General features: G+C 48.8%; 60 protein-coding genes and 1 tRNA gene (2 of these 61 cut by a window edge). 9 read left to right on the top strand and 52 right to left on the bottom strand.

What is annotated here, in order from left to right:
• Positions 1-967: the 5' portion of a translational GTPase TypA gene (typA, locus tag ICT70_RS02120; protein WP_191153736.1), read on the bottom strand. Its footprint begins 848 nt before the window's first position; 967 of the gene's 1815 nt are visible here — the first part of the coding sequence; it begins with the start codon at positions 965-967; the stop codon falls past the left edge of the window.
• A gap of 256 nt (positions 968-1223) precedes the next feature.
• On the opposite strand from typA, the gene ICT70_RS02115 reads away from it, so the two are divergent.
• A complete protein-coding gene (locus ICT70_RS02115; protein ID WP_191153735.1) occupies positions 1224-1742 on the top strand; it encodes a shikimate kinase in 519 nt (172 codons plus the stop codon).
• A 9-nt stretch (positions 1743-1751) separates the two neighbouring features.
• On the opposite strand, the gene ICT70_RS02110 is transcribed toward ICT70_RS02115, so the two are convergent.
• From ICT70_RS02110 to ICT70_RS02075, 9 genes are all read right to left on the bottom strand, one after another.
• Positions 1752-2153, bottom strand: a complete 402-nt coding sequence (locus tag ICT70_RS02110) for a hypothetical protein (protein WP_191153734.1) — start codon at positions 2151-2153, stop codon at positions 1752-1754.
• Positions 2154-2184: 31 nt separating this feature from the next.
• Positions 2185-2682 carry a transcription elongation factor GreB gene (greB, locus tag ICT70_RS02105; protein WP_224746756.1) on the bottom strand — a complete coding sequence of 166 codons (498 nt, stop codon included), beginning with the start codon at positions 2680-2682 and terminating at the stop codon, positions 2185-2187.
• Positions 2683-2747: 65 nt separating this feature from the next.
• Positions 2748-3002, bottom strand: a complete 255-nt coding sequence (locus ICT70_RS15070; RefSeq protein ID WP_272977222.1) for a GSU3128 family (seleno)protein — start codon at positions 3000-3002, stop codon at positions 2748-2750.
• A 109-nt stretch (positions 3003-3111) separates the two neighbouring features.
• On the bottom strand, positions 3112-3657 hold the full coding sequence (locus ICT70_RS02100) for a c-type cytochrome (RefSeq protein WP_224746755.1): 546 nt from the start codon (positions 3655-3657) through the stop codon (positions 3112-3114).
• A 113-nt stretch (positions 3658-3770) separates the two neighbouring features.
• Positions 3771-4649: a DUF748 domain-containing protein gene (locus tag ICT70_RS02095; RefSeq protein ID WP_191153732.1), complete on the bottom strand. Its 879-nt coding sequence runs from the start codon at positions 4647-4649 to the stop codon at positions 3771-3773.
• 344 nt (positions 4650-4993) lie between these two features.
• Positions 4994-6688, bottom strand: coding sequence for a potassium channel family protein (locus ICT70_RS02090; RefSeq protein ID WP_191153731.1), 1695 nt, complete (start codon positions 6686-6688; stop codon positions 4994-4996).
• Between the two features lie 158 nt (positions 6689-6846).
• Positions 6847-9609, bottom strand: a complete 2763-nt coding sequence (locus tag ICT70_RS02085; protein ID WP_191153730.1) for a sensor domain-containing protein — start codon at positions 9607-9609, stop codon at positions 6847-6849.
• Positions 9606-9881 (bottom strand): sulfurtransferase TusA family protein, encoded by a 276-nt coding sequence (locus ICT70_RS02080; protein WP_191153729.1) that lies wholly within the window; start codon positions 9879-9881, stop codon positions 9606-9608. The genes ICT70_RS02085 and ICT70_RS02080 overlap by 4 nt, the downstream gene beginning before the upstream one ends.
• A 15-nt stretch (positions 9882-9896) precedes the next feature.
• Entirely contained in the window at positions 9897-11009 is a 1113-nt protein-coding gene (locus ICT70_RS02075) for a YeeE/YedE family protein (RefSeq protein ID WP_224746754.1), read from the bottom strand.
• A gap of 230 nt (positions 11010-11239) precedes the next feature.
• Here ICT70_RS02075 and ICT70_RS02070 point away from each other — a divergent pair, with 230 nt between their 5' ends.
• Positions 11240-11593, top strand: coding sequence for a cupin domain-containing protein (locus tag ICT70_RS02070; protein WP_191153727.1), 354 nt, complete (start codon positions 11240-11242; stop codon positions 11591-11593).
• A gap of 331 nt (positions 11594-11924) precedes the next feature.
• Here the strand turns inward: ICT70_RS02070 and ICT70_RS02065 are convergent, their stop codons facing one another.
• On the bottom strand, positions 11925-12545 hold the full coding sequence (locus tag ICT70_RS02065; RefSeq protein ID WP_191153726.1) for a hypothetical protein: 621 nt from the start codon (positions 12543-12545) through the stop codon (positions 11925-11927).
• A 369-nt stretch (positions 12546-12914) separates the two neighbouring features.
• On the opposite strand from ICT70_RS02065, the gene ICT70_RS02060 reads away from it, so the two are divergent.
• The 3 genes from ICT70_RS02060 (at position 12915) to ICT70_RS02050 (ending at position 14407) form a co-directional block, all read left to right on the top strand.
• Positions 12915-13565 (top strand): hypothetical protein, encoded by a 651-nt coding sequence (locus ICT70_RS02060; protein WP_191153725.1) that lies wholly within the window; start codon positions 12915-12917, stop codon positions 13563-13565.
• A 224-nt stretch (positions 13566-13789) separates the two neighbouring features.
• Complete coding sequence (locus tag ICT70_RS02055) at positions 13790-14089, top strand: hypothetical protein (protein ID WP_191153724.1); 300 nt, start codon at positions 13790-13792, stop codon at positions 14087-14089.
• A 9-nt stretch (positions 14090-14098) separates the two neighbouring features.
• Positions 14099-14407: a hypothetical protein gene (locus ICT70_RS02050; protein WP_224746753.1), complete on the top strand. Its 309-nt coding sequence runs from the start codon at positions 14099-14101 to the stop codon at positions 14405-14407.
• Between the two features lie 463 nt (positions 14408-14870).
• Here the strand turns inward: ICT70_RS02050 and ICT70_RS02045 are convergent, their stop codons facing one another.
• The 5 genes from ICT70_RS02045 to ICT70_RS02025 are packed head-to-tail and all read right to left on the bottom strand — an operon-like array spanning position 14871 to position 24281.
• Positions 14871-15596, bottom strand: coding sequence for a SprT-like domain-containing protein (locus ICT70_RS02045; RefSeq protein ID WP_191153723.1), 726 nt, complete (start codon positions 15594-15596; stop codon positions 14871-14873).
• The gene (locus ICT70_RS02040; protein WP_191153722.1) at positions 15586-18681 is read right to left on the bottom strand and encodes a type I restriction endonuclease subunit R; all 3096 of its coding nucleotides are present in this window, start codon (positions 18679-18681) and stop codon (positions 15586-15588) included. The genes ICT70_RS02045 and ICT70_RS02040 overlap by 11 nt, the downstream gene beginning before the upstream one ends.
• Entirely contained in the window at positions 18674-20548 is a 1875-nt protein-coding gene (locus tag ICT70_RS02035; protein WP_191153721.1) for a DUF262 domain-containing protein, read from the bottom strand. Before ICT70_RS02035 ends, ICT70_RS02040 begins: the two co-directional genes overlap by 8 nt.
• Positions 20549-20607: 59 nt before the next feature.
• Complete coding sequence (locus ICT70_RS02030; RefSeq protein ID WP_191153720.1) at positions 20608-21855, bottom strand: restriction endonuclease subunit S; 1248 nt, start codon at positions 21853-21855, stop codon at positions 20608-20610.
• Entirely contained in the window at positions 21846-24281 is a 2436-nt protein-coding gene (locus ICT70_RS02025) for a type I restriction-modification system subunit M (protein WP_191153719.1), read from the bottom strand. The genes ICT70_RS02030 and ICT70_RS02025 overlap by 10 nt, the downstream gene beginning before the upstream one ends.
• A 557-nt stretch (positions 24282-24838) precedes the next feature.
• Here ICT70_RS02025 and ICT70_RS02020 point away from each other — a divergent pair.
• Both ICT70_RS02020 and ICT70_RS02015 read left to right on the top strand, forming a co-directional pair.
• A complete protein-coding gene (locus ICT70_RS02020; protein WP_191153718.1) occupies positions 24839-25234 on the top strand; it encodes a hypothetical protein in 396 nt (131 codons plus the stop codon).
• Between the two features lie 197 nt (positions 25235-25431).
• A complete protein-coding gene (locus tag ICT70_RS02015; protein ID WP_191153717.1) occupies positions 25432-26133 on the top strand; it encodes a metallophosphoesterase in 702 nt (233 codons plus the stop codon).
• Between the two features lie 261 nt (positions 26134-26394).
• Here the strand turns inward: ICT70_RS02015 and ICT70_RS02010 are convergent, their stop codons facing one another.
• The 9 genes from ICT70_RS02010 to ICT70_RS01970 form a co-directional block, all read right to left on the bottom strand.
• Positions 26395-26997, bottom strand: a complete 603-nt coding sequence (locus ICT70_RS02010; protein WP_191153716.1) for a hypothetical protein — start codon at positions 26995-26997, stop codon at positions 26395-26397.
• A gap of 8 nt (positions 26998-27005) precedes the next feature.
• On the bottom strand, positions 27006-27335 hold the full coding sequence (locus ICT70_RS02005; RefSeq protein ID WP_191153715.1) for a hypothetical protein: 330 nt from the start codon (positions 27333-27335) through the stop codon (positions 27006-27008).
• Positions 27328-28071, bottom strand: a complete 744-nt coding sequence (locus ICT70_RS02000) for a TIGR04255 family protein (protein ID WP_191153714.1) — start codon at positions 28069-28071, stop codon at positions 27328-27330. The genes ICT70_RS02005 and ICT70_RS02000 overlap by 8 nt, the downstream gene beginning before the upstream one ends.
• A gap of 200 nt (positions 28072-28271) precedes the next feature.
• On the bottom strand, positions 28272-28703 hold the full coding sequence (locus tag ICT70_RS01995; RefSeq protein ID WP_191153713.1) for a hypothetical protein: 432 nt from the start codon (positions 28701-28703) through the stop codon (positions 28272-28274).
• Positions 28700-31093: a DUF3987 domain-containing protein gene (locus tag ICT70_RS01990; protein WP_191153712.1), complete on the bottom strand. Its 2394-nt coding sequence runs from the start codon at positions 31091-31093 to the stop codon at positions 28700-28702. Before ICT70_RS01990 ends, ICT70_RS01995 begins: the two co-directional genes overlap by 4 nt.
• Positions 31090-31356, bottom strand: a complete 267-nt coding sequence (locus tag ICT70_RS01985; RefSeq protein WP_191153711.1) for a hypothetical protein — start codon at positions 31354-31356, stop codon at positions 31090-31092. The genes ICT70_RS01990 and ICT70_RS01985 overlap by 4 nt, the downstream gene beginning before the upstream one ends.
• Positions 31353-31643: a helix-turn-helix transcriptional regulator gene (locus tag ICT70_RS01980; protein WP_191153710.1), complete on the bottom strand. Its 291-nt coding sequence runs from the start codon at positions 31641-31643 to the stop codon at positions 31353-31355. Before ICT70_RS01980 ends, ICT70_RS01985 begins: the two co-directional genes overlap by 4 nt.
• Before the next feature lie 416 nt (positions 31644-32059).
• Positions 32060-33286, bottom strand: coding sequence for a tyrosine-type recombinase/integrase (locus tag ICT70_RS01975; RefSeq protein WP_191153709.1), 1227 nt, complete (start codon positions 33284-33286; stop codon positions 32060-32062).
• 185 nt (positions 33287-33471) lie between these two features.
• Positions 33472-33558, bottom strand: a tRNA-Leu gene (locus ICT70_RS01970).
• A 187-nt stretch (positions 33559-33745) separates the two neighbouring features.
• Here ICT70_RS01970 and ICT70_RS01965 point away from each other — a divergent pair.
• Positions 33746-35077 carry a hypothetical protein gene (locus ICT70_RS01965; protein ID WP_191153708.1) on the top strand — a complete coding sequence of 444 codons (1332 nt, stop codon included), beginning with the start codon at positions 33746-33748 and terminating at the stop codon, positions 35075-35077.
• A gap of 54 nt (positions 35078-35131) precedes the next feature.
• Here ICT70_RS01965 and ICT70_RS01960 read toward each other — a convergent pair whose 3' ends face one another.
• The 26 genes from ICT70_RS01960 to ICT70_RS01835 form a co-directional block, all read right to left on the bottom strand.
• Positions 35132-35965 (bottom strand): menaquinone biosynthetic enzyme MqnA/MqnD family protein, encoded by an 834-nt coding sequence (locus ICT70_RS01960; protein ID WP_191153707.1) that lies wholly within the window; start codon positions 35963-35965, stop codon positions 35132-35134.
• Between the two features lie 72 nt (positions 35966-36037).
• Positions 36038-37375 (bottom strand): acetyl-CoA carboxylase biotin carboxylase subunit, encoded by a 1338-nt coding sequence (gene accC, locus ICT70_RS01955; RefSeq protein ID WP_191153706.1) that lies wholly within the window; start codon positions 37373-37375, stop codon positions 36038-36040.
• 58 nt (positions 37376-37433) lie between these two features.
• Positions 37434-37904, bottom strand: coding sequence for an acetyl-CoA carboxylase biotin carboxyl carrier protein (accB, locus tag ICT70_RS01950; RefSeq protein ID WP_191153705.1), 471 nt, complete (start codon positions 37902-37904; stop codon positions 37434-37436).
• Between the two features lie 79 nt (positions 37905-37983).
• Complete coding sequence (locus ICT70_RS01945) at positions 37984-39051, bottom strand: M24 family metallopeptidase (RefSeq protein ID WP_337906531.1); 1068 nt, start codon at positions 39049-39051, stop codon at positions 37984-37986.
• A complete protein-coding gene (gene aroQ / locus ICT70_RS01940) occupies positions 39044-39496 on the bottom strand; it encodes a type II 3-dehydroquinate dehydratase (protein WP_191153703.1) in 453 nt (150 codons plus the stop codon). Before aroQ ends, ICT70_RS01945 begins: the two co-directional genes overlap by 8 nt.
• A gap of 3 nt (positions 39497-39499) precedes the next feature.
• On the bottom strand, positions 39500-39859 hold the full coding sequence (locus tag ICT70_RS01935; RefSeq protein ID WP_191153702.1) for a roadblock/LC7 domain-containing protein: 360 nt from the start codon (positions 39857-39859) through the stop codon (positions 39500-39502).
• The gene (locus ICT70_RS01930) at positions 39852-40859 is read right to left on the bottom strand and encodes a tetratricopeptide repeat protein (RefSeq protein WP_191153701.1); all 1008 of its coding nucleotides are present in this window, start codon (positions 40857-40859) and stop codon (positions 39852-39854) included. Before ICT70_RS01930 ends, ICT70_RS01935 begins: the two co-directional genes overlap by 8 nt.
• Before the next feature lie 2 nt (positions 40860-40861).
• Positions 40862-41947, bottom strand: a complete 1086-nt coding sequence (gene aroB, locus ICT70_RS01925; protein ID WP_191153700.1) for a 3-dehydroquinate synthase — start codon at positions 41945-41947, stop codon at positions 40862-40864.
• Positions 41948-42020: 73 nt separating this feature from the next.
• Positions 42021-44126 carry a type IV pilus secretin PilQ gene (locus tag ICT70_RS01920; RefSeq protein WP_191153699.1) on the bottom strand — a complete coding sequence of 702 codons (2106 nt, stop codon included), beginning with the start codon at positions 44124-44126 and terminating at the stop codon, positions 42021-42023.
• Between the two features lie 44 nt (positions 44127-44170).
• Complete coding sequence (locus ICT70_RS01915) at positions 44171-44716, bottom strand: pilus assembly protein PilP (protein WP_191153698.1); 546 nt, start codon at positions 44714-44716, stop codon at positions 44171-44173.
• Between the two features lie 20 nt (positions 44717-44736).
• On the bottom strand, positions 44737-45318 hold the full coding sequence (locus ICT70_RS01910) for a type IV pilus inner membrane component PilO (RefSeq protein WP_191153697.1): 582 nt from the start codon (positions 45316-45318) through the stop codon (positions 44737-44739).
• Between the two features lie 15 nt (positions 45319-45333).
• Positions 45334-45885, bottom strand: a complete 552-nt coding sequence (locus ICT70_RS01905; protein ID WP_191153696.1) for a PilN domain-containing protein — start codon at positions 45883-45885, stop codon at positions 45334-45336.
• Positions 45882-46940 carry a type IV pilus biogenesis protein PilM gene (gene pilM / locus ICT70_RS01900; protein WP_224746752.1) on the bottom strand — a complete coding sequence of 353 codons (1059 nt, stop codon included), beginning with the start codon at positions 46938-46940 and terminating at the stop codon, positions 45882-45884. The genes ICT70_RS01905 and pilM overlap by 4 nt, the downstream gene beginning before the upstream one ends.
• Positions 46941-47021: 81 nt before the next feature.
• Positions 47022-47222 (bottom strand): helix-turn-helix transcriptional regulator, encoded by a 201-nt coding sequence (locus ICT70_RS01895; RefSeq protein WP_191153695.1) that lies wholly within the window; start codon positions 47220-47222, stop codon positions 47022-47024.
• A gap of 283 nt (positions 47223-47505) precedes the next feature.
• The gene (locus tag ICT70_RS01890) at positions 47506-48279 is read right to left on the bottom strand and encodes a prepilin peptidase (RefSeq protein ID WP_191153694.1); all 774 of its coding nucleotides are present in this window, start codon (positions 48277-48279) and stop codon (positions 47506-47508) included.
• A gap of 88 nt (positions 48280-48367) precedes the next feature.
• Positions 48368-48667, bottom strand: coding sequence for a CcdB family protein (locus ICT70_RS01885; protein WP_191153693.1), 300 nt, complete (start codon positions 48665-48667; stop codon positions 48368-48370).
• A complete protein-coding gene (locus tag ICT70_RS01880; protein WP_191153692.1) occupies positions 48667-48915 on the bottom strand; it encodes a type II toxin-antitoxin system CcdA family antitoxin in 249 nt (82 codons plus the stop codon). Before ICT70_RS01880 ends, ICT70_RS01885 begins: the two co-directional genes overlap by 1 nt.
• A gap of 122 nt (positions 48916-49037) precedes the next feature.
• Entirely contained in the window at positions 49038-49556 is a 519-nt protein-coding gene (locus tag ICT70_RS01875) for a GspH/FimT family pseudopilin (RefSeq protein ID WP_191153691.1), read from the bottom strand.
• Between the two features lie 199 nt (positions 49557-49755).
• Complete coding sequence (locus ICT70_RS01870; RefSeq protein WP_191153690.1) at positions 49756-50217, bottom strand: putative Ig domain-containing protein; 462 nt, start codon at positions 50215-50217, stop codon at positions 49756-49758.
• Between the two features lie 137 nt (positions 50218-50354).
• Positions 50355-50612, bottom strand: a complete 258-nt coding sequence (locus ICT70_RS01865) for a FitA-like ribbon-helix-helix domain-containing protein (RefSeq protein WP_191153689.1) — start codon at positions 50610-50612, stop codon at positions 50355-50357.
• A 16-nt stretch (positions 50613-50628) separates the two neighbouring features.
• Entirely contained in the window at positions 50629-51006 is a 378-nt protein-coding gene (locus ICT70_RS01860) for a type II toxin-antitoxin system VapC family toxin (protein WP_191153688.1), read from the bottom strand.
• 1384 nt (positions 51007-52390) lie between these two features.
• Positions 52391-53020: an Ig domain-containing protein gene (locus tag ICT70_RS01855; protein ID WP_191153687.1), complete on the bottom strand. Its 630-nt coding sequence runs from the start codon at positions 53018-53020 to the stop codon at positions 52391-52393.
• Entirely contained in the window at positions 53021-54991 is a 1971-nt protein-coding gene (locus ICT70_RS01850) for a pilus assembly PilX family protein (RefSeq protein ID WP_191153686.1), read from the bottom strand.
• Between the two features lie 13 nt (positions 54992-55004).
• Positions 55005-55400 (bottom strand): type IV pilus modification protein PilV, encoded by a 396-nt coding sequence (gene pilV, locus ICT70_RS01845; protein WP_191153685.1) that lies wholly within the window; start codon positions 55398-55400, stop codon positions 55005-55007.
• Entirely contained in the window at positions 55397-55912 is a 516-nt protein-coding gene (locus ICT70_RS01840; protein WP_191153684.1) for a PilW family protein, read from the bottom strand. The genes pilV and ICT70_RS01840 overlap by 4 nt, the downstream gene beginning before the upstream one ends.
• Positions 55903-56331 carry a pilus assembly FimT family protein gene (locus ICT70_RS01835; RefSeq protein ID WP_224746751.1) on the bottom strand — a complete coding sequence of 143 codons (429 nt, stop codon included), beginning with the start codon at positions 56329-56331 and terminating at the stop codon, positions 55903-55905. Before ICT70_RS01835 ends, ICT70_RS01840 begins: the two co-directional genes overlap by 10 nt.
• A gap of 270 nt (positions 56332-56601) precedes the next feature.
• Between ICT70_RS01835 and ICT70_RS01830 the strand changes: the two genes are divergently transcribed.
• Complete coding sequence (locus ICT70_RS01830; protein ID WP_191153682.1) at positions 56602-57108, top strand: GspH/FimT family pseudopilin; 507 nt, start codon at positions 56602-56604, stop codon at positions 57106-57108.
• Between the two features lie 184 nt (positions 57109-57292).
• On the opposite strand, the gene ICT70_RS01825 is transcribed toward ICT70_RS01830, so the two are convergent.
• A protein-coding gene (locus ICT70_RS01825; RefSeq protein WP_191153681.1) for a hypothetical protein crosses the window boundary here: on the bottom strand, positions 57293-57473 show its end. The gene runs 209 nt beyond the window's last position; only the last 181 of its 390 coding nucleotides appear in the window; the start codon falls outside the window, past its right edge; it ends in the stop codon at positions 57293-57295.

The raw sequence follows: 57473 nt of genomic DNA, 5'->3' as shown, positions 1-57473 counted from the left end.
CTTCACGACCGGCAAAAGGGGAATTGTTAACGATAAAGTTCATCGACAGGGTCGGCTCATCGATGGCGATATAGGGCATGGCTTGGGGATTTTCAGCATCAGCCAGGGTTTCACTGATCCCCATTTCCTCAAAACCGGCAACCGTGACGATATCCCCGGCACTAGCCTCACCTATTTCCACCTGTTGCAGCCCCTGGTAACCGAGCAACTTGGAAACACGGCCATAGGTCACCTTGCCATCGCGGTCAATCCGCGCCACCGACTCACCGGCATGAACGGTCCCATTAGCGATCTTACCGGTCGCGGTACGGCCGATAAACTTATTATAGTCAATGCTGCTGATCAGCATCTGAAAGGGTGCTGAGGGATCACCGGCCGGAGGATCGACACGTTTACGAATCATATCAAACAGAGGATCGAGGTTATCAGATTCATCGGCCAATGACGCCTTGGCGATTCCAAACTTGGCACTGGCATAAACAATGGGGAAATCAAGCTGATGCTCATTGGCGTTAAGTTCGCAGAACAGGTCGAAGACCATATCGACAACAGCTTCGGGACGCGCGCCGGGGCGATCGATCTTGTTGATAACCACAATCGGTTTGATCCCCAGATCAAGAGATTTCTTCAACACGAAACGGGTTTGCGGCATGGGTCCATCAAAGGCATCGACCAACAACAATACCGAATCAACCATTTTGAGGATGCGCTCAACTTCACCGCCAAAATCGGCGTGGCCAGGAGTATCAACGATGTTGATCTTCAGGTCGCCACGTTGCACCGCCAGATTTTTCGACAAGATCGTGATGCCACGCTCTTTTTCCAGGTCATTACTGTCCATGACCCGTTCGGTAATAACCTGGTGTTCGCGGAACACCCCCGATTGTACCAGCATGGCATCCACCAAGGTGGTTTTACCGTGATCAACGTGAGCGATAATGGCAATGTTACGGATATTTTCAATCATTCTAAATCCCTTATAAATCGTGATTTTCCAGCAAAAGAGCGCGATTATGGCAGAAAAGGATAAGCAATCCAAGATAAATTATTAAACGACCTATCTACCTGTTAACACGAATATCTTTATAAAACTGTAACAATTCAGCACTATCCTTGCGCGGGGCCATTGGATCCGGTGCGGAACAGACACATAAAACCTTGACTATCCGGCCTCAACTTCTTATGTTCTGTAGCCGTATGCCCCTTCGCCAAGCGGAAAAATCATGTCACAAACCAACATCATTCTTACCGGCTTTATGGGCTCCGGCAAAAGCACCGTTGGACGGGCTCTGGCGGCACGGCTCGGGGCAACCCTTATCGATACCGATCAGGTGATTGAACAACGCACCAACTGCCGGATCAGTGAGATCTTCGCCCGGCAAGGGGAAGCGGCTTTTCGGCTGATGGAGGCTGACCTGGCACGGGAACTGGCCGCTCGTCACGACCTGGTTATTGCCACCGGGGGGGGGTTCTTTACCAATCAGGAAAACATCAGCGCATTACAACAAAGCGGCCGCATCTTTTGTCTGACGGCAACGCCACAGGACATTCTGAACCGTGTAAAAAAACAGGGGCAGATTCGCCCGCTGTTGCAACAGTCCAATCCACTGGAACAAATTAACCAACTATTACGGGAACGCGAATCGGTATATCGCCAGTTTCCTCAAATCCCCACCAGCGGCCAAACAATTGATCAGGTTGTTGACACAATTATCAACCTGATGACTTCTGACTCCTATTAGTCTGCCCTGCTAACAGCCACAACCGCAATTGTGACAGACAACCTTGTCGCTGCCTTGTGGCTCAATGGTTTCCGGGGCAAAACACACCCGATTGACCCCACGCCGTACATCTTCAGCCAGGTTGAGATGTTGACTGGCGCCGATCACATGGCCAAGACATATGTTGCCGATCCCATGGGCAGGGCAGCTTAACCGAACGCTATTAAGCAAGTCGCCGTACCCCTTGATATCCATGGTCACATCCGACACGTTAACCAGGGAAAAATCGAACCCCAAGGGCGTTAACTCCTGGCTCAACTCGACAAAAAGAGCGTCCAGTTCCGTCTGGTTAACCAGCTGCCGCCATTTTTCGGCCAGGTAGTTCCGCTGATAGATAACCACGCTGATTTTTTTTAGATTATTCTGTGTCATGATCCTGCTCCCTGATAATTTTTGCTCGGCATTAATCAAGAGGGCAATATTCCACCCGGACAATGTCAAGCTCTTCCCGCCCGCCAGGGGTCTGAACGGTTACTTCATCTCCTTCGCGGGCGCCTAAAAGCGCCTTGCCGACCGGAGAGAACCAACTGATACGACCGCGGCTTGCATCCATTTCATCACCACCGACCAGACTCAGACAGCGTTGCTCACCATCGCCATTTTCCACCGTGACCGTTGCTCCAAAAAGCACCCGATCGCCGGCATTTTTCCCCTGCTCGAGGGGATCAACGATGATCGCGCTGTCTAGCTGACCGGTGATAAAACGGATCCGCCGATCGATTTCCCGCAAGCGTTTTTTGCCATAATGATAATCTGCGTTTTCCGAGCGATCACCATTGGAGGCAGCCCACGCCACGGTTTCCACCATCTGCGGACGCTCCTGATACAGCAGCTGTTTTAACTCCCCACGCAGTCGTTCGGCACAGCCGGGGGTCATATAATTTTTTCGCAGTTCGTTCATCTTCCAGATTTCAAGCAAAAGCATAAGGCTAGTAATAGCCTGCTGCATGGGGCGGGCTCGTTTATTTATTTCAGATCCAGCTCTTCCAACATCGACTTGGCAAAATTTTTCGCCTTGCCACCCGGGGCCATCATACCATAAGCCATACTTTCCAGCAGTTCATCCTCACTGGCTCCATGCTCCTTCGCGACCGCGAAGTGTTTTTTGAGTCAGTCAGGACATTGCACCGCGATAGCACAGGCGACGCGAATCAACTCACGGGTTTTCATATCAAGAACTTCCGGATAGTCAAAATCAAAAAACTTCTTGCGGATAGTCATCTGCACCTCCTTTAGATGCAATAAAAACCCAAGCCCCTCAATAAAAACAGAAGAGCTTGGGTTCCCACAGTGAACCAACCTTGTGAACATTGGGTTTATTTATCGCAGGTTATTTGCTCTCTTCAACCATATACAAAACGGCAGCGCGCACATCCTCATCGCTTAAATTTCGATTGCCGCCACGTGCCGGCATGCGACCTATCCCTTTGATGCTGTTCGCAACCAATCTTTCGATGTCCGCACTGTAGCGTTCGTGCCCGATCTTGGGGGCCCCCATAATGCCGGAATCATGACAACTGCGGCAGCTTTGCTGATAAATTGAACGTCCCTTATCGAAGGTTGCTGCAGTAGGGACCAAAGCGGCCAAGCGATCACTACCCTGCTGTGCAAGTTTTTCCGCACCGGCCTGAAGTTCTTCGGACTTGGCAGCAACAGTTTCAGATGCCTTGCCTACATACTGTACCGCCTCATCTTTGAGTTCCTGACCCTTTTCCACCACCTGATCAGCAGTTTTTTGAACCGTATCTGTTGCCCGCTGTATTGTATCTTCAGCAGGTTTTGATGCCGGTGCAGGGGACTGCGTTGTCTCGGTAGAGTCGTTGCTGCAGGCAACCATAAATAAAGCGATAAAAACCAGAACGATGAACTTTTTCATTTTACGTCTCCTTGTAATAAATAATGAATAACGCATCACCATCTCAGGCGTTACGTAACTTTCCTGAACATATCGGGAAAGCTACCAGATTCAGACCAACACTACCACCTATCTCAATTGCCGCCCAAACGGTCACTGAGCCCCTTGATCAGATTTCCCGCCCGTTCCTCGATCATTTTTTTATCTTCTTCGGGAACATTGAGCTGTAGCCTCTCTTCAAGATCACCGGTCAAACTGTCAACCTGCCGGCGTGCGCGATCGATCACCCCTGATTGCAGCGACTGCAGATCACTAAGTTCCCCTGAAAGCAAACGTGCCAGAGCGGGGGACAACTGCCCTGAACTTTTTTGGGCGCTCTCCAGAATCACCTGTACCACTTTTTCTATCAGTTCCGGCATGGTCAGTCCACCCTGCTCATCCCCCAGGTTACGCAGTTCAATTTTCGGCAAAACCAGATTTAATGACGAATTCTGGCCAAAGGCCTCGAGATTGGCATTGACCTGAACATCATCAAGAGAAAAGTGGGTAACAATGAACTTTTTGCCGCCTTCTTTGCTCGCCGATGCCGGGACATCCGTTGTTTTGCTACCCTCCCCGGCCAGACTGCGTGCTCTCTCCAGTAACGGTTTGACGTTATTCCTTTCCCCCTTTTGTTCGAGATTAACGCGTATGCCACTGATTGCAATCCGTGGGATCGTCACCGTATCGCTCAGCAGGGAGTTCAGTGATACCGCCATATTGGCCTGACCAAGCACAAGGAACTGTTGCGCTGTAAATCCGGGAGGATTGGCAATTGTCAGTTGGTTCATCGTCGCTTCCCCTCCAGTCAGGGATAGGTCGACGTTGCCAACCCGGGTAGGAACCCCAAGGGCAGTCTCTCCACCCTTCTCGATCCCCTTTTGCACCAGGGTATCGCCGAAATACACGACTGCTGCCCCGGCAACCAAGAACAGAACCAGCACCAGCCCAATCAATTTAACCAACATCTTCATGAATCCCTCCGAAAAAAAACCACCAGAAACATACTACGTTCTATCTGATCATCAGAAAATGAACGAGCAGGTCTCTAAACGCGTGAGAATGAACTTGGGTTACAAAGATTTTTGGCGTAACGAGCCACCGCATTACAATTAAGGCAGGTCTGTCCAGGATTTGCCATCAGAGCATTGGCATCCTCGTGACGGCCCTCGCGGCGCAGTTGGCAAATATGCATCCAATGTGAACCGGGATCTTTACATTCGTGCTCATCAACTCCTGTCATACAGACTCCTTATAAAAATAAGTTCGCGTGCAATTATAACACTAATCGGGACAAAACCGAGAGAAGACAACATTTTCAGGAATTTTTCCTGAATTTATGACCAAAGTTTTCTTCCTCTTCCGGGCTGCCGATCAAGATTAATCCCATTCCCTCTACCAATATCGTTTCCGGGGGCGGAGAGACAATCGGATCAATGGATTCCGGCAACTCCAGTGCGACAATGGAACAACCGGTTTTGGGACGAATCTGGGATTCGGCGATACTCAAACCCACCAGCGTTGACGGCAGGGGCGCGCGAAAGACATCAATCCCCTCAGTAAGGAAAATGGTTTCCTTGCCTTCGAGGACATTATTAAGGATATTGGCTCCGACTGATGCATTGGATATAACAAAATCAGCACCGGCAGCGTAGAGTTGATCAACATTTTCTTCCTGATTGGAGCGTGCAACAATGCGCATATGGGGACGTTGACGGCGACTGGCAAGGGTCAGAAAAATGTTGGTGCTGTCATCGTTGGTCGTCACAATCAGACCTTTGGCATCCTCAATCCCCGATTCCATTAACAGATGGCGGCTGGTTGCATCGCCGATAACGGTAATATGGTCCATGCATTCGAGGTTATTGGTGCGATCGATAATGACAAAAGGGATAGAGCGCCGTTCCAGATACCTGGCAGCACTGCAGCCGATGCGTCCGTGGCCGAGCACCATCACCAGATCCGTCTTGTCCTTTTCGTCGGTAATTTCTTCAAGGGCATGGAGTTGCTCACGGGTTCCGGCCAAAACCATCAGCGCCAGCGGGGAGAGAACGCTGCCGGCTTCGGGGATGGTAAAGGTGCCCCGCTCCCACAAACCGATGACCGCCAGTCCGGTCTGCTGACGAATTTTTGCTTCGGCCAGAGTCTGGCCAACAAAGGGGGTCGATTTAACCGGCATTTCAGCAATCAACAGCTTGCCAAATGCGTCAAGGATATGGGCCATCGCCCCCAGGGTGGTAGCGCGCGACGCGAGATAGCTTCCGAGTATCCGCTTGAGGGGAATGGCCCGGTTGGCGCCGGCCAGCCGCAATAAATCGGTACGTTCCGGTTCATCTACCATGGTAGCAATCGGTGTATCGCAAAAGGAACGAATCGTCAGGCAGATGTTGGTATTCAGTGGATCGCTCAGATTGGCAACCACGTGGCGAGCGTTGGCGACCTGAATGTTTTTTAAAAAGGTCACATTGGTGGGACGACCAAAAACAACATGCAGCCCCTCCTCTTCGAGCTGGATTGCTTCATCCTGATCCGAGGTGACGATCACATAAGGGGTATGGTGCGAAATCAGTTTACGGGTCAAGGCACGGGTAATACTGTCATAACCAAAAATAATCACATGATCGCTGTAATCAGTATGTAATTGGGTTTTGGGGCGATAGCGCAGGCGTTGTTCAATCCAGGGGGCGAGAAACAGACTGACCATGCCGAACGGCAACAGAATCAACATAAAAACCACCCCGGAAAGGGTGACCAGAGCAGAAAAGATGTGACCGGGATCGGTACTAAATACATAGTCGCCATACCCCAAAGTACTCATGGTGATAATGGTCCAATAGACCCCGGTAAAAAAGGAATAGTGGCGTCCCTCGAGAGACTCCATCAACACCGTGAACAGCGCGGCGTAGGTCATCACCATTAAAAACAGAAAAAAACAGTAAAGAACAAGCAGTTTGAGATTTTTTCGCGCTTGACCGCGCAGAAAAAAAGCAAACTCGTTAACAGGTAATTTCATAAAGGTTCAATCCATCCAGGGCAAAAGATTGTTACATCTTAATTTTTATAAAAAAAAGGAACAAAGGAAATTTTTAGCGGAATTTCAGCGGGAAGGCAAGTTTTGGCAAAAGGCTTTGGGGCTGAGGGAGAATCATACCGGAGCAGTGACCTTGATATCTAAGGTTGATCACCGGCGGCAAAAAAACAAAACGCTTGGACCGATTCGTTGTCTTTAATTTTTTCCGTCAGTTGTGACATTGTCAGGGGGCGGCTGAAATAGAAACCCTGTGCTTCATCACAGTTTTTTGAGACAAGAAACTCAAGTTCCTGCTTGTTTTCTATCCCCTCGGCAACGACCTTGATCCCCATGGTATGCGCCATCACGATAATCGCCTCGGTAATGGCTGAATCTTCCGGATGGGTACTCAAGCGCCGGACGAAGGTCTTATCCACTTTTAAACGCTGGAGGGGAAAATGATGGAGATAACTAAGGGAACTGTAGCCGGTACCAAAATCATCAATCGCCAAGGTCAGCCCCATTTCCCGCAAGCTGTGAAGGGTTCTGGTGGCGTTATCGATATTATCCATCAAGGTACTTTCGGTTATCTCCAGTTCGAGCAGGTCCGTTTCAAGACCGATATCAGCGAGCAACTCACGAATGGAGGAAACCAGACCAACATCGCGGAACTGTTTGGCAGACAGGTTGACCGCCAGACGCAGCCGTACCCCACTGAGCTGCTGAAGCTCCCTGATTTGGCGGCAGGCGGTTAATAGCACCCAGCGACCAATGGGTAAAATCAACCCGGTCTCTTCGGCCAGAGGGATAAACTGAGCCGGTGACAGATGTCCCAACACCGGGTGGTTCCAGCGCAGCAAGGCCTCAACACCAATGATCTGGCCTTTATCCAAATCGATTTGCGGTTGGTAAACCAGATAAAACTCCTCATGATCAAGAGCTTTACGCAGATCGTTCGCCAGAAGCAGCCGCTCCAAAGCCTGAGCATTGGCGTTCGAAGAGTAAAAACGAAATTCATCGCGACCACCATCCTTGGATTGATACATAGCGGCATCGGCATTTTTAATCAGGGTATCTGGGTCATCACCATCGGCGGGATACATGGCGATACCGATACTGGTGGTAACAAAAATCTCCTTGTTTCTCAGAACCAGGGGGTCTTTTAAGGTTGCATGAATTTTTTCGGCCAGTTTAACCGCATCATTCTGGCACGAAATCATGTCACTAAGAACAACGAACTCGTCCCCCCCGAGTCGGCACACTGAGTCACAATGACGCAGAGCATTTTTCAATCGGTCGGCGACAATCTTTAACAGCTGATCACCAACATCATGACCAAAGGTATCATTCACCCGTTTAAAATGATCAAGATCCAGAAAAAACAGGGCCAGTTGTTTGTTGTTGCGCTGCGCCCGGGTCAGCATCTGGTTCAGACGATCTTTGAGCAGCAGACGGTTGGGCAGGTCCGTCAGGGCATCAAAATAAGCCATGTGAGCAATACGGGCCTCATCCTTTTTACGTTGAGTGATATCCTCAAAAAGAGCGGAAAAACAGCCCGACGAAGTCGGTGCAGCTGAGATTCTGAGGGTTTTATTCAGTTCACTGAATTCATATTCAAACTCACTGGACACCTGTTCGCGTACAACGCGAGTAAAACATTCCAACCCAAAGGGCACAGCATCAACTACGGCAAAGATATCCTCAGCAGAGCGCCCGACGACCTGCCTTGCCGCCACTGAAAAAATCTTTTCAAAGGCCGGATTCACGTCGACAAATTCATAACTACTGGGAACACCATCTGCTGAGTAAAGCATCTTAAACTGTGCAACGCCTTCGCGCATGGTTGAATAGAGGGTGCGATAGCGCTCCTCGCTTTCCTTGCGGCGTTGTTGCTCATCTTTAAGTGCCGAAATATCAACGAAACTCTCGAGCAGCAGGATCTGCCCCTCCAGTTCAATCTTTGTTACCGTCTTGATAATCGGCAGAATGGTGCCGTCCAGGCGAACAAGTCTACGTTCAGATTTGTCGATCGTCTCACCCAGATCAGTAATCGGACATTGACCCTCCTCGCGCGGACAGATGAATTTGTGGCAGATGTGCCCTTCAATCTCCTGGAGTTGCCCCCCAATCATGTCAGCCAGGGTCTGGTTGGCAAAAACAATCCGATGGGTTGTAGGATCAATCAGGGTAATCGCTGCCGGGGTCCCATTGAGAATAGCACGCAGGCGTAATTCTGCCTCTTTAAGTGCGGTCTCCTGCCGTTTAAGCTGGGTAATATCGGTATAGATCAGAATAATATAGGCAATCTGTCCGGCGAGGTCATGAATCGGCGTAGCAACAACATGATAAAAGCGGTCATCAATGGTAAAATCGCTTTCCTCGGCGACGTCACCATCCTGCAGAACCTTATCAAACAGACACTCCCCAGTAGACTGGCGACGATGACAGACCAGTTCCCTGAAATTTACCCCAACGACCTCCTCAACCGAGGGGAAAAACAGGTCTTTCCCCCGGTTGTTATAGGCCCGCAGGCGCAAAGCCGCATCAACCACCATAATCCCGGCACCAGAGGCGTTAAAGATGGCCTGAATTTCTTCTTTAGCCAGGGATAGTTCGGCGTTGGTCTGTTTCAGGTTATCGAGGACCTGATGAAAAGAATCGGTGACAATGCCAATCGGATCGATCGATAGCAGGCGATCATCATCAAGTTCCTCAGCCGCTAACGGTAAGGTACCGATAACTTCCAGCATATTGTTGGTTTTAAGGCGAATATAACGGTAGAGATCCTGCTCGCGTTGCAGCCATTGTTCTTTTTCTTGGGACAACCCGGACAGTTGCTGCTTAACAACCTGCAATTGCTGCTGCAGATCAGAGAATGGAAGATTTTCCACTCCTGATTCAGCTGTTTCTGGAGAAACCTTCATAAATCAGCGTCTTTCAGGGTCCGGGCTCGGTAAACGGCAATGCAATAGCTATTATCCCTGTCGGTCACCGCAAAATCGTATCCCATACTTTTTACTGCACCACAGATGCGGTTGGTTGAATCATGATTATCGACCATCAACTCAATGATGAAATGATCTTTTCGCAAAGCCTCACGATACTTGTTCAACTCCCGCAAGGCAACCAGCAGAGACGACGGACAGACAAAACCGCGTACATCGACCAGAACAGTTGAGGGAGTATCGGCAGACATAAACAACCTCCTTTTTTAAGCCCGAACTACAAACCGCGTCAACAAGCGCGTTCCGATCCAGGCCCCCGGAAAAAGGCCCCCGAAAAACAACAAACTTTGGAGTGACAGTAGCGGAATCCCACCCAGCAGATGCCAGACGTTACAAGCCGGACTCATGCGCGACGCCATCCCCAGCAGGATGCCGCCAATCAAAGCTGAAAACAGCTGGATGACCGGCACCCTCCAATGAACGGAGAACTTTTTCAACTGCACGCTGGAGATAAACGCCCCCAGAATAATACCACCAATCAAAGGAAACTGAACCAGTGCTAACCCATCAAAGTAGGGGCCGGGTCCGGCACGTAACATGCTATCTGCCAGTGGTGAATAGTAGTTGAACCCACGGGCCTGCAGAAAGTCCTGTGAAGCGACCCAGACCGGAGCAAAGAATTGAGCAATAAAAGCCCCCGCCTTTGAATAACTGGTGGTAATTCCCAGGGGCATACCGACCACAGCAAAAGAGACAAGGGTAATCATGGCCAGCAACACACCGGCAATCCAGGGCTGCAAGTAGCCGCGAACAAAAGAGGGGCGCACCAGCACCCCCTGTCTATACCACCGCAAAATCACTAAAGACAAAACGAAAACAGTGATCAGCAAAACCAGAGTCTGGTTCACCACCAACAACTGCGGCAGGGTAGCGGCTTCACTTAAACGGGTTTTATCAGACAGATATTTCCAGTAAGGATGGAACCCGACATAAACGATACTACCCAACATCATTCCCAGGATAGTGACCAGAGCAGATACGCTTCCAGCGCCGAATTTATAAAGAACACCAACAACACAACCGCCGGCCAGCACCATTCCGACACCAAATAAGATACCACCCAGAAGGGTCGTCAGCGCCGGCAAACCATACAGGGAAGAAGGCAACTGATAGTCAAGAAAGCCACTTAAGCGCGCAATCTCGATAAAAACCATATTTAACGTGATCAGCAGAACCAGACTGGGAAACAGAGGGCTCTGACGAAACAGAAATATATCGCGGATGGCGCCGGCGAGGCAAAAATCAGAGCGATGCAAAACAACACCACTAAGAAGACCCAGCCCTAAAGAAATCAGCGTGATGAGCGTCGCATTTTCCAAACCATACCTTCACAATCGTTTTAGTAGTTTTCATTAATTAGATAAGAAAAATATAATCACACTCTACCGAACAATAGCGCGATTGGCAAGCAGATTTGTGCCTATCGGAATTGTTGCCGCAGAGAAAATTACCTGTCTCTTTTGATCCATATCAAGGTTTGAACAAGCATAAGACTCTAACATGGGACTCAAGTGACGCGGAAACTACCCACATCAACAAGGAGTACATCATGACAACAACGGAACTCATCAAAAACATTGCCAAGAGCGAAGTCCTGACGACGACCGAACTGATTGAGTATGCCGAACAAAAAGTCGTCAGCCGCACCCTCGCACAGAATGACTACCTGACCCTCACCCTGTTTGCCTTTGCCGCCGGCGAAGGTATCAGCAGCCACGCTTCCACCGGAGATGCCATGATTCAGGTTCTTGACGGTGAAGCACAAATCACCATCGGCAGCGATAAGTTTTTCGTAAGTAGCGGCCAAATGATCATCATGCCGGCCAACATTCCCCACGCGGTTGATGCCGTTAAACCGTTCAAGATGCTGCTGACGGTGGTGAAACCACCGGTCATTGGATAATAAAGGAGATTTGCCCCCCCTGGAAGATCCGTTACCGACATAGGCCCCAACGCCTTGAATCCTGATATAAAAAAAAGGGAAGTCAGCTCGATAGGATGACTTCCCTTTTTTTTAAGATGGTGCCGGGACGAGAATCCAATTGAAGCCCTAAACAACTTGATTTGCTACACTTTAAAAAATATCAATTATTTTGCATCCCTAAAGCTATCCCTATGCACATCTTTGACGTAACTGATCCGGAACTCACCCTGGAGGGGTATGTGACAAGTAGTTTTCTACAACGTGGTCATCAGTCTCAGATTGGGAAGGCTATAATGATTGTCAGCCTTAATCAGCGACTACTCCTTGCTACCTGCACGAGATCCACTCGCCGGGCCTGCACCTTCTTGATGAGATTGGCCAGGGCGTCTTCGGAGGATCCAGCGTCGTCGTTAATCCCGAAGGCTTCACGCTCCAGCATGATCAATGTCCTGTAGGCGTTGACCAGGTCAGCTGTTCCCTTGATCCGTTGCGGCAGCGATACAACTTTATTAACCGCTTGCGACAGTGCTTTGGCATCGTCATTCGCCAGGGCTTCCTGCAGCGTCTCGAATAACTCTTTGTTGTCAGTCATGGCTTCGATCTCAGCAAACAGCTTAGCTACCAGCTCACGCTTTTGCGGTATATCTTTGCGATGAGATAGAGCTACTCGGCTTTGGATGTCTGATTCGGCCTCGATAATGGTACGTTCGGACGCACCTTGCGTACCACCGCGCACCGCCTCAATGCGTACCTTCTCGGTAGCCTTGGCTTTGATCTGCTCCGACAAGTCGCGTGGCCAGCCCTCCTTCTTTGCTCTTTTCCTGATAGCGGCCTCGGATATGCCGTACTCATTGCCAATGTCGCGGAGTGACCGGCACCCTGCCCGGTAGTGTCTTGATATGGTTTCCCAGTCAGTTTTAATACGATTCATCACGCCTACTCCTATTCTCAAAAGGTGCTGTTCACTGGAAATAGAGTACGTGCGTGAAGACAAAAAATAAATAAACCTGATATTTCGATCGTGTACAAAATTTAGACCATCAAAAATGGTTATTGACAAACATTTCCGGCCAAGGCTTCCGGAGTGCATCAGGAATAATTTATTTTCTCCTAATTTGGTATCAGTCAGATATATTTCAGATGGAGTGAGTATAATGCTCTAGGTTTTGAGAGTGATGTATCTCTTTATTCAGTCAGGGGTGTATTTCGGGATACTTTTTATACTGACAAGGACGCCCGGATTTGTCATCGTATAAGGGTCCGTATATTAACAGGTTAGATTGCACCGGAATTGAATCACATGAATCATGACGCGAGGATCAAGCAGATCGTCGAAGTAGCCTATGATCGCCTGTGCGGAAAAATCACAGGGCAGCGTATTGAAGTATCTAATGAAGCTTCCTTGCAGTTACAGTTTGCAGCAATCTTGAAAACACTTGGCGAGCTCTACGAGGAAACGCCAGATGAGCGATTTAATATCGAACTCGAGAAAAATGTGAGACTGAGCGGCAGGACATTTGCCAAGAGCAGAACTGAGAAAGCGAAAATCGATATTTGGTTTTCTTTGGAAAACGTCAAAAGCGGAGAGAAACATTCTTGCGCGATCGAGCTCAAGTACTTCAAGAAAGAAAATCACCGTGAGCCAAACAATCGGTATGATGTTTTTAAAGATCTCAATAATCTCGAGCGTTATGGCGACTTTGTAGACGTCGGTTTTCTACTAGTGGCCACCGACCACCCTCACTACATTAAGCACCAAAACTTTTCGAAGGATACTAAAGACTTCGACTTCCGAGAGGGACGAAGTTATAGAACTGGCACCGAGCTAGTCTATCGGACTCAAAATCCATACGGGCCGCCCATCACATTGAAGGGTAATTATGATTTCGCATGGCGAGCCGTCGAAACGGGCTTAAGCTTCATGTTTATTCCGGTAGAACCGTGCGAATGAAATCTAACAATAAGAATAGATAGCGCGAGGAACGAGCCGCGATTTATCCTGTGGCTCACACGACAACAGCGCCGGGACTTTCCTACATTTTTCTGTTTGCGGTCTTGCCGGGATTGGGAATGAAGGGGGGGGACAGTAGTGTTCGAAAGAGTTTCTGCTATGGTCTCTACGCTGAGCAAAATAGTCCCCAACACGAACAACGCAACGTATTCGGTATCGACCTTATGAAAACCATCGACCCTCAAAAGCAGGATTTAATTCAACGCCTGATTAACGTGATCAACATCCCTGACGACGAATGGCCTGCCGACGGAAAGGAAGAGTTACACATCTCCATGGGATCACGATTCCTGAACGGCCAGGGACCCTCTACATTTCTGATGATTCAAAAAATTCAGCGTCAATCGCAACGCCTGGCTATTGTTCCATATGAAGACGGTCCTTTCCGTCTGAGGCTTGTAAAATTATCCTCTTACACGGGTCCGGCTATAACAGGTTATGGCTTAGACCCAACAAGAACATAAGGAGAAACCATGCAGGGTGTTGTTCGTCTCATCGTTTTTACCTGCCTAGCCTTAACTCTTGCAGCGTGTGGTGGTGGTAATCCAGGCCCGCTTGAAGGCACATGGCAAATGACCGGCGTCGTCCCAATGACTGTTACATTCCGCAAAGGGGAAATCGAAGCCATGGGCATGATCGACAAAGTCTCGTACAAAAAATCAGGCAACGATGTACTCGTAACATATTTAAATAGCTTAGCAAAAGGCACCACTATGCGTTACACAATGACCGGGCAAAATTCAGCTCGGACTGAGCTGGGCAGCCTAAAACGCATACGATAAGGTCCTGTTAGTGACCCTAACAACACCCCAAGCCTCTGTTTCTATGTGAAGATGCGCTTGCCACAGTCCGGTGTGTTGCAACGGTCGCTGGAAAACAATGAATAGACGATACGAATACTCACGGAAACCCCGAAGGTGCACTGCCTGCAAGACACCATCTGTCGCAACCATTCTCTATGGTTTTCCAGCATTTTCTTCCGATCTCGATTCCGACCTAGAGGCGGGGAAAGTGGTACTCGGAGGATGCTGTGTGAAAGACGATGATCCGGCGTGGCAATGTACTTCGTGTGACGCCGTGATATTCAAAAAAGGGCGCAGGTGACCTGTCCGTCTTGGTTCGTTCATCTTTCCAAAGAAGAAACTATGCTTTCATAGATAAGATTGATAATTTCTCCAAATCAGAGCCAGTAGACAACTGACATCCCTTGCTTCATCCGTCCACTGATATTACCAACAAAACCCATCAATACCCCCACTCCTCATGCCCCAGCGGGGCGCTGTTGAGCAGGTCGCGCTGATTGCGCCATTGTGGCATGAACTGATCCATCAGCTTGCGGAAGTTGTCATTGTGACGGCGTTCGTGCAGGTGAACCAACTCATGCACCAACACGTATTCGAGGCATGACAGGGGCTTTTTGGCCAGTTCCAGGTTAAGCCAGATGCGCCGTGCCTGGGAATTACAGCTGCCCCAGCGGGTCTTCATTTTCTTGACGCCCCATTCCAGCGTCTTGGCACCAACAACCGGCTCCCATTTAGCCAGTAGCTCGGGAATCATCTCTTTTAGCTGCTGCCGATACCAGTTGGTCAGAATGGCTTCGCGGCGGTCACGCTCCGTTCCAGGCTTGATGTGCAGGATGATATTCTTGCCGCTGATGTAAACCTTGTTGGCGCCGCTACCCTCCACAACCTTCAATCGGTAACGTCGGCCCTGAAAGTAGTGGCTCTCGCCGGTGACCATGTCTCGTTGCGATTGCCGGGGTTGCCTGGCAAAGGCTTCCTGCTTGCGCTTGATCCACCCGAGCTTGGAAATAACCGCCAGGCGCACGGCTTCGTCGTCAACGGCTAAGGGCACGGCCACCCGCACGCGACCTTCCGGTGGGTATACGGCCAGGTGCAGGTTCTTGATCGATTTGCGCACCACCTCAACCTGCAGGCCGCCAACCTCAATGTAATGCTGCTTAGTAGTCACGTTGATTTTTCACCAGCTCGAAAATCTCTTCGGATTTTGCCTCAAACTCAGCCAGCTCCTCACGGATAACATTTTTTAGCTCCCGCTCCTTAAAGTGATTACCGCGCCAGCTGTCTTTCTTGGTGTGGCGAATAGCAGTGTCGATCTGCACCGCCAGGGCTTCGTTACCGTCGAGGTTGTCATACAGAGCCTGCTTTGCCGGGGTATTGATGGACGCCGGGTAGCTGCCCGTCTCTTCCGGCTTTTTGACCTTGTGAGCCAGTGCCACTAACTTTGCCAGATACTGCCGATAGTCGAGGGCCTGGGTTTTCCGCTCTTTGATCAGGGCATCCAGCAGTTTCGACATGCTGTCGTAGTATTTGGGGTTGATCGGTTGCTCGTCGATAATGACCTTGCGGATGTTGTTCTCGACCGTTTCCGCCATCGCCTCTTCGTTTCTCCTGATCCCCTGGGGCAGCTTATCGAGGGCGCCAACTCCGTTATTGACCAATAGATCGACGAGCCCGAGGTCATCAAAGGCAGAAACCTTCTCGCTGTCTTCCGCCCGAATATAGGCATCAAGCAGATGGCGCATGGCAGGCTCAAATACCTTCATATCGACGTAGTCACCACTGGCCAGCTTGACCTCCATGCGCACCTTCTCAAAGTAATCAACCTCATGGCGAATTGTGGCAATCTGGTCGGGAGAGTATCCGGCCTCTTCCATCTCGTTCGCCAGGTTGGCATAGCCACGCAGCAGAGCCGCCACCTGCTTATACAGGGCGACTCGTTTGGGTTCATTATCCTTCAGGGCTTCGTTGTTGGCGGTGTCTTCAGCGCAGAAATAATGCAGATGGGCCTGGGTATCCTTTGGTGGCGCTACCGGCTCACATAAAGCCTTGACCGCTTCACGGGCTTCTTCGAGCCTCTCGACCGCTTTCACCAGACGGTTCTCCAATAACCCGGCAACATCGTCACGGTCATAGCCATCGAGGGCGCCGCCGGTATAGTCGCTGACGGCACCTTCTAAAGAACGGAACAGATCCTTGTAATCGATGATGTAGCCGTATTCCTTATCATCGCCATCGAGGCGATTGACCCGGCAGATGGCCTGGAACAGCCCGTGGTTCTGCATCTGCTTGTCGATATACAGATAGGTCGCCGGGGGTGCATCAAAGCCGGTCAGCAGCTTGTCGACGACAATCAGCAGCTTCATCTGTCCCGGTTCCTTGATGAACTTCTCCTTCACCTGTTTCTCAAATTCATCCACCCGGTACATGGCGGTGTCTTCCGGTTCTTCAAAATAATTCGCCAGCATCTTGCGGTAGATGTCGTACTTGCGCAGCTTTTCGGTTTTACCTGCACCGCTTTCTTCGCCCTTGATGTCCGCCGGGCTGGGTTGATAACTGGTGACTACCGCGCACTTACCGGCCAGGTGGGTCGACGCGAAGATCTCGTAGAGCTTGCAGGCCTGATAAACACTGCTGGAAACCAGCATGGCGGTGCCGCGCCCACTTTTGAGACGGTCGCGGGTTTCCATATCGAGAAGAATATCTGCGGCAATCTTCTCCAGGCGTGACTGGGAGCTAAGCACCTTGCGCATGGTGCCCCACTTCTGTTTGAGCTGGATTTTTGCCAGATCCGACAGACCGCTGGTTTTGGCATCAAACCACAGGTCGATTTTATGTTGCGAGGTGATATTCTGATCGATGTCGCGGGCTTCATAGCGTAGATCAAGAATGACTTGATCCTTGACCGCTTCGTCGAATTTATAGGTATGGATGTAAGGTTGCCAGGGGGAGCTGATGGGCGACACCCCGAACACCTCAATGCTGCGTTGCTTGTCGGCTTTAAGCAGGGGTGTTCCGGTAAAGCCGACAAAAACTGCCTGGGGTAGCAGGGTTTTCATCGCCTTGTGCAACTTGCCCGACTGGGTACGGTGGCATTCATCGACAAAGACAAACAAATTGCCCTTGGCGCTGAAGTTGTCCGGCATGTAGGTATTCAGCTCTTCAACAAAGTCATCGATAGCGGCATCGTCACTGCGTCCGAACTTATGCACCAGGGAGCAGAGCAGCCAGGGCGTGGTGGCATTGAGCTGATCCAGCAGGTCGGCGCCACTTTTGGTGCGATAAATGTGTTCACTGACGCCGGTAAAAACCTCTTCGATCTGCTGATCGAGTTCACTGCGGTCGGTAATAATCAGCACCCGTGCGTCGTTGACATGTTCGCGGATCCATTTGGCCAGCCAGACCATGGTCAGGCTTTTGCCGGAGCCTTGGGTGTGCCAGATGATGCCGCCCAGCTTGCGGCGGATATGCTCCTGTGCGGAACGAATACCGAAATACTGGTTATGGCGGCAGAGCTTTTTGATACCGGCATCGAACACGACAAAGTCGTGGATCAGCTCAAGGAAACGCTGCTTGTTGCACAACTGCGTCAGATGCCGGTCGAGCAGGTTGGCGATGGAACTGTCTTCCTTCCAGGTGAGATAATACTTTTCCGGGGTTTCAATAGCGCCGTAGCGCACCCCTTCGGTGTCGTTACCGGCCATGAGCAGTTGCATGGTGGAAAAGAACCCGCGAATAAAGGATTTTTTCTGGTTGTCGAGGTTCTGACGGATGCCTTCGGTAACCGAGACGATGGAGCGTTTGAGCTCCAGCACGCCCAGAGCGATACCGTTGACGTAGAGCACAATATCGGGGCGCTTTTTATTCTCCCCGAGGACGCTGACCTCTTCGGCGATGGCAAAATCATTGGCGTCGGGGTCTTGCCAATCAATCAGCCAGACGGTTTGGGTCTGTTCTCCGGCACCCTCTTTGACCTTGACACCATAACGTAACAGCCCATAAACGGCCTTGTTGGCATCGTAAAGGCTTTTACCCTCACCCACGGCAACAGCTTTATCAAGTATATGCAGGGCACGTTTGATCAGCGGTTCACTGACGCCTTGTGCCAGCAACCAGGATGTGAGGAATGCCGCTTCGACATTGCGGTTATTGTCGCGGTCATGCCAGTTGCCCAGGTAGCGGTAGCCGAGGGTATCGCGAAACAGGTCTACCGCTCGTTGCTGGGTCAGTCGTTCGCGTTGGCCGATGTTAGTCATAAGCAGCGCTCCGTATCCTGTCCGGCGACCAGACCTTGTCTACCACTGCGGCCAGAAGTTCACGACGTTCGTGTTGCTCACTCCTGCCAAAAGTCGAATAGTGCTTAAAGAACAGATCATTTGTCTCCATAAACTGACGAAACTTGGGGCTGTGCTGATAGCTCGCCTCGGCCAGGCTGGCAGCGAACAAATTTTGCTTGGCGTAGTGGGGAGCCTTTTTCTCAAAGGCCAGATCGTTCAGGCTGCGGTTAACATCGGCTGGTAGCAGCAGTAATCCGGCAACATGATTGCGGGCACGTTGAAACTCTTCGTTACTGGTGAATTGGTCACTGTAGCGGCTGTAGTTGTCTGCCCAGATATGCTCTATGTCGTAGGCGTTCTTTTTGCTGCGATCAACATAGTCAGCAAACATGTTGGCCTTGCCGGAGCCTTCTTCAACAAAAGCCGTTACCCGGGCAAGTAAATGGTAAATATAGCGGCGACTAAACTGATTTAAGCGTAAGTCGGATAAACCTTCGCGCCCTTTTTTTGGAGCAGCCTCAAAGGTGATGTCATCCTGGGCAAGGCGTTTGGTAAGCAACTGCACAAGCTCGTCTAGCGGTTTTTTCCTGATGTCTTTGCACAACAGATACATGGCGTAGCTGACAGCAGAATAGCTGACGCGGATATAGTTGACCACACGGCGCATGATCCAGATGTCAAGATAGGTTGCAACAACAGCAATTTTTCTGCGAACAAGGTCATCATGATCGGCCAGACACAATGGCGCCAGCAGCACGGTATTCTGCCAGGTAAAATCATTGTGGGCGTTGTAGTAGATTACCTCCCAGCCAGGCTTAAGGCTGGTGCCGGCGTCGAGGATGGATTTGTAAGCACGAGCAAAAAAGGGAAACTCTTCTTCAACAAGAAGCAGGTTCTTTTTTTCTGTGCCCAGAGCCAGTCGGCTGGCGTTGTCGCGTGTCCAGCGATGGAACACACTGCCGATCAACTCCCAGTCTTTATCGGTCGAACCGGCTCGGCGATCTCTGATGCTCTCGGCGTACTGTGCCCGCAGCCATGCTTTGATGCAGGCAGAATCACGTTCTTTGCTTTGTTCCTCACCCCAGGTGATCAGATCCAGCACCTGCTTTTTCCAGACACTGTTGGCATGACGGCGCTTGTCCACATCTTCCACCGGTGCCAGGACAAACGCTTTCATCATATCAACGGGGCTAAGGGGTTTGCCCCTGTCATTCATGGTTTCAAAAATAGCGTAAGCATAACTGTCGTTGTCTGTCGAAATGACAATCATGCCGACCTTATTAAGCAGCCAGTAAATGAAGTGGGGCAAGGCGCTATCCAGCTCGCCAGCCAGGTCGCGCAGGAGAATATCCTGATAGCGATCGTACATGCTACGAATCGATTCGTCCTTACCGTCCAGATTATAGGGCGTCCCATCAAACAGAGCTTCCAGCACCGAAAGACGTTCTCTGATATTGAGGTTGAAGGAAGGTTTGCCGAAGTTATCGCTATAGATTAACGGGGCAATGATCTGGTGGACGGGTAAGGCTTGATGTTTAGCTTCGCGGTACAGATAAATCAGCAACAGGGTCAGGGTGGTAACACGTTGCTGGCCATCGATCAGGTAATAGGCACCATTACGCTTGGTGACAATGATTGACCCGAGAAAATAATCCGTGTAGTTGTTGACGGCGGTGGTTTCGTCGCCATCCTGGTAGGAGTTTTGAAACTTGTCCAGAAAGTCGGAAATCATTTCCAGGACATTTTCTTTTTCCCATTTGTATTCGCGCTGGTATTCATCAATCGCAAATGATTGGCTTTGCAGAAGCTGTTGCACACTGCGATAATTTGGTGTGACTGTCCCCATGGCATCCGATCCTTGTTGGTGAAAGCTCTCTTCAGTACCTCGTCATTATTCCCTTACCACTATATCAACCGCGTCCTGCCGGTCAGTAACTCCTGCATCATTCCCTGCTTAATGGCTCTGGTTTTATCGCGCCGAGCTTCAAGGGCGTTGATTTCAGCGTCCATGTCGGAGAGGACGGTGGCGATGGCGGTTTGCTCCGACTTGTCTAGGGGGAGGCCAATCTTCATATCCGTCAAAGTGTCCATCGTTATATAAGGCGTATTGCCAGCATTGACCTCTACCCGGATTCTTTCAACGAGATTCCTCTCCAGATAAATTTTCAAAAAAAGAATCGATTGAGAGAAGTCCGTGAGAACATATGTTCTCTGATATGCATTAAATTTACCTTTGTAATAGTGTACATATCCGACATTTGCGCCATTGCCAGAAACCAAAAGTGCTTCAGTGTCGAATGCATATCTATCAATCCAGTAATGATTCTTGGCGCAAGTATAAAAACGATATTCACCATCAGATTTCATTGCATTAGCGTCTAACTTACCGGTTTTGATGCTTGAGCAAATTTCACTGAGATTAAGCACAGTCCAATCCTCTGGAAGCATGCCCACCTCAGTTTGTTTGTACCTTGGTTTCACCTCCCACTCCCCACTGAACCCAGGCAGACGTTTTTTGCCGGTGAGAAGCTGCTGCATGGTGGCGGTTTTGATGGCGCGTTTTTTGGCGATGAACTTGTCGAGGGAGATGATCAGAGCATCCACGTCCGACAGGGCAGTGGCGATGGCGCGTTGTTCGGAGAGGAGTGGAATCGAAAGAAGAAATGAACGAATTTGACCAAAATTTAGACCCTGCCTATTGCCACCAGCCTGAAAACTGTCAATTTGTTTCTGTCCAGATTTTGACAATAAGAAAGAGTTCAGATACTTCGGATGAAGCTTCCTCTGGTCTGTACGAATTATGCAGACATGCTGATTTACATTTCCTCCCTCGACACGATGATCTGCTATTGCACTTCTGCCAATAGATGCTCCCGTAATATTCAGAAAAACGTCATTGTTTCTAATTTCAGTTGCTGGAAACGTGGCGTGGGTAACAGCGTCAATGTATGCAATATCATCCATCAACAAACAACCCCATCCAACGTTTTGGCTTCTTAGGAACGGGTGACCTTCTGTTTTATAGACTCTTTCCCCTCCAGTTGGAGTGATTCCACTACCGACTTTCAAGGATAGATCTCCAAGCTGCATAACTTCCCAATCCTCCGGAATCACCCCGACTTCAGTCTGTTTGTACCCCGGCCTCACTTCCATACCAACCCCATCTTCTGCAAGTGGGCATCAACCCGCGCTGACAGCTCGACAACGTCATTGGTCAGTGCCGGTAGCGGCTCGGCATAACGTTCTTCCAGAGCCTTGACCCGTCCGGCGAGGGTCTGGGTCACCCGGTCAACTTCGCCACGGATCGCAGCCTCAACGGTGGCGAACCATTTATCCTCCACCACCAGGTTTTTGATTTCAGCTTCCGTCAGTTTGGGGTATTTGGCCAGCACCTTTTCATCCAATGCCTGTTGGGCATCCTTGACCTGTTTTTCTGCTGCGGTGAGGCGGTCGATGAGTTTGCTGCACTGGGTTAGTAGCGCCATCTCTTCGGCGTTGTCGGCCAGCGTCCGGGCTTCGGCCATGCGGGCTTTAAGGCTGGCTTTGGTGACCTTGCCCTTGTCGGTTTTGGCCTCTTCGAGCAAGCCCTCTTCGCCGCTATGCTCTTCGATCAGCTCATCCAGTTCGCGGCTGATGTCATCGCGAACAGCTTCACGATCTGTAATGGCTTGCTGTTCGGCGGCAAAATAACGGGCAACGATCAACTGGGGCGGTATCAGATCTGTCTTGTATCTGGCCTTGCCTACAACCAGATCCGGGGCCTCCTTGCTCTTTTCTTTTTTGCTGTCAATCATCTGCCGCAGCTGCGCCGATTTAACCCAACCATCCTGCACCAGCACAAACACATCGTCCTGCATCTGTTCTGCCCAGTAATCCATCAGATGCTGATAGACATCGTACTTGTCGAGCAGCTCAGCTTTGGCAAAGCGCTCCAGCAGGTCTTCGGATAGATCAACAATCACCTGTTTGGGTTCATCGCCAATGACGAGGTTGTTGAGGTTGGCCCGGTGCGCGGCTTGCCAGTCGTCAAAGATGGTCTGCACCCCTTCGGCAAAGGCGGTAAATTCCGGATGCTGAAGGATGGTGTTTTTGACCTCGTGGGGCGCTACGGTGGCGTTGGAGTAGCCATCGCGTGCCGGAGCAAAAAGGGTATGGCGCAGGGAGGGAAGCACCCGCCAGTAACGTTCCAGGGCAGCAATGTCGGCGTTGGGAATACCACCATTGAGGTGAGCGTCCAGATCGTGCAGATCTTCCGCTTCTCCGGAATCAATATAACGGGGAATGTTGAGGTTGTAGTCGTTGGCGGCGATCTCTTCCAGGGGGATCATGCGTGAATAACGGGGTAGCTCCAGCTGTTTGTTAAAAACATCGACAATCTTGTGAATGTCCTGACTGCGCAACCGGTTCTTGTTGCCGTCTTTCATAAAACCTTTACCGGCATCGATCATGAAAATACGGTCACGTCCTTGAGCCTGTTCTTTGTCGATGACCAGAATGCAGGCGGGGATGCCGGTGCCGTAAAAGAGGTTGGCAGGCAGGCTGATGATGCCCTTGATCAGCCCCCGGCGCACCAGGTTCTTGCGGATAACGGCTTCGGCATTGCCGCGAAACAACACCCCATGGGGCAGAATGATGGCGCCCTTGCCGGTGCTTTTGAGGGACTTGATCAGATGCAGCAGAAAGGCGTAATCGCCGTTTTTGTCCGGCGGCACACCGTACTCGAAGCGCCGGTACTGATCATCATTGGGGTTAAAACCGTTGCTCCAGGCCTTGGTGGAAAAGGGCGGGTTGGCCACGGCATAATCAAACATCTTCAAGCTGCCGTCGCGTTCTTTAAAGTGCGGCACCGAGAGGGTGTTGTCCTTCCAGATTTCCGCCGTCGGGCAGTCGTGCAGAATCATGTTCATCCGCGCTAAAGCGGCGGTGGCGTTATCCATCTCCTGACCAAAGATCGACATCCCCCTGGGCGCTTCGTCGGAGGCTTTGAGCAACAAGGAGCCGGAACCACAGGTCGGGTCGTAAACGGTGTGATCCTGGCTGGTGGTGCGGTTGATGCCGATGATCTTGGCCATGATCCGCGAGACTTCCGCCGGGGTATAGAACTGCCCCTTGCTCTTGCCCGACTCGGTGGCAAAGTTGCGCATCAGGTATTCATAAGCATCGCCGAGCAGGTCGTCCCCTTCGGCGCGGTTGGCGCGTAGATCCATCCCGTCAAAAATCTTGACCAGCCGGGACAGCCGGTCGACCATCTCCTGCCCCTTGCCGAGCTGATCTTCGTTGTTGAAGTCAGCAACGTCGATGACACCCTTGAGGTCGTTTTCTTCCGCCAGACGGCTGATGATCTTGTTGATCCGGTCGCCGATCTCCTTGTTGCCGACCAGCTTGACCATGTCAGCAAAAGAACCCCCTTCGGGCACCAGGATAAGGGCGTTGCGGTTACCGGCATACTTGTCGCTGACGTATTTCACAAACAGCAGGGTGAGGATGTAGTCCTTGTACTGCGACGCATCCATACCGCCGCGCAACTCATCACAACTCTTCCACAGAGCGCTGTAAATTTCCGATTTCTTAATCGCCACGCAAATCTCCCAAGCAATAAAAAACCGCCCCACCGAATCAGGGTGAAAGGCGGTATTTAGAATGTTATTTGAGCATCATGTCCCCCAGTTATAAAAACAGTCCACATACTAAGGCATTGATGCTGGATGTGCCAGAAAAAAGCCCCGTTAACCTTCTGGGATATGCTCTGGAGGCGATCACAGGAAAAATATCTTTCCGTGAAGGGTAAGGATAGGGAGGCTTTTTTTCTTGCATCGAGCACCTTGATTGGCTAGTCTTTCAATCAAGGGGGGCTATACGCACCTCTAAACCCTTCGAGCCTCCCACCCCCCCTCCGGGTTGCTCGAGGGGTTTTTTATTTATCTGACCCATTGGGCGCAAAGATACCCTTCTCCTTCCCAGCAACCACTTTGCTGCCGCTGGGTCTTTTGAATGCGCTAAAACGAAGCCAGACAGTCTATCTATCACGACCGGACAGATAGCTTGCAGCGCCCCAAAGATGGTATTGGGATGAATCGGGTGACGTTCAATCTGTCTTGCCTTCTGCATCTAACGTCTACTAATTGAGGATCTAAATATGGCCGAGATAATATTGAGAATCTCTACTGAGGGTACTTTTGGCACCCCATATGAAACAGCTAAAAAGATGTTTGAAGTCATCAAAGACAATAAAGGTGCGTATTATTTTAAATTCACCAAGAAAAACGAGCTTTTACAAAATGAAACGATTAAAAAAAGAGTTGAAAATGATCAGATAGCTGAAATCATGTCAAGGCTTTCAGCTATTAAAATTCCAGCATTTCCAAATCATCAAATGGGATGCGACGGCGGTTTTACTGAGCTGGAAGTAGGTGGCTATGAAGGCAAGTCGCACTTTCGCTGGTGGAGCGGCCCTCCACAAGGATGGGAGGAGCTGGACGATGTCGCAAGGCTTATCATTGAAACTATCAGTACCGAAATATCTAAGACATAATCGGATAAGGATGGGTAGCGGCAAAAAAGAAGCAGTTCAAGGATCTGAAAAAAACCAGAGCAGTATTCCTCCACATAGCGCGGTTTTTTTAGCTCGTTGAGATAGGCAATGCCGCCAGCGGTTTCAAAGGGAAGTGGTACTATGAGCGAACGACCGGCCCAATACACCTGTGGCAGTGCCAGGGGGACAAACATGAAGTGATACAGGATCTCCCCGCCAGATTAATAGCCATCGGTGATATTCACGGTGAGCTTGATCAGCTGAATCGGTTGCTCAATACCGTTGCGCCGACGGACAACGATCACTTCGTCTTTCTTGGTGATTACGTTGACCGGGGCAAGAACAGCAAAGGGGTGATTGAGAGGCTGATCATTTTCCATGAAGAGTTTCCGGAAACCATCTTTATCCGTGGCAACCATGACCAGATGTTGCTTGATGCTCTGATCGAGGATGGGGTTATAACCGGACACCAATTGCGTGATCAGTCGAGTGCCTATCGAGCCAACGCCTCGGAGTCAGACATCGAGATTTTCCTGTTCAACGGCGGCAAGGAAACCCTGCGAAGCTATCGAATCGCCCGACTTACCGATTTTCCCAAAGAGCATATCGCCTTTCTACAATCGACTCAGTTGTGGTCGCGGCACGAGCCATTTATCTTTGTGCATGCAGGGATCGAGCGGGGCATTCCCCTGGAGATGCAAGACCCATTCGTGTTGATGTGGGAACGGCTGTCACCACCAGGACAGGACGGTGACATTCATGTGGTCGGCCATCATCCTACCACTGATGGTGAACCCTACTTTGAGCCAGGGCGCTACAATCTGGATACCGGGGCGGTTTACGGCAAGACGTTGACTGCGTGTGATGTGCTGACCAAGCAGGTGTGGCTAGTGCAGTAGATCTTCTTGACTCAGACCAGTGAGAATCGCCCGGAAATAGCCGTCGGTGGTGTCTGAAAAGTTTTAGGTGACGTGAGAAATTTTTATCGATCAAAGGCCAATGCAGCCCAAACTTTTGATCTTTTGTCTGGTTGCTTGTCATTTCGCATCGCGTGAATTATGAGACTGATCAATATAGTTGCTCGAGTAAAGCGCGGCTCCCCGAGCAGGGCGATTCAGGATATTGGACAGACAATTAATTATTATTATGGCTTAAAATAGCTAAGCAGTATGGTCACGCAAAATTCCTTCGTGAAAACGGCAGAAATGAATGGATAGTTTCAACAGGAATAGATAAAAACCTATTTGGCTCAAAGTAAATTGTTTAACTCTGTCAGTTTTTGACTCGAATTTTTTAAAAGGCATAGTGTGGATATCATCTAATAAGGCGATATAGTCTCCGTCCAAAGATCCACCTTTTGGCAAGAAGAATAGAGAGGAAACCCTTTGCTCTTTTATTGATCGTAATTTTTCTTTTATCTTTTTAGGATCAATCCCAAATGAATAAAGTTTATTTTCATAGTTTTCTAGTTTTATTACTGGGGCGAACGTCAAAGTAACTGGAAAATCTCTAGAGTTCTCTAGGCTAATATCGCAGCTGTTAGTAAGAAGAATACCTTTTATTTTCTTCCGTTGACCATCTTCAAAATTTAAAACCTCAAGCTGATTCCAACCATCTCCCTGCAAAATATTTTCTTGATAAAAAATTGTGTAATAATTAGTAGATTGAGGAAATTTTTTAAGCTCTTTAATTAACCCTTCTTTGGCCTCCTGGGTAAGGTAGTAAGGTATTGATGATTGAATTGATTCTTCGAAGATACCCACATTTCCCCCTAGCTTTCATACAACTCCCACAGGTTCTCATTCAAAACTGTTTGAAATTCTAAACCAAGATCTTCTTGTTCAATCAATAATTTCTCATAAACAGCAGACATCGTTGTTACAAACGGATCTTCATAAAACATGAACTCATGTGTTATTGAACTTCTGTATTGATCGTGTGTTGGTGATGGTGCCGAGCTTATGTAAGCCTTTTGCAATAAATCAATTTCTTGACGGCTCTCTACGGGCACAATTGGTTGATTAAACAATAGGGCTGCAATAACTCCACTTGTCAGAAAAGCTACTGTTTGATTGGTACTATCAATTTTATAGCTACTCATAGACCGGCTCCAACATTTCTATTGTTTCCTCCCGAAGACAACTAAAAAACAACTCCCCATTTAAATCATGCATTCTCTCTAAATTTTTTTCTAAGGAAGAATAAGTTTCTTCAATATTATCATCACCAATATTTAAAATCGTATCAATATCAACAACAACGCCATTTCTTTTTTCACCAGACGATAAGGCAACACTAGCCGATGAATTTATAACCATAATATTAATTAGGTCATCAATTGGAATATCAACTCGAACTTGAAAAAATTCACTCTCTAGCTTGTGTTTACCTATGGTAAGGCTTAAATTAACAGCGGATACCTGATCTTTTAAAGATTTAGCTGGAATGATGTCTATATATTTCAAAGAATATCGTTCAACTTCCTTTATTATTTTAGCGCTAGATAAATGTCCGACCAACTCTATGATGGTTTTTTTAAACGACGACCAACCGGGATAAGGAAGTATACACCCAACCGCTACACCATTATCGCTAATCATTATCGCAAAATTTTTCCACACAATACGAAGAAGAGGCGCATATTTTAAATTGGGATCCGAAGTCCTCACCTGTTCGGGAAGTTGACTTGCTGGCAATTTTTCAATTTTCTTCTCCCCTTCAAGTCTTTCGAACAGCAAGCCAGGCAGAATACTTGAAGCCGAAATAACGCTCTTAAATCTTATCTCAAATACCACATCTATTAACGGCTCCATCTTCAGTTTTTTAGGCAATGGCATGTTTATCTCCCGATGTTCACCCCGTAACAGTAAAACAGATGACACAAAGCACATCGTATCATAAATTCTGATTCTACGAGCATCTTAATAACATTCTCCCTTTTAGTCGTCCACAGGAAAACGAGCTGCGCAAGCGGAGGAAGCGCTCCAAAATAGAGCACAAAACTTACGCTTTTCCTGTGGAGGATATTTCAAAACTTCTATACAACATGACCAGTCACAAGGTGTTCAGCCATACAGACAAACCATACCGGATCATTGATTAAATCCTTTGCTGGTTCGCCGGTTGCGAGCCACGGGTCGATGACGGCATCGGTGGTGATCCCATGACCCAGATTAAGACCGCGCAGCTTATCCAGGTTGCCGTTTGATTCGATGACCTTGCTGATAAGGCAATCATCCAGAATGACCGGGCACTGGCCGCGCCAGTTATTAAAATCTGCATGAGCAATACAGAGATCGTGCTGCCACTGTGGCAACTGCTCGACGGTCATCTGATTGTTACTGCGTAACGTCTCCCCATCATCTTTCTGCATGGTTGCTAAAGTCGCTAAAGTTGCTAAAGTTGGACTAGGTTTAGCAGACTTAGCAGGTTTAGCAGCGGTGCTGTTGTATTTCGGGAACAGGCTCATACCGCAACCCTCCATACTTCCCGGCGATTTTTTCCATCAATTTCAGCACCCCCAGCAATAGGTTCAATTCTGTTGTGTTGTTCCAATATCTCAATGATACGTTTTGCCGTTTTGCGGTCACGTACCCTATTCGGCCCTTTCTGATACAGACAGGGCAAGCTGAATAATCCACCCTGAGAGCTGGCCCACTCAAGGCAAGATTCAGCAAGTATCAGTTCCTGATCATCAGTGCTGGAATGAAAGAGCCTCAAGGATTCGCCGATATAGAATTGTGATAGTTCAATCCCTGCCTCGATGTTTTGTGTTGAAATGCTGGTTGCTGCCGGATCGCTTACCAGTGTGATAATCCCGGCAAGGCGGGCTGCATGTTCTGCCGCTTTAGCAGCAAAGCCCTTAATAGGGGATAGCTCCCGGCCTTCCTGCATCAAGCCTTCAATGTGGTCATGAAAACCGATCCATTTCCCTTTTGCCGCCGGTGCAAGGTAAAGCTCTTTTGGTGCCAGTTCGTTTAGCTTTCCCTCTGCCATGGGTTGCGGGTATTCAAACAGCTGCATCATGACTGTAAAATAAGCACTGCCTTCAACGCTTTGGCTCAAGTCTGCCTCTCGATACATCCGGCGGCCGATGGTGCTTTCCGGGTATGTTGCCAGACAGCGAGACAGCAACCCTTGACCAATCAACAACTGATTACTGAATAGATCACTGGCAATATTCGGTTGCAGCATCAGGTGTAATGAACAGCGCCGTCCATAAAGCACACCGCTTCCGTCACCACCTCGTGTCCTGGTCATCGGGGAACCATCCCATAACGAAGAAAGCCCTGTTGCTGTTTTCAGCTGGTTATCTTTACCCATGGCGTGACCACCGATAAAGCGGCCACCTTCTGCGGAAAAGATACCGATTGAAGGCCGCCCAGTTTCCAATAGCTTGAAAATGCCTTCATAAGTCGGTTCTTCGGTAATGATTTGACCGCCTAACGGGGGAAATGGTTCCGCGCCTAGTGCCATCAAGTGATGCTTGATATTTTCTTTTTCTTTGGCGGCCTGCTCTTTTGCTTTCTTCCATTCCTCAAGACTTGCCTGATAATCAATCTGATCCGCTGCCGCCTTCTCTATTAACGTCCGTTCGTGCTTCCTGTGTGGCGCTAATACCACATTGTCTGTTGCTGACTTTCGTTCACCCGATTCACCAATGGTGATGAAGAAACTAGACAACGGAGATTTCCTCCCGTCGATAGAAACATCAGCCAACGATTGAACGGCTAAACTTGCAGCAGCCAAGACACTTTGACTAGCGAGGGCAACAGGCGATTGTATTGTCTCAATGATCCGTTCAACCATTCCCCGCAATAGCGTAGGAAGGGCATCAATAGGAAAAGGTTCAGACTTTGGCAGTGGTCTACGAAGCGGTAACGATTCCCTATCTGCTGCTAAAGTTTTTGGTTCTTTCGCTGATTCTATTTGCCGCCGAACTTCATCTAGTCCTACTGCTGCCGCCAGATCATTGAAATCTGACCCGTTAGTGCCCGCAGGAAATTCCGGCGCTGCCAACAGGCCGCTTACCGTATTTGCTGCCTCTGTTGCTTTAGAAAGTCCGGGGTTACCCTTGGTGCCGGTGTCATTGTCCGCGCAGATGACGATTTTAATATCAGGGAATTTTTCCCGCAGCACTTCCGCAACGGGCTTCAGGTTGCCAGCATCAAAACAAACCGCCACCGGTTGCCCTGTTGCTTCGTGGATTGTTGCTGCTGTAGCGTATCCTTCTGCCAGACATAAGACTGTCTCAGGCTTGCCGCCGATTGAATGGTAATGCCCCGCCTTGACTGTTCCGGTCAGAAAATTTTTCCCACCGTCCTGGTCGATGAATTGCAGACCATGAAGAGTGCCGCCGCTGTCCCTGACCGGAACGACAAGCGCATCTTTGTATTGTCGCAGACCGTTCGCCTTGATCCCCTTCCGCTCCAGATACGGTTGATCTTCTTGTGCTGGTCTTGACTGCTTCCAGATCCGGCTTGCCTTTATTCGGCATTCGGCATGAACCCTCGCCTGTTCATCTTCTCGCTGACTTCTTTCGGCTTCCAGGTTTGCCCTGTAGCGGGCTTTCTGTGTGTCAGTAAGGACAGGGTATCCCTTGCCGCTCCAGCCGTTTTGCTGGGCATAGTGAAACAGGGTAGAAATATTGATTCCACCGCCGGGGGTAAATGACTTCCAGGATGCCCGCGCGTCGTTCTCATTATATGAACTTGCCGACCGGCTCCAACTGTCCCAAAGGTGAAATCCTTCCTCCCCCAGCTCTGAGTTGATCGCCATACCGATCTGCAACCAAGTGTCCCGATCGTCGGAAGGAATCACCGCCAATGCCGCTTGAATTTTTGACAGTTCACCACTCATGACGGTCGCCGATACACCAGATCCAACAGGTAATCAACACAATCAAGGGCCGATGAATCTTTGCGAGATAACTCACGACAGGTTAAAAGCCTATTCCGGTAGCGTTCTAGCTCTACAACTTGGGCAGGATCAGGCTCACAAAATCCTTGTTGTTTTGTGGGATTTTCTGTAGAATTATGTTCAGTGGTTTTTGTTATGTATGGACTGAAAGCTCTCGCGCCAACGAGAGCTTTCGTCGTAATATGCATCCATCCCTTCTTCATGATAGTCCTCCCTTTTTTTGTTGGTTTTTTCCTTCCAGCCATTCATTCAATACGTAGCCTGGCCAGCCGCTAACTCTAGGCCCATATTTCGTGGGCGCAGCTAGATGGCCTTGAGAAACCCACAACCAAATAGTTGCCCGACCTATTGATAATGTTCTGGCGATTGTCTTGTCCCGATAAACCTGATTGTCCTCAAACATTTTGTGTTGCATGTCCATTCCCTTTCTGAAGTGACTAATACCATCCAAGATATTGTCTACGGTAATAGGATTGTTTGGCAGGGTCAAGACTTTTCTTCTTTTATTTCAATCACTTGCGTGTACTTTTACACGCTATCATTTAGTTTTTCACGTTGGCGTTTAGTTTTTCACGTTGGCGTTTAATATTTCACGATTAACCAACCCAACCGATCTTTAACTGTAAGGGCAAAAGACATGCTAATCGTCAAAACTGTTTTCTGATGACTCAGATAGAGAATTTGATTGGTATCGAATAAGCAGGCTGTTCTTGTTTGATTGTTTTGATACCGGAATTTTTTTAGAAAGGAAATGCTGTGCGCAACTGAGCTGTGGAGGGATGCAGGCTGATCCATAAAGCGAGCGAGTAGTGTTGTTATATTTTTGTAGGCAATCCGATTTTTGGAAAGTCGGTGCTATATGGGTTGATTACTCAAGGGGGCATAGTGGCATCGCCATCATTTTTATCACGCGTTACGCCGTAACGGAATTACCTTGCCGCCCGTTTTGAGCATATCCAGATAATCGGCCCAGCACTGCATCATCTTATGACGTTCTGGCAAGTGAGACGTTCTGTTATAGGCTCTGCCGAGTGCATCCTTCACCGTATGTCCAAGCTGATGCTCAATCAGATCGACGCGCTGCTGTAATACTTCATCCAAGATTGTTCTTGCTGTTGCTCGGAACCCATGAGCTGTCACTGTTTTCTGGTCGTAGCCCATGCGCCGAAAGGCTGCGTTGAACGTGTTATTACTGACTGGCTTCACCACAGACCGGATTGATGGAAAACACAGCTGCAAATGCCCGGTTAGTGGTCGCAATGTGTCGAGAATTTCAATAGATTGCCGGGACAACGGGACAATTCTTTCTGTCTTTGTTTTTGGTGCCACAAAGCGCCATTCGTTAGCGTCAAAATCAATATCCTGCCAACGCATAGTCCGAAGCTCTCCAGGTCGCACGAACAGCAACGGTAGCAATTGTAAAGCACACTTGACCGATATACTCCCTTCATAGCCATCAATTGACTTTAAAAGAGCTGAAAGCTCCACCGGATCAGTCACTGCTGCCATGTGTCCGCGCTCAACTTTTTGCAACAGACCCGCAATATCAGCCGTTGGGTTGCGCTCTGCGTAATCGCATCCGACAGCGTAGGTGAACACTTGTGAAATGATAGTCTTAACCCGCCTGGACAATACTCCCGCCCCGCGCTGTTCCATTGGTCGAATCACGCCATCAAGAATAATTTTTGGTTTTATTGAGCTGATCGGCAGCTTGCCTATAGCCGGGTATATATCCCTATCAAGCCTTGACTGAATCATCTTCAAGGTGCTTTCCGCCAAATCTTTTTGAAGCGGCAGCCATTCTTCCGCCACCTTCTGAAAAGTATTTTCGTTGATGTCTCGTTGCAGCTGCGCCTGTTGTTGTTTCATCTGAATAGGATCTATCCCCTTCTCAACCAACTTTCGTGCCTCCAGGCGCTTTTCTCGCGCTTCTGACAAGCTGATTTCTGGATAGGTGCCAAAGCTCATCAGCTTTTCCTTGCCATGAAGACGAAATTTAAATCGCCAACCCTTGGATCCGGAAGATGAGATCAATAAAAACAAACCATCACCGTCATAAAGCATTGACTGTTTGCCTTTTGGCTTAGCATTTCTTATTTGAACGTCGCTGAGAGGAACCGTTTTCCTAGGCATAAAAGCCTCCTGTAGGGATAACGATTTTAGGGATAAGGATAGAACTGCTGACATCCTATCCCTATAGTAGGGATATGTCAATGAGCGGGACTAGACAACCATGGACGAAAAAAAGAAGATAAAAAGATAAAAGCCCCGAATTTCAGGGCTTTTAGTGTCTAACTTAGTTCAACTAAGATTTTAAATGGTGCCCGGGACGAGAATCGAACTCGTACAGGATTACTCCCGAGGGATTTTAAGTCCCTTGCGTCTACCAGTTCCGCCACCCGGGCGCGTGACATATCTTAGTGATATAAGTTTTACTGTCAATCGGAAAAAACCACAACGCAAAATATAGCGCTAAACTAGATGCTTAAAAATTTTACGATGTTAAGGCAAACCTGAAATAAAAGCTTTGCAGTTAAGTGTTCATTATGTTACTTAAAGGGTGCTAACCATAACTCACATGGAGGGTCCCTAATGAAAAAGCTGACTTTGTTTTTGCTGTTATTATTTTTACTTTCTTTTTCATTGCAAGGCTGTGGGTCAGGAGATTCGAGTAGCTCTGGTGGTGATTCCGGTACTTCTAATGACCCTGACGATCCAACAGTTCCTACCCCATCTCAACCACCGAGTTCTAATACCGTTCTTAGCAGTCAATCTCTTGGCGAGTTGACTGACTTAGGTGACTATCTGAATTCACCAGGCGAAGAGTGGTTTTTTGCGAGCACTATCGACGTCAATTCAGCCGGTCAAATTATTGGTGAATCTCCGGGCAACAGACTTATTTTCTGGGACCCAGCTAATCCTATGACTATGGAAGTAATCCCTCTACTACCAGGCAGCACAAACGCTGACGCCCATGAAGTTCTCAAAATCAATGATCACGGACTTGTTATAGGGAACAGATACAGCGGAGAAAATGCAACTCGTGCTTTTATATGGAATTCTGTAACAAAGGCAATTACTAACCTCGATGACGAACTTAGTTTAGAAAACACATTGGTAGCAGATATCAACGGAAGTGGTGCAGTTGTTCTAACTGCTGACACCACTGATGATGGACGTCGAGCTTATTTTTGGGATGGCCAGTCAGGGTCTTCTGCAGTCCCTCTTTTTGGGATTTTAGGATCAACAAGCTCTGAATCAGTATCCCTGAACGATCACCGCCAGGTGGTCATTTTGTCCAAAGAGCAGGGGGTTTATTACGACCTCACTATCGGCGAATCAAATGGTTACGGTAGGGCGACCCTCAACACTCTCCCAGGTGTCGAATCCTCAACTCCAGTCGCCATCAACAACAATAAGCGAATCGCCGGCACCTCCGGCAATGAAGGTTTTTTCTGGGCAGGTGGCGTGATGTATCCCATCAGCAATCCCAACGGCGACGCAATCGAAATCGTTGGCATGAACAACAACGATATCGTCATTGGTAATTCCGGCGGGCAGGCATTTATCTGGCAACTCAATGCACAAGGAAAAGGTGAATACAGCAATCTAGGCACACTGAGAGGCTCGTACAGTCATGCCGTCGACATCAATGATCAAAATGAGATTGTCGGATATTCAACAACCGATAAGAGTTATATTGAAGGGAATGTCACTGCTGATGTAGTGCATGGATTTTTGTGGAAAGATGGAACGATGTATGATCTTGGAGCACATTCTCCACCAAATTATGAGTATCCGTTTAATCCTGATTTCTATTCTAGCAAGGCTGTAGCAATTAGCGAAACCGGCATTGTGACGGGAATCTCTTTCAGTATCAACAGTCATTCCCGCGGTTTCACACTAACGCCTACATTTCCTTGATTCGCATTCGATGAAGGGGGAATTGCCCCCCTTCATCGTTTATAATGCATGTACCTATAAAAACCTCAACTCCGGCATTTCCCCCAGTAACCCATAATCCACACACAAGTCAAAAAACCTGTTCAACCCCTCCAGATGCTGCTGGTCAAGGCGATAGTCAATGGTCTGCCAATAGCTGATGATCTGTTCTGGTGAGAATCCAAGGTGTAGAGCAGCGGCCTCTGCAAAAACCAGCGGTTGTTGCATTACTGCTTCACGGGACTTCAACAGTTGCTCTCCAAGTTGACCCAAGGCTTCAGCGTGGCGCTGAACCACCCCTTTGCGGATCATCCACAGAGCAAACACAAACGGCAGACCGGTGTGCTGGTGCCATAACTTGCCGAGATCATAAACCCCAATCCCTAACGGGACCACAGTTGATAGCTTGAGGGCGCGGTCGCCAATTAACAGGGCTGGTATACCCTTACTGACCAGATCTTCGACCGATCCAGATGGAACCCTGGTCACAACGTCATTCAACCCATAGTAATCACGCAGGAGAATTTCCAGCAGATTGATGGAGGTGGCCGATTCTCCAGTCAGGGCAATCTCAACGCCACCGAGTCGGTCAGGACTCACCGGTGAGAACAAGAGAACACTGGCGATACTACCGACAGAGGAAATAGAGTGGCCGGGCAGCAACAGATAGTCGCGCCAATTGCGGGCGTACTCAAAGGAGGACGAGGGACTGGCATCAATCTCCCCCTGTTGCAGCATGCGATTGAGGGCGGAGGGTACCCCAGGCACCAGATTGCCGTTAAACCCCTGCTCTTTTAACCTTCCAAAAAAAGGTACACAGTTCAGATAGCTGATATACCCAAGTGTCAGTGGTGAATCAGACCTCTCCATGATGCAATCCCCAAAAAAACAGGACAGGAGATGTCTTCCTGCCCTGCCCTGTTCCCTGTCGTAGTCACTGGACTAAATCTTGTTGCGTTCCAGAAAATTCGTATCAAAGTTGCCGTCGATAAAATCTTTATTGACCATCATTTTCTTATGGAAGGGAATGGTGGTTTTGATCCCCTCAATAATATACTCGTCAAGGGCCATACTCATGCGCTTGATCGCCTCTTCACGGTTCTCTCCGTGAACAATCAATTTGCCGATCATCGAGTCATAGTGGGGCAGCACGGTGTATTGATCATACATGGCGCTCTCGATCCGTACCCCCATACCACCAGGGGTATGATAACCGGTGATTTTTCCGGGAAACGGGGTAAATTTCTCCGGATCTTCCGCATTAATCCGACATTCGATGGCATGACCGCGAATGACAATATCCTCCTGTTGATAGCGCAGGGGGATACCGGCCGCTGAACGAATTTGTTCCTTGATAATATCAACACCGGTGACCATTTCCGTCACTGGATGTTCAACCTGAACGCGGGTGTTCATTTCCATGAAGTAGAATTGGCCATCGGTATCGAGCAGGTACTCCACCGTACCGGCACTGGAATATCCCGCCGCCTTGGCCGCAGCAACCGCACAGGAACCCATTTCTTCACGCAATTCCGGGGTGATCACCGGACAGGGGGCTTCTTCAATTAATTTTTGATGACGACGCTGGATGGAACAATCGCGCTCACCTAGATGAATGACGTTACCGTGCTTATCACCGAGCACCTGAATCTCGACATGGCGGGGATGCTCACAGAATTTTTCGATGTAGACATCGGCACGACCAAAACCAGCCTGCGCTTCCGAGCGTGCCGTTGCCAGGGCATTAGCCAGGGATGCCGGGGAATGGACAATTTTCATCCCGCGCCCGCCGCCTCCGGCGGAAGCCTTGATAATCACCGGATAACCGATCTCTTCAGCGATCTGCTGCGCCTCTTTGGTACTTTCAATGCTCTTGTTGGTCCCAGGCAAAATCGGTACACCGGCGGCGGTTACGGTTTTGCGGGCGCTGATCTTATCACCCATCAGGCGCATACTTTCCGCTGAAGGGCCGATAAAAGTGATGCCACATTGTTCACAAATCTCGGCAAACTCAGCATTTTCGGACAAAAAACCGTAGCCCGGATGGATCGCATCGGCATCAGCAATCTCTGCCGCGCTGATAATCGCTTTCATGTTGAGATAACTCAACGCACTTGGCGTTGGCCCGATGCAGATACTTTCATCAGCCAGACTCACATGTAATGCCTCGTGATCAGCTACCGAATGAACCGCAACCGTCTTGATCCCCATCTCTTTACAGGCACGAATAATCCGCAGGGCAATTTCCCCGCGATTGGCAATCAGTATTTTATGAAACATGGATAGTCACTCCTGCCTTCTAGTTGAGTCGTTGTTGCTGCGTGAAACGCCATAGAAATTAAAGGCGCTCGACCAGAAACAAGGTCTCTCCGTACTCCACAGGAGCGGCATCATCCTTGACGATTTCGACAATCTTGCACTTGAATTCAACTTCAATTTCATTGAACATCTTCATCGCCTCAACCAGACAAAGAACCTGGCCGGCCTCAACGACATCACCAATCTTACAGAAAACGTCAGCCTCCGGTGACGGCTTGCGGTAGAAGGTGCCGACAATCGGTGACGGGATAGCTTCATATTTGCTGTTCACTTCAGCTGCAGCTGCGGATGGTGGCTGAGCAACAACCGTTTGAGCCGGAGCCGGGGGTGCGGCTGCAGGAGCAGCGGCAACCGGTGCCGAAGCATAGACAATTTCCTTGTCAGGTCCGCGCTTGATATGAATCTTGCCGACCGCGCTTTCCATGTTGAATTCGGTAATATCGGTATCGGTAACCAGCTTAATCAAACTTTTCAGATCTTTTAATTCCATTGTTTTCCTCCGGCATATGGCGATAAGTCATCGCCCGGACATACAGTATTTTTAGAATGATCTATTGATGGCCTATACCCTACAGTTGGCGAAATTGTTTGGGAATAGAGGTTAAACACTCACAACCTGTTTCAGTAATAACAATCGTATCTTCAATGCGCACGCCACCAACACCGGGCAGATAGATTCCCGGCTCAATGGTCACAACCATACCAGCGAATAAACTGTCCTCGTTCCTGGTCGTCAAGGGCGGGTACTCATGAACGTCCAGCCCAACTCCGTGGCCAAGTCCGTGACCAAAAAATTCTCCAAACCCTTTGCTGACAATTAAATCACGCGCTACCGCATCAAGATCACAAGCGCGGATTCCCGACCTTGCAGCAGCAATAGCGCAGTCATGTGCTTCTAGCACAATATAGAACATTTGTCGAAGGTTTCCATCGACCTCGCCCACCGCAACGGTCACCGTTTCATCAGAATGATAGCCCTGGTAACGCGTACCAAAATCGATAGTCACCAGTTCCCCAGCGCACAGTTCTTTGTCACTGGCAACACCGTGCGGTAATGCGCCACGAACACCTGATGCCACGATAAAATCAAAAGCGTTGGTTTCGCCACCAAGCTTTTTCAAGGCAAATTCAAGCTCCAGAGCAATCTCCCGTTCTTTTACGCCGACGCGAATAAGAGGTAAAACCGCATCAAAAGCTTTTCGGTTCAGATCAGCAGCTTGCTTAAGGTGGGCCAACTCGGCGGGCTTCTTAATGGCGCGCAGACTTTCCCAGCGCTTTGTCAAGGGAATAAAGGATGTGGCAACCGGGCACAACCGTTTTAATTCGTCGAACTGGGCAACCGTCACGTTGCCGGCATCAAAACCGATGCGTTGAACATGTTGTTCGTCGATCAGGTCAGCAAGCCCCTGAAACTTGCTTTTATAGCAGCGGATCTCATCAGCTACAACCTGCTGGCGGGCCTGTTCCTGATAGCGGGAGTCGGTCAAAAACACACTGGAATCTGCCAAACACAACAATACGCCATCACTGCCGGAAAACCCGCACAGATAGCGCAGGTCGCAACGACTGACGACCAGAACGGCATCAAGCTGTTCGGTCACCAACAATTGCTGGACAAAAGCATGGCTATCAGACACTACAACTCCTGCGCTGCAGTTCATTCAACAAGGCGCGCAGCGCCAGACTGTAACCGAAAGCCCCAAAACCACAGATCTGACCAACAGCGACCGCAGCGACAAAGGAGTTCCGGCGAAAGGGCTCGCGAGCATGGATATTGGACAGATGCACTTCGACGACCGGTAAGCTGACAGCACTCAAGGCGTCACGCAAGGCAATACTGGTATGGGTATAACCGCCGGGGTTGATCATGATGCCGGAACACCCCTTTTGCTCGGCCGCATGAACCTGATCAATCAGCACCCCTTCGTGATTCGATTGACAAATAACCAACTCACACTCAAGCGCTTGGGCTTCGGAGGTTAACCGGGTCATGATCTCATCAAGAGTCTGCGCACCGTAAATCTGTGGTTCACGTTGTCCCAACAGATTCAGATTCGGCCCGTTAATGACGGCGATTTTCATAGATTATGACAATGCCTGCTTAAGTTCGAAAGATTCACGCAGCAACAGATAGCGCCCCTTACCAAAATTGCCGCGTCGTTCAATAACCAGAGCGATAAAATAGTCCTCGGTGAGGGTCTGAATGATCACATAGTATTGTTCTGTTTTGATGGAAACTTCCCGCAGATTACCGACCTTGAGAATATCGCTGGCATTGCGAATCTCCTTCACCACATTTGAATACTCGATACCGACCAAGGTCAGATCAAGGTCAGCGTTCTCCACTACGTATTCTTCAATACCAATTCCATCAAATCCCATTATCAAAGCGCCGAGGCTTCCTGGGCACTGAGTAACTATGCGTTCGAGAATAACATCAAACATGTTCCCTCCTCAGGCGGATATTATTGAGCCAGTTGTTTAATTTATCGATGATTTCAGCTGCGTCATCAGCACCAGTGGTCTCTTCCAGGGGATCAGCATCATTAAGGACTATTTCATCTGTCTCTTCATCCGTCAGAACCTCACCCATTGTCTGTTCGGCAGGAGAAAAGCAGGTAGCGGGTGCGTCCAGGGCCGCCTCTGTTATCGTCTCAGATTCAGTAAAGACGGCGGTCGGTTCCGCTGTTGGTTCCGTGACAGGAGGCTCTGACACCGACTCTCTTTCCACCTCCATCCGCTCGTCTGCGGTTGAAGGGAGTGGTACTTCATCCTCTTCGGTCAGGGACGGCGACGGCACTTCAGTCCGCCCCTCCAATTCCCTAATTTTACGCCGGAGTTCAAGGTTATCAGGATTGCGGGATAACAACTGGCGATACAGCCCAAGAGCTTTGTCGGTCAATCCCTGGACCAGATAAAGATCTGCCAGCGTGGTGGAAGCCAGTGCTGTCAGGTTGTTTGCCCTGGCAGGCTGACTGTCAACAACAGGAGCAACGGAAGTGATCACTTCTTCGGGTTCCGCTTGTGGGGCCAGACCAAGCAACATTTTATTGATGACCGGATCGGCCGGACTTAAACTGCGGGCATGTAATAACAATTCACGAGCAGCATCGGCCTGATGAAGCAACAACTTGACCCGAGCGTAACCAACCAGAGCGGCAAGACTGTCATGATCAAGGGCTAAAGCCTGTTCAAAGGCCGCACAGGAAGCATTGATATTTCCCAACTGACACTCGATCCGCGCCAGGACAACATAAGCAGGTCCGAAATCCGGATGCAGTTCCAGCCCCTTTGCCACAATCTCGCGAGCATCATTAAACAGCCCCAACTTGCGATAGGTCTCAGCCAGGGAGACAAAAATGGTGGAGCGTGGATCATTCACTAGTAGCTCAGTATAGGCGGCAATCTTCCCTAAAAGTGCACTTTGCTGATCATGTTCAGTCATGGTCATCCTTTAAGGTCTAGAATCGTTGAAAACAATCCGGCAAGATCTGTAACCGGCTCGAGAAGAACGGTGCCGATCCCCTGGTTCAGCACCATGGTCAAGGCCCCCTGCTTAACTTTCTTATCACGCTGCATCGCATCGACATAGGCGGCCAGCGGATAGTCAGGAGGATCCACCGGCAAATTGACTGCACGCAACAATTGTTCTAACCGCGCCACATCATCGGTACGGCACAGCCCCTTGTTACAGGCAATTTTTGCGGCGACCACCATTCCGACGGCGACCGCCTCACCATGCTTCCACTGACCGTAGCCGGCAAGGTTTTCAATTGCGTGACCAAAGGTATGGCCAAAGTTCAGATGAGCACGGATTGAGCTTTCACGTTCATCAATTTCTACAATATCAGCCTTTATTTGACAAGATTTCTTGATCGCATAAATAAGCGCTGCCGGATCACCCTGACGCAACAGGTCTTGATGGTTCTCGAGCCAGGCAAAAAATGTCGCATCACGAATCACGCCATACTTGATCACTTCTGCCAGCCCCGCCGACACCTCGCGCGGATCCAGGGTTTGCAGGGTGGCCACATCAATGACCACCAGCTGCGGCTGGTAAAAAGCACCGATCAGATTCTTGCCCCGGGGGTGATTGACAGCGGTTTTACCACCCACCGAACTGTCAACCTGTGACAACAGGGTCGTCGGCACCTGGACAAAAGGAATGCCACGCAAAAAGGTTGCCGCTGCAAAGCCGGCCATATCGCCAATCACGCCGCCACCTAATGCCAGCAAGCCACAGCCGCGATCAAATCGCTGTTCAATCAGCTGATCGTAGATCAGTTGCAGGGTTGCCAGATTTTTATAGTCTTCTCCATCGGGCACCAGCATCAGGCGCGGGTCAAAGCCGGCCTGCTGTAATGATACCATCACAGGTTCTGCGTACAAATCGGCAACCAGCGGATTCGACACCACAGCAACCTGGTGAGGAAAATCAATATCCCGCATCCGCTCACCCGTGGAGGACAATAATCCGCTACCGATATGAAGAGGGTAACTGCGTGAGCCGAGTGCGACCTGTAAAACGTCCAAAGCTGTGTCACCTTTTTTTAACGCAAAAAAGGGCAGGTAGAGCCCGCCCTTTTTTGCTTGGAATTTATATTTACTACATGTCTCGTATAATCCGAGGTGTAATGAAAATCAGAAGTTCATCCTTGATTGTTGATTCGGATTTCGATTTGAATAGATGACCAAGTCCGGGGATCCTCATTAATCCTGGAACGCCTGAATCACCACCCTCTGTTGACTCAATATAAATACCACCAATAACTGTTGTCTCTCCATCAGTAATCAACGCTTTAGTCTCTGCCCGCTTGATATCGAGGCCATCACCTTCTTCAAAAGATTCACGTCTGTCGTTTGATACAATGATGTCAAGGATAATGGAATTATCTGGGTTAATAACAGGGGTTACTTCCAACATTAAAACGGCCTCTTTCCACTCTATGGTCCTGACTCCTTCACTATCTGTTCTCTCAAAAGGAATTTCTTTTCCTTGTTTTATGATAGATTTCTGACCATTTAGTGTTGTAGTTCTAGGCGCTGAAATAATTTTCAATTTATTATCAGTTTCAAGTGCAGAAAGTTGTAGATCCAAAATCAAATTATCAATGTTGGTTCTACCAATGCGAATTTGACTGCCCAGACCAGCAGAAGCAGCCGATAATGCTCCAAAAGCAGGTTCTACCGTCGGAACTTGAAAATTACCTCCTAAATTAGTTATTTGCTGAGCACCAGGATTAACCGCCGAACTTTGCGACTGAATACCCCAGTTAACACCCAGGTTCCTAGAATAATTAGAGTTAACCTGTATAATTCGAGCCTCAATCATGACCTGCCGTTCAGGTGTATCCAGAATGGAAATCAACTCTCTGGCTCGCTCTATCCTGGCTGGGATATCATTAACAATAAGAAGCTTATTGCGTAAATCCGGCGTTAATGTTCCACGCTCACTCAAAATCTTCTCAATCGGCTCAACAACGCTTGTTATGTCGGCATAGCTGACTGTAATTACCTCAGTAACCAAGGTTTCTAATTGTTCTTCTGTCCGAGCAGCTGACATTTCGGCTTCGCGCATTGTTTGGATGGTGTTTTTAGGTAACACCCTGACGACATTTCCTTGCTGGATCATGCCGAGGCCTGAAACATCAAGAACCAGATCAAGGGCTTGATCCCAGGGGACATCAATCAGACGCAAGGTAATATTCCCACTCACTTCTTCCGAAGCGATAATATTTAGATCGCTGATTTCTGCAATTAATCGGAGAATGTCTCTAACATCGGCATTATCGAACACAAGAGATGTCTTCTCTCCTGTATAAACTTTCTCAGCTTGTCGTCTTTCAGATAACGAAGTAGAGGGTGCCGATGAGCTTGATACCTGTTGAAGTGAAGATGAGGTTTGTGGAGAGATATCCGAAGACACAGGCACAGCAGTTTGACCGGAAACAACCGGTGAGGTCTGAGCATAGATACCATCACTAACGATAAACTCGTACCCATCAGCTACCCTTTGCAATTGATAGGTGACATCACCTTTGAGCAAAACAACAACGCGCACTTCAGGGCGCCCTCCCGCATTTACCAGATAAGGGGTTGCTGAATGAATGGCACTGGGAAACGCAAATGTGTCAAATTCACGACGTAAAGCGCGGGGCAAGGTCGTATCCGGCAAGGAAAACTGAACACGGTTACCGTCACGAACAGGATCAGTAGCCTGGGCCTGGCCACTGATGGTCATTAACAATCGCGAACGCCCATCGACATTGGTAAAGTTGATGGCGTCTACCTTGGCACTGCCTTGCGGGGCGGGTTCTGACAACGCTGAGAAGGTTGTTGCTGCTGCCGGTTGCCAAGTAACGACTGCACTCTGGGATCCGGTAGCGACGTTAAAAGTCGGAAACTGATCACCGGCAACATCAAAGACAAAACGCGTCCGATTTTCCAGCGTTCCGGTGCGCAAGGCGCTGAAACCAGCACTCAAAGGGATATCCAGCGCATGTGCCCCGGGGGCGACACCGTAAAGGTCAACGACAAGTCGTTTAGGGGAATCCAGCGAAAAATACCGGACCTGCTCGACTCCCGCCGTCGCAGACAGTGTCACCTCTTGGTTGGAGACATTGACTGTCGACAAAGATTCAGCTGCTACAGGCAATACCGCAGCAAAACTGAAAAACAAAAAAATACCGAGGAGCACAGTGCTTCTTCTCATAATGATTCCCCTAAAAGTCATCGGAACAGCAATTTCCAGCGAAACTAAAGTGATATATATTGCAACTCACTTATTTTATTTCCTGTTTGACTGTCTATACCCACTTCAATAACAACAATACGATCCGGATTTTCTACTATTCGAACACCTTGATCGTCTACTCCGATTTTACGAGTCTGGATATCTTTAACTCGTCCACCATTGGTACCAACAAAGTCGCCTACCTTTACTGTATAACTCTTTCCATCGGGAGTAGATAACATGGCTCGCGGAGCCCCCCCGACAACCACCACGGCAATCAAACGCATTTGTCCCAGTTCGTAACGCTCCAGTGGCCCACGTAATGCTTCAGGCCTTCTGGTCGTTTGTATGACAGGGGCAGGTTCGTCACGACGGATCAAGGGAGTAAAAGGATCACGCCGCCCAAGGGGTTGATAAGTATAATCCCTTACTGTCTCCGGCAGAGAAGATACCCGCACGTCAGCAGAATCATCATCCTGAACCGCCAAAGCGACAGCTGGCAGAATCATCAACAGGGAGGTGGCTGTGATCAAGAAAAGTCTTATAACAGAGAGTTTGTAAAAAATCATCTGAGCCTACCACCTTTCAACTAGTTGTTCGGCCTGTCACCAAGGAAGCGGAAAGTAGTAGCATTGCTCTCAATACTAAGAACCGTTCGGCCATCCTCCGTCGTCGCACCACCAAGCCTTACACCTTTAATGTTCACAATCCTTTCCATTTTACTAACCGCATCAAAAAACATGGCAACATTGTGATAGGAACCGGCCAACCTTAGCTCCACGGGAACTTCTGCGTAGAAATCTTTGGGAACTTCAGCTAAAGGGCGAAAACGCAAGATATCCAATCCTTTTTCCTGTGCTAATTCTGCAATCTTTGTCAATAATGCAGGAATTTCCTTATCCAGGGGCAATTCATCCAGAGCAGCTTCGAGTTGCTCCAGAAGGTTATTGTAATCAGTTCGATAGGCATCAAGGTTGTTAGCTATTCGTTGATTGCGCTGCAACACGGTCTGGGCAGACTCACGCTGTTGTTCCAGGCGTTGCTGTTCCTCCCGCTGCCCCTCATAGACCATGAAATAAAAGCCGGCTACGATAGCGGCAGCAAGGACAAAAACAATCAAAAACCGTTGATAGGCAGGAAGACCAAGGACTTTTTCAATTTGTGGATTCATCGCATTCGTCCTGTCTTAATTGGTCGCAGAGGTCACAGCCCGACCCTTGAGGCTGAAGCGCTGCATTCTTCGATTACCGACCGTGGTCTGCTCGGTAACGGTCAATTCAACACCACTGTAATGGCCTGAGCTTTCCAGTTGCTGCATAAATAGGGCCACCGTCTGCTCAGTGTCAGCAATGCCGGCCAGATCAACACTGCCATTCTGCTCACTGAAACTGGTTAACCATAATTCTTCCGGCAGGGCGTTGCTTAAGTCATCCAGTAACCGCACCGGGCCGGTTTTGTCGTTTTTCAACTTGGCAAGAACCTCAAGCTTTTGTTCGAGGTCGGCCTTTCTTTTTTCGTAATCACGGACTTCACCAATGCGTTTTTGTAACTCCGCATTGCGACGATTGATATCAGCAATTTCTGCCTGCAGATTTTCATTGGTTTGTTGCTGTTGAATATAGACGGCACCACACGCCAGACCGACCAGCACCAGTGACAACAGCAGAACGAGCACTTGTGAACGGAGCTTTTCCTTCTTTTGCGCCGCCCTTACCGGAAGAAGGTTGATCCTGATCATTTGTCACCCACCTTCCTCATTGCCAAGCCGGTCGCCACCGAAAACATTGGACCAATGGCATTGAGATATTCTCGATCAAACTGTTTTTCATTGATGGCGATATTGCGGAAAGGATCAATCCGTTCGACGTCAATCCCCAGACGCTGCGCCAGAACCTGTTGAACCCGCTCGGAGGCGGCGACCCCACCGGTCAGATACACCTTACCGATACTCTCTTCACTGGAGGTTGCGGAAAAGAAATCGAGGGAGCGTTGAACCTCCTGAACCAGATTTTCCGTCGCATCAGCAAGGACCTGTTCAATCTCATCGGGGATTAAATCAGCAATCTTCCGTTCCCCGAGCTTGATCCGCTCAGCATCTTCACTGCTGACCCCCAGACGCTTCTGCAATTCCTGGCTGAGCAGGTTGCCACCAGTCTGAATATCACGGGTAAAAACGGAATTACTGCCGCGCATGATATTAACGCTGGTGGCGCTGGCACCCAGGTCAATCAGGGCAACGACTTCCCCTTCAACAAACCCGTAGTTGTAATCGAACATGTTCTCTACCGCAAAACAATCAACATCCATCACCACCGGCGTCAGGCCGGCTTCAGCAAATACGGCAGAGTGGTCGTTGACGAAATCCTTTTTCGCCGCCACCAGAACAACACTCATCTGGGAAGGATCTTTCGGGTCGGGACCGATGATATGGAAGTCGATATTCACCTCAGAGACATCAAAGGGAATATATTGCTCTGCTTCCCACTGGATCGATGCTTCGAGCTCAGACTCGGTCATCATTGGCAGATTAATCTTGCGGATAATAACCGAATGGCCGGAAACCGATGTTGCCACCTGCCGGGTCTTGATTTTCATCGACCCGAGCAGATTCTGGATCACGTCGACAATCGCCGGAGAATCCATAATGGCATTATCAATGATCGTTTCCGGCTCCAGCGGCATAATGCCGATGTTCTGGAGATGATAGGTTCCACGCGCCTCACGCAGGCGCACCATCTTTACCGCACTTGTGCCGATATCAATACCGACAATATCTTTTTTCGATGCGAACATGATTTATCCAGTCGAAAAGAGAATCCCCAAAAAAAACAGGCGCGCCACTTAAACAAAAAATGAGAAGCTACTTGATCAAACCTAAATATTTGGAAAAATTTTGGTCTTGTCAGATAGCTTGTAGCCCAAAGCCAGAATAATCTTACGCATGGTTTCCATGCGGCACGGGCTGCCACGTTCAATCCGGGTAATAGTTAACGGAGACACATCCGCCTTGCGAGCCAGTTCGGCCTTGCTCATCAATAAGGATTCACGAACTTCCTTGACTCGATTCTGCTCCATGATTTACCCCATAACCCATTTAACTTTAATGTCGTCGCAAAAACTCACCGACTGTTACGTTGCCGCCATAGTCTCACGGCTTCGACGTACGTAAGTACGCCTCATTGCTCAACCATGGCACGCCTTGTTTTTGGCACTTTTTGCTTAGACATCCAACTTGATGCTTTTCTCAAAAGCATCAAATTACGTTTATCACATCTACAAATTGTGCGTAATTATAGGTCAGGGTGAGATATTGTCAAGAAGTTTTAGACCGAACCAATAAAAAATTTTAAACTCCCACCTATAGCAGGCCAAGATACCAGCCAATCAGCATCTGCCCCCAGAACAAATACACGATCGCCGCCACTGCCAGAAACGGCCCAAAGGGGATCGCCAGCCGGGTATCACCTTTTTGTACCAGCATCAAGGGGACACCCACCAGAGTGCCCGCCAACGACGCCAGAAAAATAACTGGAAACACGGCCTGCCATCCGAGAAATGCCCCGAACATGGCCAGCAGCTTGATGTCGCCGCCACCCATCCCCTCCCGTCCGGTCAGCTTTTCATAAATCCAGGCGACCGCCAGCAACGAACCACCGCCCAGCAGGATCCCGAAAATCGAATCGTACCAGGTCAACCAGGGAATAAAAAACGAACTGGCAAAACCGACCAGGATCCCCGGCAGACTGATCACATCGGGAATGATCTGGTGATCCAGGTCAATAAAGGTGATCACCACCAGCGCGGCAACAAACACCATATAGACAACGGTGGCAGAGGAAAAGCCAAAATAATAAAAGGTCAGGACAAACAACAGGCCGGTCAAGGCTTCTACTGCCGGGTAGCGCAGGGAAATGTTCAGTCGGCAGGCCGAACAACGACCCCGCAAAAACAGGTAACTGAGAATCGGAACATTCTCAAACCAGCGAATCCGATGGCCACAGGCCGGGCAGGAAGATGGCGGGGATACGATCGACTTCTCAGCCGGTATCCGGTAGATACAGACGTTGAGAAAAGAACCAACGATGGTACCAAGGGCAAAAGCAAAGAACATCACAAGGATAAATTCAGACATGATAAGCACCTGCCGGACTCCGGCTAACATTCTGTCACAGGGGCAATACTAACCTTTGACAGCCTGGCATCATGAAAATGATAAAAACCTAGAAGCCCTGCATGACAAAATCAACTGCCGCAACAACTTCATCCCGCTGCTGCTGGAGATTAGCAACGGGAGACTTCAGAATGCTTAGAGGGACAGCTGCCATAAATTGGGTCACCATGACCAGGGAGTTTTCTCCGATATAAAAAACAGGGTTCAGAGTACTGGCAGGCAAAGGTGCGGACTCTCGTGGCAACAAAGGAACGACAATTCGGGTATTTAGATGAGACAGCAGATCTGCCTGCACATCGAGGAGGCACCCTTCTGCGTGAGGATTGTTGAAAACGTCAAATCGGGCCATCAGAATTCCCGATACTTTGCCAGAGGCAAACCCTGTCGTTCAACATATTGATTTGAACTTTCGATCGCTTGGCAATTTTCCTCCAACCATAGGGCCGAGCGTTTCTCAGCATTTGCGCGTTCCAGCCCACGTTCTGCTGCCTGGGAAATGTTGACTTTTAATTTTCGCGCATCGTCCAGCAGATCTTTGCTGATTGTTACATTGGTGGCCTGACGACCAGTTTTTGATATTTTTTCGGCTAATGTCATTGGACGGCCTCCTGTCTATGTTCACTTTATCCGATTAAATCATAACTGCATACCATGCACAACAAAATGCGCATGTTTTTGCATTGTGAAACATTCAGAAGATTGACGCCATCTGATCATTATCACATCTTCTGTGTTCTGACCCTACCGGTATTGGAAATGATGATATTTACCTGCCTGTCGCCACTGCGGGCAGTGATCGTCCCGTTGGAAACTCCCGGCATAAAACCGCTGGCTTCGTATCTCAACCGGTTACGTACATGAAAGTTTCCCTCCATCACAACCGGCCCCTCAGCGCCACCATACACGCGAAGGATCTGCATGTCATCCACATCATCGAGAAGGTAAACGATCCACCCCTGCTGCCAGCCTGTCGCACTGGTATCACAGCTTTGTGCATCGTTACTTTTACACACGGTCACCAATGCGCCGCGGGTAATGGCTTCGTTACGGGCGTAATTGAAGCTGGACACCAGATCATTAACGGCGCTGGTGACCTGAGAACCCTGAGCCATTCCACGAAATGCCGGGATAGCAATCGTGGTTAATATTCCCATAATCACCAGAACCGTCAGCACCTCGACAAGAGTGAACCCACGGTCTCTCCGACAAAAACAGACAAACCTCTCCCCTGATACCATCTTCCCCTCCCAAAAATAGTTAGTTGGCAGCTAGTTGCTGCCAGACCACGCCGGCAGAACCCTTGCCGGCCATCATATCCATGGAATCAAAGCGGGGGGGAGTTGATATACGAGCAGAACGGATAGAACAAAGCACAGGTAAGACGTTGAATCGATAGCTTAAGCCAGCCCCCCCGCCCGGCTCAAACTAAGGAAAGAATCAGGGTGATTGAACCTCTTCGTAGGCCAACTGCAACTCAAAGGATTGCTCGGTCTGCCCACCATGGCCATCGTCCACGATAATTTTTACCGGGAAAATACCCTCCGGCATGGCATCAACATTCCATTGAATCAAACCAGCTGAAGCATTGATCTGCATACCTTCAGGAGTGTTTTCAAGCCTAAATGTCAACGCATCACCATCCGGATCGGTTGCTGTTACCTGATAGCGAAAGCCGGTTTCGCTTAATTCCTCAGGTGGTTCAGAGGTGATCACTGGTGCGGCATTGATCGCCTCGAAGGGACGGGAAACTATCGGCGCCAGCCGCTCACCGGCATAGGTGACCGGCGTCACTTCGACCGCGATCACATCGCCCCGCTTGAACAGATTGCCGGGCAAATGAGTAGACGTCTCGAAAAAATGTTCTTCGCCGTTAATCAACCAGCGATATTCCAACGACACATCAGGCCTGTCCTGCACAATCCTGGCTTCCACCGTCACACCGGTTGCTGCACTGAACGGCAGCGGACCGTATGGAGAGGGGCAATCGGAGAGCTAATTCAACTACTAAACAACGTTCCCGAAGAACATGTGATGTTCTAACGCCACATATCTTTATCGATTTGTTCAAAAACCGCCGTAGCTTGCCTGAATTCCTCAGCATCATCTCGGGTCCAAGTGCCGGCAAGATGATCCAGATCATCATAACCCGCTGCCCTTCCCATTTTTTCAAAACCTAAAGATTCACGAATCAATCGAAGAGTGATAGCGTTAACACTTACACCTTCTTGATGGGCCTTATTTTTAAGAGCTTGAGCTAGTTTTTCATCAATACCACGAACTGTCATGGTTGGCATAAATCCTCCTTAAACCTCATGTAACGACCAACAAACCATCAATGGCTTTAAAATGCTCATCATAAGTGGCTACGGCCAGACCATGCCGCAAAGAAGAAGCAGCAATCCAGAGATCATTAGTTGGGATCGGCTGACCTTTGACCCTCAGACCCCGATAAATTTCTGCATAAAACTCAGCTGTTTGTTCATCGATATCGATCAATTCGACCCGGGACGAAGAAAGAAATCTCTCCAATTCAAGTCTATTTTGAGCCTCCCTGCTTCCACATCGAAAACCAGCGAACAACTCACCTAAAACAACGGTTGAGATGCCAATAAAATCAACGTATCTCACTAGCTCAACAGCACCAACGTGTTGTCGTTTGAAAGCAACATAAAGCCCAAGTAACGTCATTTTACCGAATTTTGCTGGATTGCACGACTTGACCCCTGCCGGCTGAACCTGCCAGTTCGTTTTTTAAAAGCTAAGGTTTTCAACCTGGTTGCCCTGCGTGCCGGAGGCACTGAGGGACCGATAACAGGTAGGCGCTGTGACGATTTGGCTGGTGGTGGGTGACGAACCTTTCGTTAAAACCTGCTAGATTCCCGCCTGTGCGGGAATGACGCCGAAGAAAAAAACCGTCATGTCAACGGGTCCGGGCCTTTACCACCGAACGTTCGCGCGGCACCCCCTGGCGAGCGCAGCCCGTACGTTCGGTGGTCAAGGCCCGGAGATTTTCTGCAAAAAAGAACGGTATCACCATCAGAAAAATCGACGCTGCGGTCCTCCGTCATAGGCCCCTCAGCGCTTGCGCGCAGGGCGACCAGGTTGAACATGGTGATTTGCTGACGATAGCCGTCACCTCGATGGTTGCTGGAAGAACGCGCTATAAACGACTAGCTCACGTCGCCCCACGCCAGTGGAGGCGTTTTTGCATCCTTTTGACGCCTATCAAAAGGATGACGTCTGGCGGGACGCGACCCGCCGGTTGTGGAGTTGGTTTAAAATCCGATCATCTTTTAATCGGTATTATGACTCCCGAATACCTAAATTTTGTTGAATTGCAAGACTTGACCCCGGCTTTGTAGGCACCGTCAGACGAAAGGGGTGGAAATGGATAAGCCGAGCAGACCTGCTCTCTACTCTACCCCGATTTCAACAACAGAACCGCGGGGTCGCGGCCCCACCCGCCGCCTGACTTTTAGCAAGCGCTCCAAAAGTCAGCAAAAGAGCTTTCCACTGGCGTGGGGCGACTTGTGGTGCGCCGAGAGAGGGACTCCTCTTAGTAGCAGATGAGATTGGCTGGTCACTACCTCTTTTCACGAAAGGCGACAGGCGCCCCCTCTCGCTGCGCTCGCCAGGGGATGCAGCCCGTACTTTCGGTGGTCAAGGCCCGGAGATTTTCTGCAAAAAAGAGCGGTATCACCATCAGAAAAATTGACGCTGAGGCCATCCGTCATAGGCCCCTCAGCGCTTGCGCGCAGGGCGACCAGGTTGAACATGTTGATTTGCTGACGATAGCCGTCTCCTCGATGTTCGCTGGAAGAACGCGCCATAACCGACTAGCTCACGTCGCCCCACGCCAGTGGAGGCGTTTTTGCATCCTTTTGACGCCTATCAAAAGGATGACGTCTGGCGGGACGCGACCCGCCGGTTGTGGGGCTGGTTTATAAATCCGACCATCCTTTAATCGGTATTATGTCCCCGAATCCCGGTTTTGGTTACGGCTTTGTTACAAGACTTGACCCCGGCTTTGTTATTCATACCCAAGAATTTTAACCCCGAGCAAATCCTGGTCTTATTCTTCCGACAAGTTCAAGACAAATTCCTGGGTAACTTTTCCCCCGTGCCCATCATCGACAATAACTTTTACTGGGAAAGCACCTATCGGAATAGATTCAAATGGCCAGGCAATTTCTCCAGTCGATGAATTAATGGTCATTCCATCGGGGGCCTGTTCGAGTTTATAGATGAGGTTATCACCATCTGGATCACTGGCAGAAATCTGAAGACTGTAACCTCGCTCTGTCAGAAGCTCGGATACCGGTTCAGTAACCACTGGGCGAGCATTTTCTGTGTTCAATGTCGTTACAGAATATGGTGTCAAACGTTGCTGCTGTTCATTCACAGGGGTAATTTCGACACTGAGGATATCCCCACGCTTGAGTCCTAACCCGGGGTAGTGATTGGTTTTTTCAAAAAAATCTTCGTTTCCATTCACAAACCATCGGTATTCGAACTCGATATTTGCCTCTGGTTTCTTCACAACAGGGACAACCTTGACTCCCGTTGTCACATCAAAAGGTGCCGGCACGACCCCTACCGACTGAATGATTGCGCCGGCATAAGAAACATTACAAACCACAACCAGTGGAACCATCAGTAGAATTTTAAGTATATGGTGATATCTCATGTTGTCGCGTAACATCTACAGTTCTCGCCAAGAAAGAACGTCAATTTTTACAAATTTACGCTCGGCATCTTTTGGTCTCATTGCAGAGTCATAAATAACGGAGCCAGTGTTTTTCATTTCTACGGTTTTACCAATAGCTGAACCACGAAAATCTCCTTGATTTTGTATTACAATATTAGCATTTGGTGCGTATATCATGCCCGAAAATGCTGTTTTTGTACCAATATTAATCAATCCGGTTGTTGTGGAATATAGGGAAAAAACTGTGGGGGGGCCTTCGACTTCTTTTCCAGTAGCGGTCACGAGATATTTTATTGCACCATTTTCTTTGACATAAATTCTATTATTCAATTCAGTGGAAGTACCAAAGTTTACATCACCAGTGGTATACATTCTTACTCCACCACCAACTACTTTGATTGCCGAATAGGCCACGTTGCTGCCCTCGATATAAAATATTTGATCGAGCAAAACAGGATTGCCATCTTTAATAATTAAGTTACCAGTGCTACTGGTCAGCATGCTAAAAACCCGGCCAGTATAGGGCACATCGGTTACAGTTCCAGCTTCATCTGTAATGGAGTCAGTCCTAACCCCGCTTTCATCGATCCGGTAATAAACATCACCAACCTTTTCCAAGAGATGCCCATTTGCATCTGGGCTGTCATACAAAATCGGAATATCGCTAAACTGATCCTTGACATAGCCTTGGCTTGCATCATCTACAAATTCCTCAGGAATCACCTCAGTTTCTATATTGATGGTAGCACTTTGTAACTCAAGTGAATAATCGGTTTGACCTTGGGTATAGTGATAAACATAAAGGTTAATCTCATCAGAGTTATTATCTATGGTCAAGATTTCCGGTGTGTTCGCGTCTTTCCCTTTTAAATCAATATTCTTGATTTTAAAACCACTTTTTAATTGCTGAACACCTGCATCATCAAAGTAAGTCACACCAGTAGTGGCTACACCAAAAGTAGTGTTATCTGCGGCCTTAGTAATTTCTGTAGCGGTGATGGTACCCTCATAGTCAATCGTGGGGATAAAGGTATTGATATTGGTATTGCCTTCAGTCGCCAACCAGGATACCGATCGTGCAACAAGGCCACCGTCGGTAAAAAGTTCACCCACATCAACATTCCCTATCGATGCGTCTTCATCCAAAGCAAGACCACCATCAGCTGTAGTGTAGGCGTTACCGCCTAAAACAACGATATTTTTCCCCCCCCCCTTTGTTTTAATTTCAGCATCATTCCCAGAATCGTCTGCGCCGAGGTAAATATTACCAGCAACGTAAGTTTGGCTACCTAATGTAATCTGAACGTTCGAACCTATATCAGCTTCGATGGTTTCTGCGTCATAGGTACCCGAAGCATCAGTGTCTGTCGTCAAGTGAAGAATCTTGTCTGAATTATAACTATAAACACTGGCTTTGTTTTTAAGATCCAGATCATCTTTAGCAAAAAGGGCATAATCGAGGATACTCTTTGCTTTATCTATTGAGACCTCAACCAACAGATTTCTGACACTACGATCACTCCCCGCCCTGCCGGTTGATGCGATAAAAGCTTTGTTCGCATCAGTAGTAGAGTTGTCAAAAATTGCGTAAGTCCAATTTCCATTGCCAATTGTGCCCTCGGCAAAACCCTCTTCTTTAATTCCAGTAGGGTTATCTTTGTCAAGGGGCATTAAATCCATATTGAATTTCACATCATAAGCATCATATGCTTCTTTCCAAACTTGATTTAGATTTGGGTCTGTATCGTTCAGTTGAAAGCCCCTCAGCCATGCGATGGCCATGTCAACTCCGGCTTCAGCTGAAGCAAAAGCTTGGGCAGACACACGCTCATTACCGGAAATTTTCAGCTCAATATCACTGTTGTTAAGAGCTGAAAAGCCCAGAACTGTCAAGAGCGACATGATCATTAATGATGTTACTAAGGCTGCGCCTCTTTGATTGTTTAGCAATATTTTTTTCATCATATGGAGCTCCTGATTATTTGGTATATTTGGCAATAGCTGTGGTTAGCGTGTAGCTTTTAGCCCCCTTATAGGTCCACATTACCTCAATATCAATAGTTTGTATTGCCGTGTCACTAGGATCGGGTTCATCAGGTGTCACTTTGGTTGTAATTGTGTACCCATCTATGGGCACAGTCTTATTATTTTCATCAATCAAAAGGTCAAAATCCATAGCCCTTAATTCATCTATTATATTTTGGGCATGAATAGTTGCCACGGTATGGCGCTGTGCCTGAGCGTTATAGACGATGGCATGGGTCTGCAATTGAGCCATGGCCAGCAGCCCGACTGCAAAAATGGTGATAGCGATGAGCATTTCGATCAGTGAAAAACCTTTATCGCTGCGTAATTTATTAAGTTTATTTATCATAGCGGATTCCTAACTTTTACGGTGACAGTCGCTTCACGATTACGATCGAAGTTTGGCGTAAATGCCCTAATGGTAAAGATCACATTGGGGAGGTCATCATAATCAATCACAAAGCTTTCGATGTTTTCAGCAATTGTCTGAAAGCCCCCTCCAGGTTCTCTTCGTTGTAAGTTAGTGCCGTCAAGCCTATATTCAATCAGACCTAAATCAGTATTGAACTGTAAGGGACTTGCAACAGTAGGTCCTACTGGCTGGGTGACAAAACCAGGAGTGACATTACCAGGAGTGACATTATACCCCGCCATCCTCAACTCACGACTCAGCAAACCAACAGCCGCCCGCAGATTGTTCTGCGCATCAACAACTTCATTCTGGATGGCATAGTTACGATTCGAATTGATCAACACGCCATACATGGCAGCAACAATAATCGCAAAGACCACCATCGCAATCAGGAGTTCAATCAGGGTGAAGCCTGATGCTTTGTTTTGTTTGATATATTTTAATCGCATTCAGTACTCCCTACTGGAAGGATGCTGGCATGACCGGCGGCCTTGAGAATGACAGTGCGCGTACCCGCACTGCTGGTGAAACTGACACATTTTTTATCGTCAGATCCAAAAAAATCGGCAAAACCACGCGCGGAAAAAGTGACTTTTTCATCGATAAATTGGATATTAGTAAAATCACCTTTCAAACCCCAACTGTTATCGAAGGTAATAGTAACAGGCTGATTACGCGTTATTGCTTCAACCCGCGCCTGTTGTAGCGCACCTAAAATCAAACGAACGTCGGATCTGAGTTGAGAGTTCTGCCTCCACACGTTAAAATTCGGCACTGCAATCGCTGCCAAAATGGCAAATATTGCCATAGCAATAATTATTTCAATCAAGGTAAATCCGCGCTGGTTTGTTACTGGCTTCACAGGCATGACCTTTCTCTAGCGAAAAAAGATGTTGTGTATTTTCTGCTTCCTCATCATTAAGCACAATTCATGCCGCAAGCTAAACTCCGATGAAATATGAGCTTCTGTTTATGCTTTACTGACGCCACCGCATTTTTTATGAAAAAAATGTCAGTAGTATGTGAAAATTTTGCACACTTTTTCCCGCGAAGCATTGTCAGTCAGATTTTTGTCAGATGGGTGGTGTAGAATATTCCTATTTGCTGCAACGGGACCACATCAATGAGGGGGGAACTCATGAAGAGGGGGGGAGGCTTCAGTCTGCTGGAGCTGATTATTTGTCTGGCAATCTTTTCGATTCTCGTGGCCATTTCGACACCTAACTTTTTCGCCATGCGCAAAAACGCACAGCAAAAGGATGCGGCCCGCAGTATCATGCTGGCGCTGCGTCATGCCCGCACCCAGGCGGTGACGGAGAATATCGAGTATCAGGTGGCGTTTGATCTCGATACCCAGCGTTACTGGCTGGAACGTGGCAACCTTGCTGACAACAGCACCACCTGGGAGGTTGTCCGCCACTTTGAAGAGCATCAAGGGGGGATTATCATGCGAGCGCTGGCGAACTGCACTTCCAGTAGCGGCCAGCGGCGCATCCAGTTCAACCCCAACGGCACATCCAATACCCTATACATCTGCACCATCGACCCTGATTCCGTCGTCAGGTTTCGCGCCGGCACGTCCGTTGCTAAAATCGGCCGCCCGGTGATTCATCGTGACGCTACGGGTAGTGGGGATTGGAAATGATATCGGGGAGGAATTCAGAATACAGGAGAAAGACTTAACGGAGAGGCGCGGAGAAAATCGGAATATTGTATATCAACTGTAGGGGAGCAATTCATTGCGCCCGGGTTTTGCCATTCTCCGAGGTCATCGGGTCGTCAGGGCAGCAAACATGGGGACAGGCACCTACGGAGCCAGTCCCCGGCGGCTACCCCTCCTTCACCCGATAAATGTTTCCATGGGCTTCGGTGTCAGCGCGGTGGGCTTTCAGGTCGGCGGCTACGCCATCGACCTTTGCGTCCGTGATTTTCAGGTCTGCGGTAACGGCATCGATTTTTTTCGTCAGGCGCTCCTCAACGGAGTCAATCTTGTTGTTTAGCCGCTTATCT

This window comes from Pelovirga terrestris (assembly GCF_014773365.1).
GTDB lineage: Bacteria > Desulfobacterota > Desulfuromonadia > Desulfuromonadales > Geopsychrobacteraceae > Pelovirga > Pelovirga terrestris.
The sequence above is the reverse complement of the archived record's forward strand: the minus strand, read 5'-3'. Positions and strand labels throughout refer to the sequence as shown.

What these genes read in the sequence shown, in the direction of transcription:
- ICT70_RS02115 (WP_191153735.1), top strand. Translation starts at nt 1,224, where the DNA reads ATGTCACAAACCAACATCATTCTTACCGGCTTTATGGGCTCCGGCAAA.
- ICT70_RS02110 (WP_191153734.1), bottom strand. Translation starts at nt 2,153, where the DNA reads ATGACACAGAATAATCTAAAAAAAATCAGCGTGGTTATCTATCAGCGG.
- greB (WP_224746756.1), bottom strand. Translation starts at nt 2,682, where the DNA reads ATGAACGAACTGCGAAAAAATTATATGACCCCCGGCTGTGCCGAACGA.
- ICT70_RS02100 (WP_224746755.1), bottom strand. Translation starts at nt 3,657, where the DNA reads ATGAAAAAGTTCATCGTTCTGGTTTTTATCGCTTTATTTATGGTTGCC.
- ICT70_RS02095 (WP_191153732.1), bottom strand. Translation starts at nt 4,649, where the DNA reads ATGAAGATGTTGGTTAAATTGATTGGGCTGGTGCTGGTTCTGTTCTTG.
- ICT70_RS02090 (WP_191153731.1), bottom strand. Translation starts at nt 6,688, where the DNA reads ATGAAATTACCTGTTAACGAGTTTGCTTTTTTTCTGCGCGGTCAAGCG.
- ICT70_RS02085 (WP_191153730.1), bottom strand. Translation starts at nt 9,609, where the DNA reads ATGAAGGTTTCTCCAGAAACAGCTGAATCAGGAGTGGAAAATCTTCCA.
- ICT70_RS02080 (WP_191153729.1), bottom strand. Translation starts at nt 9,881, where the DNA reads ATGTCTGCCGATACTCCCTCAACTGTTCTGGTCGATGTACGCGGTTTT.
- ICT70_RS02070 (WP_191153727.1), top strand. Translation starts at nt 11,240, where the DNA reads ATGACAACAACGGAACTCATCAAAAACATTGCCAAGAGCGAAGTCCTG.
- ICT70_RS02065 (WP_191153726.1), bottom strand. Translation starts at nt 12,545, where the DNA reads ATGAATCGTATTAAAACTGACTGGGAAACCATATCAAGACACTACCGG.
- ICT70_RS02060 (WP_191153725.1), top strand. Translation starts at nt 12,915, where the DNA reads ATGAATCATGACGCGAGGATCAAGCAGATCGTCGAAGTAGCCTATGAT.
- ICT70_RS02055 (WP_191153724.1), top strand. Translation starts at nt 13,790, where the DNA reads ATGAAAACCATCGACCCTCAAAAGCAGGATTTAATTCAACGCCTGATT.
- ICT70_RS02050 (WP_224746753.1), top strand. Translation starts at nt 14,099, where the DNA reads ATGCAGGGTGTTGTTCGTCTCATCGTTTTTACCTGCCTAGCCTTAACT.
- ICT70_RS02040 (WP_191153722.1), bottom strand. Translation starts at nt 18,681, where the DNA reads ATGACTAACATCGGCCAACGCGAACGACTGACCCAGCAACGAGCGGTA.
- ICT70_RS02035 (WP_191153721.1), bottom strand. Translation starts at nt 20,548, where the DNA reads ATGGGGACAGTCACACCAAATTATCGCAGTGTGCAACAGCTTCTGCAA.
- ICT70_RS02030 (WP_191153720.1), bottom strand. Translation starts at nt 21,855, where the DNA reads ATGGAAGTGAGGCCGGGGTACAAACAGACTGAAGTCGGGGTGATTCCG.
- ICT70_RS02020 (WP_191153718.1), top strand. Translation starts at nt 24,839, where the DNA reads ATGGCCGAGATAATATTGAGAATCTCTACTGAGGGTACTTTTGGCACC.
- ICT70_RS02005 (WP_191153715.1), bottom strand. Translation starts at nt 27,335, where the DNA reads ATGAGTAGCTATAAAATTGATAGTACCAATCAAACAGTAGCTTTTCTG.
- ICT70_RS02000 (WP_191153714.1), bottom strand. Translation starts at nt 28,071, where the DNA reads ATGCCATTGCCTAAAAAACTGAAGATGGAGCCGTTAATAGATGTGGTA.
- ICT70_RS01995 (WP_191153713.1), bottom strand. Translation starts at nt 28,703, where the DNA reads ATGAGCCTGTTCCCGAAATACAACAGCACCGCTGCTAAACCTGCTAAG.
- ICT70_RS01990 (WP_191153712.1), bottom strand. Translation starts at nt 31,093, where the DNA reads ATGAGTGGTGAACTGTCAAAAATTCAAGCGGCATTGGCGGTGATTCCT.
- ICT70_RS01985 (WP_191153711.1), bottom strand. Translation starts at nt 31,356, where the DNA reads ATGAAGAAGGGATGGATGCATATTACGACGAAAGCTCTCGTTGGCGCG.
- ICT70_RS01975 (WP_191153709.1), bottom strand. Translation starts at nt 33,286, where the DNA reads ATGCCTAGGAAAACGGTTCCTCTCAGCGACGTTCAAATAAGAAATGCT.
- ICT70_RS01965 (WP_191153708.1), top strand. Translation starts at nt 33,746, where the DNA reads ATGAAAAAGCTGACTTTGTTTTTGCTGTTATTATTTTTACTTTCTTTT.
- ICT70_RS01960 (WP_191153707.1), bottom strand. Translation starts at nt 35,965, where the DNA reads ATGGAGAGGTCTGATTCACCACTGACACTTGGGTATATCAGCTATCTG.
- accC (WP_191153706.1), bottom strand. Translation starts at nt 37,375, where the DNA reads ATGTTTCATAAAATACTGATTGCCAATCGCGGGGAAATTGCCCTGCGG.
- accB (WP_191153705.1), bottom strand. Translation starts at nt 37,904, where the DNA reads ATGGAATTAAAAGATCTGAAAAGTTTGATTAAGCTGGTTACCGATACC.
- aroQ (WP_191153703.1), bottom strand. Translation starts at nt 39,496, where the DNA reads ATGAAAATCGCCGTCATTAACGGGCCGAATCTGAATCTGTTGGGACAA.
- ICT70_RS01935 (WP_191153702.1), bottom strand. Translation starts at nt 39,859, where the DNA reads ATGTTTGATGTTATTCTCGAACGCATAGTTACTCAGTGCCCAGGAAGC.
- ICT70_RS01930 (WP_191153701.1), bottom strand. Translation starts at nt 40,859, where the DNA reads ATGACTGAACATGATCAGCAAAGTGCACTTTTAGGGAAGATTGCCGCC.
- ICT70_RS01920 (WP_191153699.1), bottom strand. Translation starts at nt 44,126, where the DNA reads ATGAGAAGAAGCACTGTGCTCCTCGGTATTTTTTTGTTTTTCAGTTTT.
- ICT70_RS01915 (WP_191153698.1), bottom strand. Translation starts at nt 44,716, where the DNA reads ATGATTTTTTACAAACTCTCTGTTATAAGACTTTTCTTGATCACAGCC.
- ICT70_RS01910 (WP_191153697.1), bottom strand. Translation starts at nt 45,318, where the DNA reads ATGAATCCACAAATTGAAAAAGTCCTTGGTCTTCCTGCCTATCAACGG.
- ICT70_RS01905 (WP_191153696.1), bottom strand. Translation starts at nt 45,885, where the DNA reads ATGATCAGGATCAACCTTCTTCCGGTAAGGGCGGCGCAAAAGAAGGAA.
- pilM (WP_224746752.1), bottom strand. Translation starts at nt 46,940, where the DNA reads ATGTTCGCATCGAAAAAAGATATTGTCGGTATTGATATCGGCACAAGT.
- ICT70_RS01895 (WP_191153695.1), bottom strand. Translation starts at nt 47,222, where the DNA reads ATGGAGCAGAATCGAGTCAAGGAAGTTCGTGAATCCTTATTGATGAGC.
- ICT70_RS01890 (WP_191153694.1), bottom strand. Translation starts at nt 48,279, where the DNA reads ATGTCTGAATTTATCCTTGTGATGTTCTTTGCTTTTGCCCTTGGTACC.
- ICT70_RS01885 (WP_191153693.1), bottom strand. Translation starts at nt 48,667, where the DNA reads ATGGCCCGATTTGACGTTTTCAACAATCCTCACGCAGAAGGGTGCCTC.
- ICT70_RS01880 (WP_191153692.1), bottom strand. Translation starts at nt 48,915, where the DNA reads ATGACATTAGCCGAAAAAATATCAAAAACTGGTCGTCAGGCCACCAAT.
- ICT70_RS01875 (WP_191153691.1), bottom strand. Translation starts at nt 49,556, where the DNA reads ATGGTATCAGGGGAGAGGTTTGTCTGTTTTTGTCGGAGAGACCGTGGG.
- ICT70_RS01865 (WP_191153689.1), bottom strand. Translation starts at nt 50,612, where the DNA reads ATGCCAACCATGACAGTTCGTGGTATTGATGAAAAACTAGCTCAAGCT.
- ICT70_RS01860 (WP_191153688.1), bottom strand. Translation starts at nt 51,006, where the DNA reads ATGACGTTACTTGGGCTTTATGTTGCTTTCAAACGACAACACGTTGGT.
- ICT70_RS01855 (WP_191153687.1), bottom strand. Translation starts at nt 53,020, where the DNA reads ATGTTACGCGACAACATGAGATATCACCATATACTTAAAATTCTACTG.
- ICT70_RS01850 (WP_191153686.1), bottom strand. Translation starts at nt 54,991, where the DNA reads ATGATGAAAAAAATATTGCTAAACAATCAAAGAGGCGCAGCCTTAGTA.
- pilV (WP_191153685.1), bottom strand. Translation starts at nt 55,400, where the DNA reads ATGATAAATAAACTTAATAAATTACGCAGCGATAAAGGTTTTTCACTG.
- ICT70_RS01840 (WP_191153684.1), bottom strand. Translation starts at nt 55,912, where the DNA reads ATGCGATTAAAATATATCAAACAAAACAAAGCATCAGGCTTCACCCTG.
- ICT70_RS01835 (WP_224746751.1), bottom strand. Translation starts at nt 56,331, where the DNA reads ATGCCTGTGAAGCCAGTAACAAACCAGCGCGGATTTACCTTGATTGAA.
- ICT70_RS01830 (WP_191153682.1), top strand. Translation starts at nt 56,602, where the DNA reads ATGAAGAGGGGGGGAGGCTTCAGTCTGCTGGAGCTGATTATTTGTCTG.